The 55,720-nt window shown below is 58.8% G+C and carries 57 protein-coding genes and 2 tRNA genes (1 of these 59 cut by a window edge); 35 read left to right on the forward strand and 24 right to left on the reverse strand.

Annotation, left to right across the window (positions count from 1 at the left end):
* Positions 1-95 precede the first annotated feature (95 nt).
* From D3P04_RS23405 to D3P04_RS14640, 5 genes are all read left to right on the forward strand, one after another.
* On the forward strand, positions 96-269 hold the full coding sequence (locus D3P04_RS23405; RefSeq protein ID WP_182912882.1) for a hypothetical protein: 174 nt from the start codon (positions 96-98) through the stop codon (positions 267-269).
* Positions 270-400: 131 nt separating this feature from the next.
* Positions 401-646, forward strand: coding sequence for a hypothetical protein (locus D3P04_RS14625; protein WP_119750187.1), 246 nt, complete (start codon positions 401-403; stop codon positions 644-646).
* A 156-nt stretch (positions 647-802) separates the two neighbouring features.
* Positions 803-1,489: an HK97 family phage prohead protease gene (locus D3P04_RS14630; protein ID WP_119750189.1), complete on the forward strand. Its 687-nt coding sequence runs from the start codon at positions 803-805 to the stop codon at positions 1,487-1,489.
* Entirely contained in the window at positions 1,486-2,667 is a 1,182-nt protein-coding gene (locus D3P04_RS14635) for a phage major capsid protein (protein WP_119750191.1), read from the forward strand. The genes D3P04_RS14630 and D3P04_RS14635 overlap by 4 nt, the downstream gene beginning before the upstream one ends.
* Positions 2,668-3,000: 333 nt before the next feature.
* On the forward strand, positions 3,001-3,735 hold the full coding sequence (locus tag D3P04_RS14640) for a DUF3800 domain-containing protein (RefSeq protein WP_220475358.1): 735 nt from the start codon (positions 3,001-3,003) through the stop codon (positions 3,733-3,735).
* Positions 3,736-3,901: 166 nt separating this feature from the next.
* Here D3P04_RS14640 and D3P04_RS14645 read toward each other — a convergent pair whose 3' ends face one another.
* The 3 genes from D3P04_RS14645 to D3P04_RS23970 form a co-directional block, all read right to left on the reverse strand.
* Positions 3,902-4,237, reverse strand: coding sequence for a hypothetical protein (locus D3P04_RS14645; RefSeq protein ID WP_119750193.1), 336 nt, complete (start codon positions 4,235-4,237; stop codon positions 3,902-3,904).
* A gap of 269 nt (positions 4,238-4,506) precedes the next feature.
* Positions 4,507-4,725, reverse strand: coding sequence for a hypothetical protein (locus tag D3P04_RS14650; protein WP_232845023.1), 219 nt, complete (start codon positions 4,723-4,725; stop codon positions 4,507-4,509).
* Positions 4,703-4,876 carry an Arc family DNA-binding protein gene (locus D3P04_RS23970; RefSeq protein ID WP_119750197.1) on the reverse strand — a complete coding sequence of 58 codons (174 nt, stop codon included), beginning with the start codon at positions 4,874-4,876 and terminating at the stop codon, positions 4,703-4,705. Before D3P04_RS23970 ends, D3P04_RS14650 begins: the two co-directional genes overlap by 23 nt.
* Before the next feature lie 291 nt (positions 4,877-5,167).
* Between D3P04_RS23970 and D3P04_RS14665 the strand changes: the two genes are divergently transcribed.
* Genes D3P04_RS14665 through D3P04_RS14680 form a run of 4 tightly spaced genes read left to right on the forward strand, consistent with a single transcriptional unit; the run spans position 5,168 to position 6,022 of the window.
* Positions 5,168-5,368 (forward strand): hypothetical protein, encoded by a 201-nt coding sequence (locus D3P04_RS14665; RefSeq protein ID WP_119750201.1) that lies wholly within the window; start codon positions 5,168-5,170, stop codon positions 5,366-5,368.
* The gene (locus D3P04_RS14670) at positions 5,365-5,568 is read left to right on the forward strand and encodes a hypothetical protein (RefSeq protein ID WP_119750203.1); all 204 of its coding nucleotides are present in this window, start codon (positions 5,365-5,367) and stop codon (positions 5,566-5,568) included. The genes D3P04_RS14665 and D3P04_RS14670 overlap by 4 nt, the downstream gene beginning before the upstream one ends.
* Positions 5,565-5,837 carry a hypothetical protein gene (locus D3P04_RS14675; RefSeq protein WP_119750205.1) on the forward strand — a complete coding sequence of 91 codons (273 nt, stop codon included), beginning with the start codon at positions 5,565-5,567 and terminating at the stop codon, positions 5,835-5,837. Before D3P04_RS14670 ends, D3P04_RS14675 begins: the two co-directional genes overlap by 4 nt.
* Entirely contained in the window at positions 5,834-6,022 is a 189-nt protein-coding gene (locus tag D3P04_RS14680; RefSeq protein ID WP_119750207.1) for a hypothetical protein, read from the forward strand. The genes D3P04_RS14675 and D3P04_RS14680 overlap by 4 nt, the downstream gene beginning before the upstream one ends.
* A gap of 141 nt (positions 6,023-6,163) precedes the next feature.
* Here D3P04_RS14680 and D3P04_RS14685 read toward each other — a convergent pair.
* Positions 6,164-6,253: transfer RNA gene (locus D3P04_RS14685), tRNA-Ser, on the reverse strand.
* A gap of 50 nt (positions 6,254-6,303) precedes the next feature.
* Positions 6,304-6,813: a hypothetical protein gene (locus D3P04_RS14690; protein ID WP_119750209.1), complete on the reverse strand. Its 510-nt coding sequence runs from the start codon at positions 6,811-6,813 to the stop codon at positions 6,304-6,306.
* Positions 6,814-6,925: 112 nt separating this feature from the next.
* On the opposite strand from D3P04_RS14690, the gene D3P04_RS14695 reads away from it, so the two are divergent.
* A complete protein-coding gene (locus D3P04_RS14695) occupies positions 6,926-7,336 on the forward strand; it encodes a SufE family protein (RefSeq protein ID WP_119750211.1) in 411 nt (136 codons plus the stop codon).
* Here D3P04_RS14695 and mnmA read toward each other — a convergent pair.
* The gene (gene mnmA, locus D3P04_RS14700) at positions 7,308-8,480 is read right to left on the reverse strand and encodes a tRNA 2-thiouridine(34) synthase MnmA (RefSeq protein WP_119750213.1); all 1,173 of its coding nucleotides are present in this window, start codon (positions 8,478-8,480) and stop codon (positions 7,308-7,310) included. The two genes, D3P04_RS14695 and mnmA, sit on opposite strands and share 29 nt — an antisense overlap.
* 157 nt (positions 8,481-8,637) lie before the next feature.
* Here mnmA and sciP point away from each other — a divergent pair, with 157 nt between their 5' ends.
* From sciP to D3P04_RS14730, 6 genes are all read left to right on the forward strand, one after another.
* Positions 8,638-8,904: a CtrA inhibitor SciP gene (sciP, locus tag D3P04_RS14705; RefSeq protein WP_119750215.1), complete on the forward strand. Its 267-nt coding sequence runs from the start codon at positions 8,638-8,640 to the stop codon at positions 8,902-8,904.
* Between the two features lie 103 nt (positions 8,905-9,007).
* Positions 9,008-9,718, forward strand: coding sequence for a response regulator transcription factor CtrA (gene ctrA / locus D3P04_RS14710; protein WP_119750217.1), 711 nt, complete (start codon positions 9,008-9,010; stop codon positions 9,716-9,718).
* Positions 9,719-9,899: 181 nt separating this feature from the next.
* Positions 9,900-12,080 (forward strand): NAD-dependent DNA ligase LigA, encoded by a 2,181-nt coding sequence (ligA, locus tag D3P04_RS14715; RefSeq protein WP_119750219.1) that lies wholly within the window; start codon positions 9,900-9,902, stop codon positions 12,078-12,080.
* A gap of 2 nt (positions 12,081-12,082) precedes the next feature.
* The gene (recG, locus tag D3P04_RS14720) at positions 12,083-14,176 is read left to right on the forward strand and encodes an ATP-dependent DNA helicase RecG (protein WP_119750524.1); all 2,094 of its coding nucleotides are present in this window, start codon (positions 12,083-12,085) and stop codon (positions 14,174-14,176) included.
* Positions 14,177-14,301: 125 nt separating this feature from the next.
* Positions 14,302-15,444: an RsmB/NOP family class I SAM-dependent RNA methyltransferase gene (locus D3P04_RS14725; RefSeq protein ID WP_119750221.1), complete on the forward strand. Its 1,143-nt coding sequence runs from the start codon at positions 14,302-14,304 to the stop codon at positions 15,442-15,444.
* Between the two features lie 91 nt (positions 15,445-15,535).
* A complete protein-coding gene (locus tag D3P04_RS14730; protein ID WP_182912884.1) occupies positions 15,536-17,644 on the forward strand; it encodes an ATP-binding response regulator in 2,109 nt (702 codons plus the stop codon).
* A gap of 10 nt (positions 17,645-17,654) precedes the next feature.
* Here D3P04_RS14730 and D3P04_RS14735 read toward each other — a convergent pair whose 3' ends face one another.
* Entirely contained in the window at positions 17,655-18,242 is a 588-nt protein-coding gene (locus tag D3P04_RS14735; protein WP_119750225.1) for a sulfotransferase family protein, read from the reverse strand.
* A gap of 240 nt (positions 18,243-18,482) precedes the next feature.
* Between D3P04_RS14735 and recA the strand changes: the two genes are divergently transcribed.
* The 4 genes from recA to D3P04_RS14755 all read left to right on the forward strand — a co-directional run bounded on the left by recA (position 18,483) and on the right by D3P04_RS14755 (position 23,148).
* Positions 18,483-19,547: a recombinase RecA gene (gene recA, locus D3P04_RS14740; protein ID WP_119750227.1), complete on the forward strand. Its 1,065-nt coding sequence runs from the start codon at positions 18,483-18,485 to the stop codon at positions 19,545-19,547.
* A gap of 229 nt (positions 19,548-19,776) precedes the next feature.
* Positions 19,777-22,434, forward strand: a complete 2,658-nt coding sequence (alaS, locus tag D3P04_RS14745) for an alanine--tRNA ligase (protein WP_119750229.1) — start codon at positions 19,777-19,779, stop codon at positions 22,432-22,434.
* On the forward strand, positions 22,431-22,724 hold the full coding sequence (locus tag D3P04_RS14750) for a DUF1330 domain-containing protein (protein WP_119750230.1): 294 nt from the start codon (positions 22,431-22,433) through the stop codon (positions 22,722-22,724). The genes alaS and D3P04_RS14750 overlap by 4 nt, the downstream gene beginning before the upstream one ends.
* Positions 22,725-22,797: 73 nt before the next feature.
* Positions 22,798-23,148 carry a hypothetical protein gene (locus tag D3P04_RS14755; protein ID WP_119750231.1) on the forward strand — a complete coding sequence of 117 codons (351 nt, stop codon included), beginning with the start codon at positions 22,798-22,800 and terminating at the stop codon, positions 23,146-23,148.
* Between the two features lie 10 nt (positions 23,149-23,158).
* Here D3P04_RS14755 and D3P04_RS14760 read toward each other — a convergent pair whose 3' ends face one another.
* Positions 23,159-23,779 carry an SH3 domain-containing protein gene (locus D3P04_RS14760; RefSeq protein ID WP_232845024.1) on the reverse strand — a complete coding sequence of 207 codons (621 nt, stop codon included), beginning with the start codon at positions 23,777-23,779 and terminating at the stop codon, positions 23,159-23,161.
* A gap of 190 nt (positions 23,780-23,969) precedes the next feature.
* Here D3P04_RS14760 and D3P04_RS14765 point away from each other — a divergent pair, with 190 nt between their 5' ends.
* Positions 23,970-24,977, forward strand: a complete 1,008-nt coding sequence (locus D3P04_RS14765) for a 2-hydroxyacid dehydrogenase (protein WP_119750232.1) — start codon at positions 23,970-23,972, stop codon at positions 24,975-24,977.
* Positions 24,978-25,002: 25 nt separating this feature from the next.
* Positions 25,003-26,187 carry an MFS transporter gene (locus tag D3P04_RS14770; protein WP_119750234.1) on the forward strand — a complete coding sequence of 395 codons (1,185 nt, stop codon included), beginning with the start codon at positions 25,003-25,005 and terminating at the stop codon, positions 26,185-26,187.
* 47 nt (positions 26,188-26,234) lie between these two features.
* Here D3P04_RS14770 and panB read toward each other — a convergent pair whose 3' ends face one another.
* On the reverse strand, positions 26,235-27,047 hold the full coding sequence (panB, locus tag D3P04_RS14775; RefSeq protein WP_119750236.1) for a 3-methyl-2-oxobutanoate hydroxymethyltransferase: 813 nt from the start codon (positions 27,045-27,047) through the stop codon (positions 26,235-26,237).
* Positions 27,048-27,170: 123 nt separating this feature from the next.
* The gene (panC, locus tag D3P04_RS14780) at positions 27,171-28,043 is read right to left on the reverse strand and encodes a pantoate--beta-alanine ligase (protein ID WP_119750238.1); all 873 of its coding nucleotides are present in this window, start codon (positions 28,041-28,043) and stop codon (positions 27,171-27,173) included.
* A 171-nt stretch (positions 28,044-28,214) separates the two neighbouring features.
* Between panC and D3P04_RS14785 the strand changes: the two genes are divergently transcribed.
* Both D3P04_RS14785 and D3P04_RS14790 read left to right on the forward strand, forming a co-directional pair.
* Complete coding sequence (locus D3P04_RS14785; RefSeq protein WP_119750240.1) at positions 28,215-30,716, forward strand: GcvT family protein; 2,502 nt, start codon at positions 28,215-28,217, stop codon at positions 30,714-30,716.
* Positions 30,717-30,985: 269 nt separating this feature from the next.
* A complete protein-coding gene (locus tag D3P04_RS14790) occupies positions 30,986-31,924 on the forward strand; it encodes a magnesium transporter CorA family protein (RefSeq protein WP_220475359.1) in 939 nt (312 codons plus the stop codon).
* Here D3P04_RS14790 and lnt read toward each other — a convergent pair.
* Together lnt and D3P04_RS14800 are read right to left on the reverse strand one after the other, a co-directional pair.
* Positions 31,902-33,485, reverse strand: a complete 1,584-nt coding sequence (lnt, locus tag D3P04_RS14795; RefSeq protein WP_119750242.1) for an apolipoprotein N-acyltransferase — start codon at positions 33,483-33,485, stop codon at positions 31,902-31,904. The genes D3P04_RS14790 and lnt overlap by 23 nt on opposite strands.
* Before the next feature lie 5 nt (positions 33,486-33,490).
* Positions 33,491-35,548: a DEAD/DEAH box helicase gene (locus tag D3P04_RS14800; protein WP_119750243.1), complete on the reverse strand. Its 2,058-nt coding sequence runs from the start codon at positions 35,546-35,548 to the stop codon at positions 33,491-33,493.
* A 259-nt stretch (positions 35,549-35,807) separates the two neighbouring features.
* Between D3P04_RS14800 and D3P04_RS14805 the strand changes: the two genes are divergently transcribed.
* Complete coding sequence (locus D3P04_RS14805) at positions 35,808-37,718, forward strand: cation:proton antiporter (RefSeq protein WP_119750245.1); 1,911 nt, start codon at positions 35,808-35,810, stop codon at positions 37,716-37,718.
* Positions 37,719-37,727: 9 nt separating this feature from the next.
* Here the strand turns inward: D3P04_RS14805 and D3P04_RS14810 are convergent, their stop codons facing one another.
* From D3P04_RS14810 to D3P04_RS14840, 7 genes are all read right to left on the reverse strand, one after another.
* A complete protein-coding gene (locus tag D3P04_RS14810) occupies positions 37,728-38,795 on the reverse strand; it encodes a 2'-deoxycytidine 5'-triphosphate deaminase (protein WP_119750247.1) in 1,068 nt (355 codons plus the stop codon).
* 68 nt (positions 38,796-38,863) lie between these two features.
* A tRNA-Pro gene (locus D3P04_RS14815) sits at positions 38,864-38,941 on the reverse strand.
* A 190-nt stretch (positions 38,942-39,131) separates the two neighbouring features.
* Complete coding sequence (locus D3P04_RS14820) at positions 39,132-39,758, reverse strand: MerR family transcriptional regulator (protein WP_119750249.1); 627 nt, start codon at positions 39,756-39,758, stop codon at positions 39,132-39,134.
* Positions 39,759-39,774: 16 nt separating this feature from the next.
* A complete protein-coding gene (gene ihfA, locus D3P04_RS14825; protein ID WP_119750251.1) occupies positions 39,775-40,077 on the reverse strand; it encodes an integration host factor subunit alpha in 303 nt (100 codons plus the stop codon).
* Positions 40,078-40,184: 107 nt separating this feature from the next.
* A complete protein-coding gene (gene dctP / locus D3P04_RS14830) occupies positions 40,185-41,270 on the reverse strand; it encodes a TRAP transporter substrate-binding protein DctP (protein ID WP_119750253.1) in 1,086 nt (361 codons plus the stop codon).
* A gap of 50 nt (positions 41,271-41,320) precedes the next feature.
* Entirely contained in the window at positions 41,321-42,646 is a 1,326-nt protein-coding gene (locus D3P04_RS14835) for a TRAP transporter large permease (RefSeq protein ID WP_182912885.1), read from the reverse strand.
* Complete coding sequence (locus D3P04_RS14840; protein WP_408634380.1) at positions 42,636-43,196, reverse strand: TRAP transporter small permease subunit; 561 nt, start codon at positions 43,194-43,196, stop codon at positions 42,636-42,638. Before D3P04_RS14840 ends, D3P04_RS14835 begins: the two co-directional genes overlap by 11 nt.
* Before the next feature lie 124 nt (positions 43,197-43,320).
* Here D3P04_RS14840 and D3P04_RS14845 point away from each other — a divergent pair, with 124 nt between their 5' ends.
* The gene (locus D3P04_RS14845) at positions 43,321-43,599 is read left to right on the forward strand and encodes a DksA/TraR family C4-type zinc finger protein (protein ID WP_119750255.1); all 279 of its coding nucleotides are present in this window, start codon (positions 43,321-43,323) and stop codon (positions 43,597-43,599) included.
* A gap of 46 nt (positions 43,600-43,645) precedes the next feature.
* On the opposite strand, the gene D3P04_RS14850 is transcribed toward D3P04_RS14845, so the two are convergent.
* On the reverse strand, positions 43,646-44,419 hold the full coding sequence (locus D3P04_RS14850) for an MBL fold metallo-hydrolase (RefSeq protein WP_119750257.1): 774 nt from the start codon (positions 44,417-44,419) through the stop codon (positions 43,646-43,648).
* Between the two features lie 201 nt (positions 44,420-44,620).
* Between D3P04_RS14850 and D3P04_RS14855 the strand changes: the two genes are divergently transcribed.
* Positions 44,621-45,823, forward strand: coding sequence for a PQQ-dependent sugar dehydrogenase (locus tag D3P04_RS14855; protein ID WP_119750258.1), 1,203 nt, complete (start codon positions 44,621-44,623; stop codon positions 45,821-45,823).
* Positions 45,824-45,892: 69 nt separating this feature from the next.
* On the opposite strand, the gene D3P04_RS14860 is transcribed toward D3P04_RS14855, so the two are convergent.
* Positions 45,893-46,654 (reverse strand): GNAT family N-acetyltransferase, encoded by a 762-nt coding sequence (locus D3P04_RS14860; RefSeq protein ID WP_119750260.1) that lies wholly within the window; start codon positions 46,652-46,654, stop codon positions 45,893-45,895.
* 198 nt (positions 46,655-46,852) lie between these two features.
* Between D3P04_RS14860 and ndk the strand changes: the two genes are divergently transcribed.
* From ndk to D3P04_RS14880, 4 genes are all read left to right on the forward strand, one after another.
* The gene (gene ndk, locus D3P04_RS14865) at positions 46,853-47,275 is read left to right on the forward strand and encodes a nucleoside-diphosphate kinase (protein ID WP_119750262.1); all 423 of its coding nucleotides are present in this window, start codon (positions 46,853-46,855) and stop codon (positions 47,273-47,275) included.
* 135 nt (positions 47,276-47,410) lie between these two features.
* Positions 47,411-48,337: an ACP S-malonyltransferase gene (gene fabD / locus D3P04_RS14870; protein ID WP_119750264.1), complete on the forward strand. Its 927-nt coding sequence runs from the start codon at positions 47,411-47,413 to the stop codon at positions 48,335-48,337.
* Positions 48,338-48,428: 91 nt separating this feature from the next.
* Positions 48,429-49,166, forward strand: coding sequence for a 3-oxoacyl-ACP reductase FabG (fabG, locus tag D3P04_RS14875; RefSeq protein ID WP_119750266.1), 738 nt, complete (start codon positions 48,429-48,431; stop codon positions 49,164-49,166).
* A 170-nt stretch (positions 49,167-49,336) separates the two neighbouring features.
* Positions 49,337-49,570 (forward strand): acyl carrier protein, encoded by a 234-nt coding sequence (locus D3P04_RS14880; protein WP_119750268.1) that lies wholly within the window; start codon positions 49,337-49,339, stop codon positions 49,568-49,570.
* Positions 49,571-49,663: 93 nt separating this feature from the next.
* On the opposite strand, the gene D3P04_RS23885 is transcribed toward D3P04_RS14880, so the two are convergent.
* Together D3P04_RS23885 and D3P04_RS14890 are read right to left on the reverse strand one after the other, a co-directional pair.
* Positions 49,664-50,248: a TetR/AcrR family transcriptional regulator gene (locus tag D3P04_RS23885; RefSeq protein WP_119750270.1), complete on the reverse strand. Its 585-nt coding sequence runs from the start codon at positions 50,246-50,248 to the stop codon at positions 49,664-49,666.
* Between the two features lie 175 nt (positions 50,249-50,423).
* On the reverse strand, positions 50,424-50,984 hold the full coding sequence (locus tag D3P04_RS14890) for a YcbK family protein (protein ID WP_119750272.1): 561 nt from the start codon (positions 50,982-50,984) through the stop codon (positions 50,424-50,426).
* Positions 50,985-51,326: 342 nt separating this feature from the next.
* Here D3P04_RS14890 and D3P04_RS14895 point away from each other — a divergent pair, with 342 nt between their 5' ends.
* The 4 genes from D3P04_RS14895 (at position 51,327) to D3P04_RS14910 (ending at position 55,599) form a co-directional block, all read left to right on the forward strand.
* Entirely contained in the window at positions 51,327-52,901 is a 1,575-nt protein-coding gene (locus tag D3P04_RS14895) for a L,D-transpeptidase family protein (RefSeq protein ID WP_232845025.1), read from the forward strand.
* A gap of 32 nt (positions 52,902-52,933) precedes the next feature.
* Complete coding sequence (locus D3P04_RS14900) at positions 52,934-54,034, forward strand: UDP-3-O-(3-hydroxymyristoyl)glucosamine N-acyltransferase (RefSeq protein ID WP_119750274.1); 1,101 nt, start codon at positions 52,934-52,936, stop codon at positions 54,032-54,034.
* A 12-nt stretch (positions 54,035-54,046) separates the two neighbouring features.
* Positions 54,047-54,313, forward strand: coding sequence for an acyl carrier protein (locus D3P04_RS14905; RefSeq protein WP_119750276.1), 267 nt, complete (start codon positions 54,047-54,049; stop codon positions 54,311-54,313).
* Positions 54,314-54,390: 77 nt separating this feature from the next.
* Positions 54,391-55,599 carry a beta-ketoacyl-[acyl-carrier-protein] synthase family protein gene (locus D3P04_RS14910; RefSeq protein ID WP_119750536.1) on the forward strand — a complete coding sequence of 403 codons (1,209 nt, stop codon included), beginning with the start codon at positions 54,391-54,393 and terminating at the stop codon, positions 55,597-55,599.
* 88 nt (positions 55,600-55,687) lie between these two features.
* Here the strand turns inward: D3P04_RS14910 and D3P04_RS14915 are convergent, their stop codons facing one another.
* Positions 55,688-55,720: the final stretch of an invasion associated locus B family protein gene (locus D3P04_RS14915; protein ID WP_119750278.1), read on the reverse strand. It continues 999 nt past the right edge of the window; 33 of the gene's 1,032 nt are visible here — the last part of the coding sequence; its start codon lies beyond the right edge, outside the window; its stop codon occupies positions 55,688-55,690.

Here is a 55,720-nt window from a genome sequence, read left to right on the forward strand (position 1 = left end):
CTTCCAACCCCTGTTCCTTCCAACCCCCCATACCCCCCAGAGGTTGGAAGCCGCCCTTGGGGCGCGGCACCAACCCAAGAAAGAGGATACTTTCGATGACCAATGCATCGACGATGAGTGACATGATCGAGTATCGCGGCCGCGCCTATATCGACATGCAGGGATATCGGTTCGAGGCCCTGATCGACATGGTTGCCAAGTCGATGGCGGTGATGAAGCACCTGTACGACGCGATGAACGATCCCCGTAGTCGGGAGGCATGGCAATGACCGGGGGGTGGGTGAAACTCCACAACCGGCCAACTCGGTACCGGCGAGCATCAGAGACGTTTTTTGCTAACACAGTTTTTTGTCTCTCACGCACGCGCGCGAGGGCTGCATGAACATGAAAGGAATCTGAAATGACTGACGATAGAGAGAAGGCCGCATGTGATCGCGCGATTGCCAAAGCCGCAAAGCTGATGGTCGGAAGCATCGGGGCATCGCATGAAATGATGCTTGACCGGCTGTTAACCTTCACGGCGGCGCAAATGGTGTCGATCACCGGAAAGGCCGAAGCCGTTGAGGCATTCCAACAATGTGCTAAGGCGGTTGAAGGCGGCATATTCGATCGCCTCGACCCGACCGCACCCAACAATAAGCATTGAGATTCGTTGACTTTCCCGCTGCATTGTGCTAAGTTTTGGTTGTCAGATCGGCCACCATACCGACGACACCCTTCGACTGCACCGGCCACCAAACCGGGCACGAGGCAAAGCAAGCGGGAAATATCCCGTCCTTTTCCGTGTCTGCATAGGTGGCAAATGGATCCCCTACAGAAATTTACTGACGACCTTCGCACCGCGACCGCGTTCGAATTGGACGTGAAAGCGGCTGCCGATGGCACTGTTACCGGCTGGGCATCGACCTATGGCGGTGAGCCTGATCGTCATGGCGATATTGTTCAGCCTGGCGCGTTCACAAAATCACTGGCGCAGCATGCCCAGCGCGGCACCCGCCCGGCGATGCTCTGGCAACATCAGATGGAAAACCCGATCGGTCACTGGATTGATATTCAGGACGATCCGAAAGGGCTGCGTGTTACGGGCCGGTTCAATCTCAAGACTGACCGGGGCCGGGAGGCGTTCGAGCACGCGCGGGCTGGTGACGTTGCTGCATTCAGTATCGGCTTTGTCACGCCAGAGAATGGACGCCGCTATATCGGCAAAGGCGTCTGGGCGCTGGATGAGGTCGATCTGGTCGAAGTCAGCCTTGTAAGCGCACCAGCCAACACCAACGCAATCGTGACGGCGGTTAAAGCCGCCCCGCACCTTTCCACAAAATCGGATGCCGTCGAGTTCCTGCGTCACGCTGGGCTTTCCAAGGCGGCGGCACAACGCTTTGCGGCGGGAGGTTTCCCGGCGCTGGCAACTGACACCCAAGCGCATGAGCGCACCCTGAAACTGGCCCAGATGATCGAGCAGGCCACCGATCTTATGAGGAAAACATGACCTACCATTTCAAAACCCCCGGCAGCCGCGCAGTTGCTGCTGTCCGCAAGCACCTGATCGAAACCAAGGATGCAGGCGACCCTTTCGAGACCCTGGCCAAGAAGTTCGGCCAGCACGCGGATGAGACGCTCCGGCGGATCAAGGAAGTCGAAGCAGAGCATGCAGGCACCCGCGAAGCTATGCGCGGCATGGAACAGATGATCGCCCGAGATGGCGTTGCTGCGCCCACGCGCGCAAAATCATGGGGCGAACAGTTCGTTGAAAGCCCCGGCTTGAAATCCTTTTCGGAGGATGGATCGCGCCCCGGGCGCTACCGTGTTGAGGTTAAGGATATCACGACTGGCGCGACCAGTGCCGGTGCGATGGCGCCCAACTATCGCGATAGCGAAGTTACGACGCTGGCCCGGCAGCGGATGACCGTGCGTGATTTGCTGTCCACGGTTCAGATGAGCGGCAACGCGGCGGAATACATCATCCAGACCTCGCGTCCAAACGGCGCAGCGACGGTTGCAGAAGGGGCATTGAAGCCCGAAAGCGATATGGCGCTGGAACTGCGCACCGCCCCGGCGCGCGTCATTGCGCACTGGATCACCGCCTCGCGGCAGGTGCTGGACGATTCCGCCCAGCTTCGCGATCTGATTGACGGCGAACTGCGCTACGGGCTGCAAGAGGCCGAGGAAGTTCAGTTGCTGAATGGCGACGGCACCGGCAGCAATTTGACCGGCCTGATTCCAAACGCCACCGCCTTCACCGACCCGCTGGGTGCCACCAGCCCAACGATGATCGACACGATTGCATCGGCCATCCTACAGAATGCGCTGGCGAACCTGCCCGCAGAGGGAATGATCGTGCATCCGGCAGACTGGACCGCCATGCGGACCCTCAAGGATACCGATGGCAAATACATCCTGGGTCATCCTGCTGATGCGGTAGAGCCGCGCCTGTTCGGGCTTCCTGCTGTCGTGACCCCGGCAATCGCGCAAGGATCGTTCCTTGTCGGCAACTTCCGCCGCGCAGCGACGATCTATGACCGCTGGCAGCCGACAGTCCAGGTCAGCAACAGCCACGATGATTATTTCGTGCGTAACCTTGTCGCGATTCTTGCCGAGGAACGGCTGGCGCTGGCGATCAAGGATCCGCTGGCACTGACCTATGGCCAGTTTCCGACCGGTGTCTAACCGGTAGGGGAGCGGGGCGCATCTGCTATTGCGTCCCTCGCAAGTTGGATGCGACTGCACCTCCGAACGCATCCCCTGTCAGTCGGAGAGTGAGGTATAACCCCGACAGCGTGCGGCAGTTAATCCAAGCGCGGCACGCACCAAGAGACGGCAATGATCTGCCGAAGCGACCAATCTGACCCTTTCGAGGGACCATAGGCCGGGGCGGCGGGATGTTGCTCCGGCCTTTTGATGTGTGGGAGTGCAATTATAGGCGGATTTTCGCTTGCAGAATCGCAATCATCTGATGAGCATTATCTAATCGGACGATAGCGATATAGTGGGCATGTAAGGTTGGCGGAAACAAAAAATATTTTATTCTTTTGTGATGAGGCGGGCCAGGTTGCTGATGAATGGTGCTCAGTTGCTGGCCTTTCAATGCCGAGGCAGGTAGCTGGCGAGGCGACAAAGGACTTAGCGCGGATTAAAGCAGAGCTAAACCGAAACGGTGAAGTCAAATGGGTTAAGGCGAAATCGTTTAACGGAAAAATCCAACGCGCCTACATAAATTATTTATTTGATCAGATCGGCATGGGACGGATGCACTTTCACATTCGATTTAATCCAATGGGAGAATACAACCATAATTTAAGCGGGCCTAGAAAGCGAATAGACACCGTAAGTAAGAGCTTCTATCAGTTGCTACTGCACCGGGCTGCCCGCCACTACAGCAAGCATCACGTGGTAGTTATTCCTGATGATGGAGATTGCACCAGTGCGCTTCCTGACCAACTGGGTGCTCTTAAATATGAAGCTGGAAATAAGTATGGTCCAAATGCTTATGACTGCATCCAGAAAATACAGCCCAGATCATCAGAATCTGAACCAATGCTGCAACTCCTAGACGTTACGTTGGGTGCACTTGCGTCATATCGCAATGGGCGCCACCTGAGTGCCTCAGTTGGAATAAAAAGAGAACTCGCCGAGTATGCTTTCGAGCGAACAGGCTGGCCAACGATAACAGGAAACTGTCCAGCTTACGCGCGAGCGATAAGCCGATGGAATGTAACGCCTAAAATTCATAGATAGGTAGCACGGCCTATAGCCCTATCCGTTAAGAATACCAGACTAGTGTCCGGGGCTTCGGGCTATAGGCAAGTGAATGATACAACAATTGTACATTTACGGTCAAATTAATAATCTTTTGCCTTATCCCGCCACCGAGCGGGGCTTTTTCATGCCCGTGAAGTCCGCGTTAATCCAGAATGCCGGGTACGATCACCGGATCAAAGCGGAGCGATCCTGTTGTGCATTCGTGCCATTCCATGCCGGCATTAGCCTGATCTTCCGTTCCGAAGCACCAGCCCTTGTCATTCAACGCATTGCCGTAGATTGCTCGCGTGACGCATGCGGCCCGTGACTTCATGGTGTCACCCGAAAGACCCCGGCACATATCGTCCGCGTCATCGTAAAGCTCGCGCAGTTCCTCGATCGTTTCTGTCGCATCGGCAAAGCGCGGTTCAGCCACTGCCATACCGGTCGCTGCCGACAGGACGATGAGCGCAAGCGCTGTTTTGCAGGGAATGTTCATTCTGCACCTCTCGGAAGTTCTCTGACGATCAATCGCCCCCGTTGGTATCCACCCACGTTGTTTCACTCTGATGGAGTTTCGTGCTTTTGTTTCGCCGACCGGCCAGCCACCAAACGAATGCATAGGCGGCAGCGCCCCCGCCAAGAAGAGCATATTCAAGCCATGTCATTCCCGCACCACTTCATCGCCGCGCCGCTCATCCAGATAGATGCGGATCATTTCAGGCCATTGTATTCCGGCATCCACAGAGACGAACAGGTGCAAACTTCTCATATCTCAAATTCCTCATGCGGCTTCACGGCATCTCCGCGCATGATAGACCGGATTTGTTCAACGTCCCAGCGCTCATGCCTGACTGGCCCCGGCAATGCGCCTGCCTCGACAAGCTGCCGGAACTCGGCCGGCTTCATGTCGAGAAGCTTGGCGGCAGTCTCTAATCTCACGAACAGAGGTTGGATCATCGAATTACGTGCCATCTTGATGACCATGCTCTTTCAACCAATCTCGCAGAATTATCATGACTAGGGATGATACAGACCTGTCGTCATCCGTCGCCGCCTTTTCCAGCGCAGTTTTCATTTCGTCAGGAATTCGGAACGATAGAGCAGCTTGCTTTGCCATTAACACATTCTCACACATTTTGTGTTGACTTGTATTTTAATGTATGAACAATGAAGCGGGCTGACAAGGTGTTACAGCACCCAATCAGCCCTAACCGAAACCCTGATCTACGGAGGATCAGCGCATGGCTACTCATTGCCATATGGCCCCTGGCTTGCCTAATGCAAGCCTTCTCGAACTCCACGACCTTCTAACCCTCGCTCTGGACGCCAGCGAACGCGCTACCGGCTACACCCAGGCCGAGCGCGAGGCCCGCAGCTACACACGCGCCGCGCTGCGCCGTGTGTCCCGGTACATGGAGGGCGCAGCATGAGCGAGCAACAACCCAGTATCCTTGACGCGCAGGACGCGCTTAGCGCGGCCCATTCTGCCGCGGAACTGATATTCATGTCCGCTGACTTCTTCGATAGCCAGAACGGCAACGCACTCGCCTATGGCGCAGGCCGCATACAGGAAGAAATCCGCAGGGCAAACGAAATTCTGGACGGTCTGAAAGGCGGTGCGGCATGACCAGTTGGGACAAGCAATGCACGGCGATCAGCATTATCCAGCAGCATATCTTGGCGCTGGAAACCTGCCTCGATCCGCGAAAGGCGTTCGGCTCCGAGCCGATGCCGATCCCTGCCTTAGAAATGGCCTTGAAAATGCTGGATGAGGTGTTTGCCGATCTGGATCATACCTGCGCCCCGGCGAAGGGAGGTGAAGCATGAGTTATCCATTTCACCCCGAGAACATCATCAAGACCGATCAGCCAGAGGAATGGGCAGGCAGTTGCAGCTACTTGGTCGGCAGCCTTGTGCGTACCGCACAGCTTGCCCTTGAGAATACCGGCAGCGGGGCATGCACCGATGAGGAGCGCATTTCTGCGGCTGCCAGCACCTTGGAGATCGCGCAGGCGCTATTGGGGATCGTGATCGACGGAACCGAAGCGCTGCAAGCTAAGGCCGGTGCGGGCCTCTACAGGAGGGATGAGGAATGAAAACCAAGGGCCTATTACAATTGGATGCCATGTATCTGCGACTGGTGATCGAGGCCGCCGACTTCATCGACAATGAAAACGCGGGCGGCGACAACCGGAACCTGAGCAGTATCGTCACTGGCCTGATCCATGTCGCGGGCAAGATGGCCGCGCAGCTTGAGGACGGCTTTGACGAGCTGGCCTGACACTGATCGCCCCGGCTTCGGTCGGGGTGATTCTCTCATGTTCCGATATCTTCCGCTTTCAAGTGGGGGAAGGATTGGCGGAAAAGCGGTTATTGAAACTGCCAATAATGCTTATAAATCAATTGGTTAAATGGTGATTATTGGCGGAGGCGGTGGGATTCGAACCCACGGTGGGCGTTAACCCACGTCGGTTTTCAAGACCGGTGCATTCAACCACTCTGCCACGCCTCCGACATCGTGGGATTATCCCGACAAGAGTGCGGGTGCAACCGCAGATCGGGTTAGCGGTTCAGGCTTACGATATTGGTTGCACTGGAAATCTCGACCCTGGAAATCCGGGCAAGTTCGACATTCGAAATTGCCAGGGCAACGGTGATCGAATCAACTGCCGGATTTGCGGGCAGGCGGGCGGCCTGACTGTCTGGCGCAGGAGGTTGGGCCGCAAAACGCAGACGCAGCACGCCATCGGGATCGGGTGACAGCCTGTCGCTTGGCTGTGGGCGCATTGGCACCAGCCTAGCGTCATGATATCCTTTGGTCGGTGCCAGACCGGTAGCCACAAGCAGCCTGCCCTCGTTCAGCGGCTCCCAGCGGGCCGAAACGATCTGTGGGATCCCCGCGGGCAGATTGGTGACGATCGTTCCATCATCTGGAATCAATGACACCGGCTGTTCTCTGTTACCGCCACCGCCGAACCAGCCAAAAGGATTCAGGCCACTATCGCTGCCGCGTCCGCCACAGCTGGAAAGCAGAAGTACAAAGACCAGCAAAGATGCAGTCAGTCGAGTCATTTGGCATCCCCCGCGAAACACTATTCCGACTGTTAAGGGAAAGCGGCGCGGCATTAAAGCCTCTTTGACCTTCATCCTCGCGCGGGTTAATTCATTCTGGAAAGGAATCTCCATGGCCAGCTCCGCTTTTGAAGACATTGCCGACACGTTCGAGTTTCTTGATGATTGGGAGGAACGTTATCGTCACGTGATCGAATTGGGCAAGGCCATGCCGGAGATGGACCCCGCACTGCAGGTGCCGGCGACCAAGGTTGAGGGCTGTGCGAGTCAGGTCTGGATCATGCCGCGCATCGAAAACGGGCGGTTCGATTTTCAGGGTGACAGTGACGCGATGATCGTGCGCGGCCTGATCGCGATCCTGCATGCGCTTTATTCCGGGCTGACCGTGGCTGAGATCGGGCAGGTGGATGCACAGGCGGAACTGGCGCGGCTGGGGCTGGACGAGCATCTTTCCTCGCAGCGGTCGAACGGGCTGCGGGCCATGGTGCAGCGGATCAGGCAGCTCGCCGCCGACGCAGCGTGATCCAGCCGCCGCCCAGCACGCGGGTGCCGCCGGTTTCATAGAAGACACAGGCCTGACCGGGGCTGACACCTTCTTCCGCATCCAGCAGTTCGACCTCGGCCCGGGTCCGGTCGACCGGGCGAAGAATCGCAGGGCGGGGCGGCCGGGTGGAGCGGATGCGGACCAGGCAGGGAATTTCGCCTTCGAAAGGCTGATCACCCAGCCAGTTGACCTCGGTAACCGGCACGATGCTTGTGGCAAGAGCCGATTTCGGACCCACCACGACCCGGCGCATTTCCGGATCGAGTCGCACGACGTAAAGCGGTTCGCTCAGGCCGCCGATGCCAAGGCCGCGGCGTTGACCGACAGTGTAGTGAATAACGCCGTCATGGCGCCCCAGGGCATTCCCGTCGGTATCCACGATCTCGCCGGGATCAGCGGCGCCGGGCCGCAGTTTTTCGATCACGCTTGCATAATCGCCGTTCGGCACGAAGCAGATATCCTGACTGTCCGGCTTGTCCGCCACAGAGAGGCCGTATTCCGAAGCCAATGCCCGCGTTGCAGCCTTGCTGGCAAGGTGACCAAGAGGGAAACGCAGGAAATCGAGCTGCTCTTGCGTGGTCGAGAACAGGAAATAGCTTTGATCGCGTGCCGGGTCAGCGGCCATGTGCAATTCCGCCCGGTCCGGGCCGGCTTTACGCTGAATATAATGGCCGGTCGCCATGCAATCCGCATCCAGATCGCGGGCGGTTTCCAGCAGATCGCGAAACTTCACCCTTTCATTGCAGCGGATACAGGGCACGGGAGTAGCTCCGGCAAGATATGCGTCGGCGAATTCGTCGATGACGGATTCCCGGAATTTGTTTTCGTAATCAAGCACGTAATGTGGGAACCCCATCCGTTCGGCGACCCGCCGGGCGTCGTGGATATCCTGCCCTGCGCAGCACGCCCCTTTTTTCGCCAATGCGGCGCCGTGATCGTAAAGCTGAAGGGTGACACCGATCACGTCATAGCCTTCGGATTTCAGCTTGGCAGCCACGACCGAACTGTCCACACCACCGGACATTGCCACTACCACGCGGGTTTGCGCTGGTGGTTTGGCAAAGCCGAGGCTGTTCAATCCATTGTCGCGCGCGATCGCGCGATCATGGGCAAGCTGGGTCATGCATGGGCTCCGGAGGCAGGAAAGCGGCGCTAATTTGCATCGAAATATAGTCAAATTCCTTGCATTCTCAAGTCATGCGCGGCCATGGAATAACCGCAGATTAAGCCATGGATGTTGAAATTCCCCTGCTTTTGATCAGTTACAGGGGAACCAGGACGTGATAAAAAAGAACAGGCCCGTCACCGCAACCTTACCGGATGGCCGGATCTTGACCGTTGCGGATTTACCGCCTCCGGACACAAGATGGGTGGCATCGCGAAAAGAAATTGTTGTAAACGCAGTTGCTTACGAGCTGATTTCAAAAGATGAGGCGTTGAAACGCTATGATCTGACAGAGGAGGAATTCGATAGTTGGTGTCGGGCGATGATCGATCACGGCGCATCGGCGTTGAAGGTGACATTTTTGCAGCACTACCGTAAGTAGGAAAATTTTAAGGAATACATTCGATGAGTGTGGTAACGTTTCATAAAGGATCCTCGATTAGTATTTTCACAGGGTGTACAGAATGGCATGAGGATCGCAGACCATGCGAATTTTACTTATAGAAGACGATCCAAACACGGCGCGGGCGATCGAACTGATGCTCACCTCGTCGAACTACAACGTCTTTATCACTGAGCAGGGCGAGGAAGGCATCGATCTTGCGAAGCTGTATGATTACGATCTGATCCTTCTGGATCTCGATTTGCCGGATATGAGCGGTATGGAGGTGCTTCGGAACATCCGGCTGTCCCGGATTGCGACACCGGTGCTGATTCTCACCGGCTCCGCGGATATCGAAAGCAAGCTGCGTAGTTTTGGTTTCGGTGCCGATGATTACATGACCAAACCATTTGATCGCGATGAGTTGCTGGCGCGTATCCGCGCGGTGGTCAGGCGTTCCAAGGGGCATAGTCAGGCAATCATCGAGATTGGCGAAATTGTCGTAAATCTCGATTCCCGCTCGGCCGAGGTGCGTGGCAAACCCGTCAACCTGACCGGTAAGGAATATCAGATTTTCGAGCTTCTGGCGCTGCGAAAGGGCACCACGCTGACAAAGGAGATGTTCCTTAATCATCTTTATGGTGGCATGGACGAGCCCGAACTGAAGATCATCGACGTATTCATCTGCAAGCTCAGGAAAAAGCTGAGCGAAGCATTGGGATATGCCTGCCCGATTGAAACGGTCTGGGGGCGTGGTTACGTCATGCGGGAGCCACTTCCTGTGGAGAATGAGAGGCTGGCTATCGGACGTTGACCGTCAGCCTGACGCGCGATTGCCGACGGGTTCATATCTAGCCGCGTGATCTTGACAAGTCTTGCCTGCTGTAAATGCTGTTGTTTTCCGTATTGGGGCGGCGGAAATCGCGCTTTATAAGGGTGCTGGTTTTCCTCTGGAGCAGGGAAGCGCATCGCAACGGCAAGACAGGCATATCGGAATGGCGAAACGGAATCTTGACGCGTCGACGCAGGAGTTGGCGGGACTGACGAAAGAGCAGGCGGCCGATGAGATCGTTGACCTCACTGCCAGGATTGCGCGTGCCAACCAGGAATATCACGCGAATGACATGCCGCAGATTTCCGACGCGGATTACGATGCGTTGAAGCGACGACTGTCAGAGCTTGAGGAATCCTTTCCCGAACTGAGAAGCCCAGATACGCCCTCGGACAAGGTTGGCGCCGCGCCTTCCGAGGGGTTCGGCAAGGTGACGCATGCGCAGCGGATGATGTCGTTGAGCAATGCCTTCAACGATGAGGATGTGCAGGATTTCACCAATCGGATTCGCGGTTTCCTGAATCTCGGACCCGATTCCGCCCTGGCCTTCACGGCCGAGCCGAAAATTGACGGGTTGTCGCTGTCATTGCGCTATGAAGATGGCGAACTGGTTCAGGCCGCGACACGCGGCGACGGGATGATTGGTGAGAATGTCACTGCGAACGCACGGACCATTGCCGATATTCCCCAGAGATTGCAGGCTGACGCGCCGGGAATTGTCGAGATTCGGGGCGAGGTCTACATGGCGCATGACGATTTTGCGCGACTCAATTCCGGTGAAGGCGCACGTATCTTCGCCAATCCGCGCAATGCCGCCGCCGGTTCCCTGCGGCAGCTTGATCCCAAGATCACCGCTACTCGACCACTGAAGTTCTTCGCCTATAGCTGGGGTGAATTAACCACGCCGCTTTCGGATACGCAGATGGGTGCGGTCGACCGAATGGCAGAATTGGGTTTTCGGATCAACCCGCTGACCCGTCTGTGTCCAGGTCCGGACGAAATGATTGCCGCCTGGACCGAGATCGAGCAGCAGCGGGCAACCTTGGGCTATGATATTGACGGGGTGGTCTACAAGGTCAACGATCTGGGCTATCAGGCCCGGCTGGGCTTCCGTTCGACCACGCCTCGCTGGGCGATCGCGCATAAATTTCCGGCGGAAACCGCCTGGACGCGTCTTGACCGGATCGAGATTCAGGTGGGCAGGACCGGGGCGCTTTCGCCGGTTGCGCGGCTGGATCCGGTGACTGTTGGCGGGGTCGTCGTCTCGAACGCGACGCTGCATAACGAGGATTACATCGCCGGAAAGGACAGTTCCGGCAATCCGATCCGCGAGGGGCGTGATATCCGCGCGGGCGATTGGGTCAAGGTCTATCGTGCTGGTGACGTGATTCCCAAGATCGCCGATGTGGATCTTGCACGGCGTGAGAATGACAGACCATATCAATTCCCGACCCATTGCCCCGAATGCGGTTCCGACGCGATCCGCGAGCCAGGGGATTCGGTTCGCCGTTGCTCGGGTGGGTTGATATGTCCGGCACAGGCAATTGAAAAACTGAAGCATTTTGTTAGCCGATCTGCATTCGATATCGAAGGGCTGGGAGCAAAGCAGATCGAGATGTTTTTTGCCGATGATATTCTGCCGATCCGCGAACCGGCAGATATCTTCACATTGGCAAAGCGCGATGCCGCGAATATCGGCAAGCTGAAGAACCGGGACGGTTTTGGCGATCGTTCGGTCGGGAAATTGTTCGATGCAATCGAGGAAAAGCGTCGTATACAATTGGAAAGGCTTCTTTTCGCAATTGGTATACGACATCTCGGAGAAGTGGCTGCAGTGACTTTGGCCCGGCATTTCGGAACCTGGGAGGCATTGGTTGTGGCAATCGACGGCGCGGCGACCGAACCTGCCTTCACAGCCAAGGATGACAAGGCGCGCCGTGCCGTTCTGGATGAAAGTCCAAACTGGTCCGAACTGGCGGGAATCGATGGTATCGGCTCGGTGCTGGTGACAACGCTCGTGACGAGTTTCACCCAACCGCGCGAGCGCGAAAGCATCGACCGGCTGACCGGGATGCTGGATATTTTACCTGCCAAGGCACGTTTGGCGACACAAACCGAGATCAGTGGCAAGACATTGGTATTCACCGGCACGCTCGAGCGCATGACGCGGGCCGAAGCCAAGGCGCGGGCCGAGGCGATGGGGGCCAAGGTGGCCGGTTCGGTCAGTGCCAGGACGGATCTGCTGATCGCCGGGCCCGGGGCGGGATCCAAGGCGAAAAAGGCTGCCGATCTGGGCGTCGAGATCATCGACGAGGATGAATGGATGCGGATCGCGGGACAATGAGCATGCCGAAGGGCAGGCCCCCGTCGCTTTTCCCGCTTTTCGCCGCAATCGACACCTTGCCCGGTATCGGGCCGAAGGGGCAGGCCGCCCTGATGCAGATGGGAATCGAGCGGCCCCGTGATTTGATCATGACGCTGCCCTCGTCGGGGATCACCCGCCGCCGGATCCAGCGGATCAATCAGGTCGATCCGCCCGAGATCGTGATTGTCGATGTGACGGTCGGCCGCCATTTTCCGCCGAAAACGCGCGGTCGTCCGTGGCGGGTGCATTGCACGGATATGCATGGCGATGATCTGACTCTGGTGTTTTTTCATCCCCGGCGCGACTGGATCGAAAACCAGCTACCGACCGGGGCGCGCAGGATCGTCAGCGGTAAGGTCGAACTGTTCGACGGGCTTGCGCAGATGGTTCATCCTGATCATATCCTGCGTGAAGTCGACCCGCCGCCTGCGGCATTCGAGCCGGTTTACCCTTTGTCGCAGGGCCTGACACAGCGGATGATGAGCAAGGCGATATCCGCGGCGATGGAGCATCTGCCCGAGGTCAGTGAATGGATCGACCCGCAATTGCTGAAGGAGCGCGATTGGTCCGGATTCGCCGATGCTCTGAAGCTGGCGCATGATCCGCAATCCCCCCGCGATTTGTCGCCGGATAGCCCGGCGAGGACGCGTCTGGCCTATGATGAATTTCTGGCGCATCAGATGACATTGGCTCTGGTGCGGCGCGAAAAACGACGATTGAAGGGCAGACCTACTAGCGGCAATGCCGCACTGCGCCGGAAGGTGCTGGGCAATTTACCCTGGCCTCCGACGAACGCGCAAAATCGGGCCGTCGACGAAATCGCCACCGATATGGCCAGCGATCGCCGCATGAACCGGCTGCTTCAGGGAGATGTGGGTGCGGGAAAGACGCTGGTCGCTATGCTGTCTGCCCTGATCGCGGTCGAGGCCGGCGGGCAGGCGGTGCTGATGGCGCCGACCGAACTCCTTGCCCGTCAACATGCGCGTGCGCTTGAACCTCTGGCGCGGGCGGCAGGGGTAAGACTGGCGGCACTGACCGGGCGAAACAAAGGCGATCTGAGGGCACAGCTTCTGGAAGACCTTGCGCAGGGGCGTATCGACATTCTGGTCGGAACCCATGCCGTTTTCCAGAAAGACGTGCATTTCAAGGATCTTCGCCTTGCCATCATCGACGAACAGCATCGTTTCGGCGTCGCGCAGCGGCTGGAACTATCGGCCAAGGGCGATGTGCCGCCTGATATGCTGATCATGACCGCAACCCCGATTCCGCGCTCATTGGCCCTGACGCAATATGGCGATCTGGATTTGTCAGTGCTGGACGAAAAGCCGCCGGGGAGGCAACCCATCACCACGGTGATGATTTCGGATCAGCGGCTGGATGAGGTGACGGCGCGCCTGAAGGCGGCTTTGGACCGGGGTGCGCGGGCCTATTGGGTTTGCCCGCTGGTCGATGAAAGCGAAGTCAGCGACCTGACCGCGGCAGAGGCGCGGTTTCAGTCGCTGAGGGCGCAGTTCGGCGAAGAGGTGCGGCTGGTTCACGGGCAGATGCCGCCGGATCAACGTGACGCGGCAATGGCTGATTTCGTTTCCGGTCGCGCCCGTATCCTTGTGGCGACTACGGTGATCGAAGTCGGGGTCGATGTTCCGGAAGCCACGATCATGGTGATCGAACGGGCCGAGAGTTTTGGCCTTGCACAGCTTCATCAGCTTCGTGGAAGGGTTGGTCGCGGACAGGAGGCCTCGACCTGCGTGCTGATGTATCACGCGCCACTGGGTGAAACCGGCGCGCGCCGCCTGACGACCCTGCGCGATACCGAAGACGGCTTTCGCATTGCCGAGGTCGATCTGGAGATGCGAGGAGCTGGCGATGTGATAGGAACCGCTCAATCCGGATTGCCTCGCTTCCATATCGGCGATCTTGAACATCAGGCGGGCCTGATGTCTGTCGCCCGGCAGGATGCTCGCGCTTTGCTTGACCGCGATCCGTCTTTGGAGAGCGCACGGGGGAGGGCGGTACGCTTTCTGATGTGGTTCATGCAGCAGGATCAGGCTATCCGCCTGATTTCGGTTGGGTGAAATATTCTATATCCGGTTTGAATGGGCAGGAAACAGGACGATGGTAACTCCTTGGGCGCGTGACGGGGATAGATGTTCATGAACTCTTCAGGTCGCAATAGCTCATATCGCCAGAGAGACAGGGCATGACTCCTTCGGCACGGATCAGTGCGGCTATCGGGGTACTGGACTGGATTCTGGATGGGCAAGCGGCCGAGCAGGCCTTGCTCAGATGGTCGCGGAATAGCCGCTATGCCGGTTCGAAAGACCGGGCAGCGGTCCGGGATCTGGTTTACGAGGCATTGCGCCGCAGGAACACGCTTGCCGATCGCGGCGGGGCCTTGTCCGGGCGCGGTCTGATGATTGGCCTTTGTCGGGAATCCGGGCAGGATCCCGATCTTCATTTCACCGGGAAGAATTATGCGCCTGCGCCGCTGAATGCGCATGAGAGAACCGAACAAAAGGTGACTTCCACGGATTTGCCTGATTGGCTGATGCCCTTGTGGCGGGAGGCGCTTGGCCCGGATGCGGGTTTGATCGCCCGGGAAATGGGACAGCGCGCCCCGGTCTGGCTGCGCGTGAACCCGCTTCTCGCGACGGTGTCCGAGGCTCGGTCCGTGTTGGAACAGGACGGGATAGAAACCGAGACGGCGTTGCAACTGACCGAAGCGCTTCGTGTTTCCAGCGGTGAGCGTCGTATCGCTAACAGCCGGGCATATCGCGGCGGGTTGGTGGAGCTTCAGGATCTGTCGCCACAACTGGCTTGTGCGTCGCTGCCATTGAAGGAAGGCGACCGGGTTCTCGATTACTGTGCTGGCGGCGGTGGAAAATCGCTGGCCCTGGCCGGACGCCAACCGGGCATCCGGCTTTTCGCACATGACGCTGAACCGAAGCGGATGGCAGACCTTCCGAAGCGCGCACAGAGGGCCGGCGCCCGGATCGAACGGGTATCGATGCCCGTGGGAAAGTTTGATCTGGTCGTTGCGGATGTTCCCTGTTCCGGATCGGGCACATGGCGGCGCACACCTGACGCGAAATGGCGCCTGACATCCGAGAGATTGCAGCAATTAACTGAAATTCAATCCGAAATTCTCGATAAAGCCGCTGCATTCGTCGCGCCTGGCGGTCATCTGGCATATATGACCTGTTCACTCTTCGAGGCAGAAAACAGAGGGAATGTCGAAGCCTTCATGTCTCGTCATGATCACTTCACGCAGATCTCATCAATGCTTTGGACACCGCTGACCGCAAGTGACGGTTTTTTTCTTTCGTTATTGATTAACAACTAAAGGTTGTGCTATCGGGATTTTCTCGATTAAGGAAATTTTAACAGTTTAACCGCAAAGCCAGGCCATCCGACTTTGTGGGGGTATGATTTGTATGACCAGTTCCAAAGTGTTCCTTGGCCCTTCCCGCAATATACGATGGTTGCTTCCACTCTTTTTGGTGTCGGCACTGTTTCCATTCAACATGTTGTTTTATTTACCCGAGGCAGGGCGCGGGAAAATCACCATGTTTGTCGCCTGCGTGGCGATAGGCTGGTTTTGGATCGGCGGTGCTTTTGCCATTGCGCATCTTTCACGCCACATCCTTCAGCGCCGGGCGCTTGCCGTCACAAGGCGCGAGATCGAGGCGGCGGCGGGGCCGATCTGGGTCTGCGATCCGGACGGACAGGTCCTCTTGCAAAACGCTGCAACCCTGGGCGAGATTGGGGATATTACGGGTAGAAATATCAATGTTTTGATTTCCAAATTTCGTGCAGATTGCGACGGTGCGCGTCTGGACTGGTCGGCCCAGGCCATCCGGGACGGTATGGCCGAGATCATGCTATGCGAGAATATTGCACTCGTGGTCAGGTGGACACCTGGGCCGGCACAATTGCGCTGGTCGATAAATTATCCTGATGATATAAATAAAAATAATTTATTTACATCATATTATCAGAATAATCTTGAAGATTTGGAGCTTCTTCCGGTTGCTCTGCTTCGTCTGACATCTGACGGGCATATCCTTTATGCCAATGCTGCCGCGTGGCGTTTGTTGCGAGATTTTATTTCAGATAAATCAAAAAATATCATTTGTTTAGGTGATATTTTTGATGATCTGAATCAATCTGCCGGAAGCTGGCTGGACGATATGATGTCCAGGCGGGTGGAAGACAGAACAGAGATGTTGCGTCTGCGTTCTCCTGAATGTCCCGATATGACGGGGCGCTATATCCAGATTGCGCTATCGCCAACGGCATCGGATTCCTCGGATGTCCTTATGGCCCTGACCGATGCAAGCGAGTTGAAGACACTTGAGGCGCAATTCGTTCAAAGTCAGAAAATGCAGGCTATTGGACAACTTGCCGGCGGAATCGCACATGATTTCAATAATCTTCTTACCGCTATTCGTGGGCATTGCGATCTGTTGATGCTGCGACATGACAAATCCGATACGGATTATGCCGATTTGGATCAGATCAGTCAGAACGCCAACCGTGCAGCCGCGCTTGTCGGACAGCTTTTATCCTTTTCGAGAAAACAGACACTTAAACTCGAACGGCTTGATCTTCGCGATATTCTTGCCGATCTGGCGCATCTGCTGAATCGACTTGTCGGCGGGCGCGCCTCGCTTCAGATCAGTCATGACCCATCGTTAAAGCCGATCCGTGCCGATCGCAGGCTGCTGGAGCAGGTCATCATGAATCTGGTCGTCAACGCACGTGATGCCATGCTCGAGGGTGGCGAAATCAGGCTTGCCACCGAAAATCGGATTCTGGACATGCCATTGATGCAGAAAGGAAATACGCTGCCTGCCGGGGAATATGTCTGCATAACTGTCACTGATACCGGTTGCGGGATTTCACCCCAAAACATGAGCAAGATTTTCGAGCCATTCTTTACCACCAAAGCCGTTGGCGAGGGGACCGGTCTGGGGCTTTCGACCGTTTATGGCATCGTGCGGCAGACCGGAGGCCATATCCTGTGCGACAGTGAGCCGGGGCGTGGGACATGTTTTTCGATCTATCTCCCGGCGCAGCCGGAAGGCGAATATGAACCATCAGCGAGCCCGGATAGCCCCGGTGCTGTCTTTCCGGTAATTCCCGATCGACCGGCGACGATTCTGCTGGTCGAAGATGAAGCCTCGGTCCGTGCTGTGGCGGCGCGTGCATTGAATCTGAAAGGGTATGAGGTGCATGAAGCCGATGGTGCGGAAGCAGCGCTGGCATTGCTTGCCGATGCCGAATTCACGCCTGATCTTTTCGTGACCGATGTGATCATGCCGGGAATGGACGGGCCAGGTTGGGTTCGCTTGGCGCTGGAGGATCGGCCCGGGACGAAAGTGGTTTTCATGTCCGGTTATTCGGAAGATGTCTTTGGCAACGATCAGTTACCGGTGCCGCATTCGGTTTTTCTGGCCAAGCCATTCACGCTGACCGAGCTCGTGCAGGTGGTTCAGGGTCAGCTTGCAGAGCCCGTAATCGCAGGAGCATCCGGGCGATAGGGCGCAAGCGTTACTCGATTGCCGCGTAAAGCTGCAGATCCTCCTGCATGGTTTGGCGCAGACGCTCTTCCTGTTCGGATGACAATTCGACATCCACGGTTGGCGGGACGTTTGCCCGCGGCAATTCCACTGCGCAATCCAGCCGGTCTTCAAGGAATTCCACGAATCCGCCGATATTCTCGTAACGGAAGATTCGATCCACCCGATGCTCGTTCGTCTGCAGGAAGGGGGCCTGACTGCCGATGCCAAGCGATTGCGGCCCATCTTCCTCGGCGTAAAGCTTTGCAAAGCGTTCGAAACTGACGCCGTCCATAAGATGTTCGGGATCGTCCAGATCGTCGCGGAGACGAAAGCGATACCAGCTGCGCAGCCAATCCACCGGTTCCCGCATCAGGGCAACCGTGGTGAATTCGGCTCCTGTCTGTGCTGCAAGCCACGGGGCAACATGCCTGTGAAATGTCGCGATGTCAGTATGTTTCATCGATGCCGGTCGTTGGATCGAGGTCGTCGCCAAGGATTCGAGTGCCATGGCAATTGCGGTCGAACCGGCTTTTGGGGTGGCCAGAAATACAAGCCGTTGTTCCCAGAAAATCAGCATAAATATACCTTTCTTCGCCTCCCTTGGGATGGCGAGAGCCGGGATATCGGCGCAAAGGCAGGATGTAAATCTTTTCTTGAGGAATAGAGATCATGATGGGCAGGGGAACAATCGCGAAAGACAATCAGGACTTGAAAAACATTTGATTATGACGCATTAAAAATTAGAACAAGAAGTGAACATCTGGACTATCGGGCAGATTGCTCCGCAAGCGGGGCTATGAAATAAGGACAAGAGATTATGGCAATGGCGAGCATCGTGGACATGAACGACAAACGCAGCGCGGACAAGCAAAAGGCCCTGGACAGCGCGCTTGCCCAGATTGAACGGCAGTTCGGCAGGGGCTCCATCATGAAGCTGGGGGCCGACAATCCCGTGGCCGAGATCGAATCGACCTCGACGGGTTCACTGGGGCTTGATATCGCCTTGGGGATCGGCGGTCTGCCCAAGGGCCGGATCATCGAGATCTACGGCCCTGAAAGCAGCGGCAAAACTACCCTGACCCTTCATGCCGTGGCGGAAGAACAGAAAAAAGGCGGTGTTTGCGCATTCGTGGACGCCGAACATGCGCTTGATCCGCAATATGCGCGCAAACTTGGCGTGAATCTGGACGAGCTTCTGATTTCTCAGCCTGATACGGGCGAGCAGGCGCTTGAGATCGTCGATACGCTGGTGCGCTCGGGCGCGGTCAGCATGGTGGTGGTCGATTCGGTTGCGGCCCTGACCCCAAAGGCAGAGATCGAAGGAGATATGGGTGATCATCAGGTTGGCGCTCAGGCCCGGTTGATGAGCCAGGCAATGCGCAAGCTGACCGCCAGTATCGGACGTTCGAACTGCATGGTGATCTTCATCAACCAGATTCGCATGAAGATCGGCGTGATGTTTGGCAGCCCTGAAACGACATCAGGCGGAAATGCACTGAAATTCTACGCATCCGTGCGTCTGGATATCCGCCGCATCGGCTCGATCAAGGATCGTGATGAAGTGGTCGGCAATACGACGCGGGTGAAGGTGGTCAAGAACAAGGTTGCGCCGCCTTTCCGTCAGGTTGAGTTCGATATCATGTATGGCGAAGGGATCAGCAAGGTCGGAGAGCTGATCGACCTGGGCGTGAAGGCCGGCGTGGTGGAGAAATCGGGCGCCTGGTATTCGCATGGTGACGAACGGATCGGACAGGGACGCGAGAATGCCAAGCAATATCTGCGCGACCATCCCGATGTCGCGCTTGCGCTGGAGGATAAGATCCGGGCAAGTCACGGGCTTGATTTCGCGTCCGGCGAAGATGAGGTTCTGAGCGAGGATTGACCCTGTCCCGCGAAAAGCTGACGTGCAATAGATAAACTCCGGGCGCGGGACCGCCGCGCGAATGGCGGAAACCGGCGCCCGGAAATCATGGATGATCTGCGATTTCCGCAATATCGGAAATCATGGGGGCATGAACAGGATCGCTGGACAGCCGCATTGGCTGGGGCTAGACCGTAGAACGGCCCGGCTCTGACCGGGTTGACGCGAATGTTTTGCGAAAAGGCCCCATATGCCCAGTCTGAACGACATCCGATCCACTTTCCTGAGCTATTTCGAAAGAAACGGTCATCAGGTCGTCGACAGCAGCCCGCTTGTGCCGCGGAATGATCCGACTCTGATGTTTACCAATTCGGGCATGGTTCAGTTCAAGAACCTGTTCACCGGGGTCGAGACGCGCGATTACACCCGCGCGACGACATCTCAGAAATGCGTCCGGGCGGGCGGCAAGCATAACGATCTGGACAATGTCGGCTATACTGCCAGGCATCATACATTCTTTGAAATGCTGGGAAATTTCAGCTTTGGGGATTATTTCAAGGAAAACGCCATTCCCTATGCCTGGGAGCTTCTGACCCGGGATTTCGACATTCCGAAAGATAAATTGCTGGTCACGGTTTATCATACCGACGACGAGGCGGCGAATATCTGGAAGAAAGTCGCGGGCCTCTCGGACGACCGGATCATCCGCATCAAGACCAGCGACAATTTCTGGCAGATGGGGCCGACGGGTCCTTGCGGTCCCTGTACCGAGATTTTCTTTGATCACGGCGATCATATCTGGGGTGGACCTCCGGGCAGCGCGGATGAGGATGGCGACCGGTTCATCGAGATCTGGAACCTTGTCTTCATGCAGAACGAGCAGTTCGAGGACGGCTCGATGCGCGAACTCGATATGCAGTCGATCGATACCGGCATGGGATTGGAAAGGATCGGCGCGCTTTTGCAGGGCAAGCACGACAATTACGATACCGATCTGATGCGCAGCCTGATCGAGGCAAGCGCCCATGCGACCAGCAGCGATCCCGACGGGCCCGGCAAAGTCCATCACCGGGTCATCGCGGATCATCTGCGCTCGACCAGTTTCCTGATTGCGGATGGCGTGATGCCCTCGAATGAAGGCCGCGGCTATGTGCTGCGCCGGATCATGCGGCGGGCGATGCGGCATGCGCATATGCTGGGCGCGCAGGATCCGGTCATGTACCGGCTGGTTCCGGCATTGCTGCAAAAGATGGGCGGAGCATATCCTGAACTAAGGCGCGCGCAGGCATTGATCGAAGAGACTCTGCGAAGCGAAGAGACCCGCTTCCGGCAGACATTGGATCGCGGGCTGCGGCTGCTGGATGATGAAGTGACGAAACTGCCCGAAGGCGCCAATCTTCCCGGTGAGGCGGCGTTCAAACTTTACGATACATACGGTTTCCCACTTGATCTGACGCAGGATGCGCTGCGTGAACAGGGCCGGGCGGTCGATACCGAAGGTTTCGACAAGGCCATGGCCGAGCAGAAGGCCAAGGCCCGCGCGGCATGGGCCGGCAGCGGCGAAACCAGAGATGCGGCGATCTGGTACGATCTGGCCGAAAAACATGGCGCGACCGAGTTTCTGGGCTACGATACCGAAGAGGCAGAAGGCCAGATCATGGCGCTGGTCCGGGACGGGGCCGAGATCGGACGGGCGGACGAAAGCCAGCAGATTCAGATCGTGGTGAATCAGTCGCCCTTCTATGCGGAATCGGGTGGGCAGGTTGGCGATACCGGGTTGATCAAGACCGAAACCGGCGCGGCTCGGATCACCGATACGAAAAAGGTCGCGGGAGTGTTTATCCATATCGCTGAAGTCACGCTGGGCAACATTGAACGGGGGCAGGGCGCCCGGCTTGCGGTGGATCATGACCGGCGTGGAGATATCCGGGCCAATCACTCGGCCACGCATCTGCTGCACGAGGCCCTGCGGCGGAGTTTGGGCGAGCATGTCGCACAAAGGGGCAGTCTGAACGCGCCGGACCGGTTGCGCTTCGATTTCAGCCATAACCATGCGGTCACGCCCGACGAAATGGCGAATGTCGAGGCCGAGGTGAACCGCTTCATTCGCCAGAACGCACCGGTCGAGACGAGGATCATGACACCCGATGACGCGCGCGCGATCGGCGCTCAAGCCCTGTTCGGCGAGAAATACGGCGATGAGGTTCGCGTGGTGTCGATGGGTCAACTGGAGGGAAGCGGCAAGGGGCATGATGGCAAGACCTATTCGCTGGAACTTTGCGGCGGCACGCATGTCGCGCGCACCGGCGATATCGGGGCTTTTGCATTGCTTGCCGACAGCGCCTCATCTGCCGGGGTGCGCCGGATCGAGGCACTGACCGGGCAGGCGGCACTGGCGCATCTGCGGGATTCGGACCGTCAGCTTGGCGAAATTGCGGGTATCCTCAAGGCGCAGGCCGGGGATGTCGTGAACCGGGTTCGCGCTCTTTCCGATGAACGCAAGGCGCTTGCCAATGAGGTGGCCCAGCTCAAACGGCAGCTTGCAATGGGTGGGGCCGGCGATGCTGATGCGAAGGAGATCGGCGGCATCAAATTCCTGGGGCGGAAAGTCGAAGGCGTTTCCGGCAAGGAGCTTGGCCCGCTTGTCGATGAAATGAAGGCGCAATTGGGCAGCGGTGCGGTTCTGGTTCTGGCCGAGACGGATGGCAAGGCGACCGTGGCGGCGGGGGTGACATCGGATCTGACCGGGCGCATCACCGCCGTTTCGATGGTTCAGGCCGCTACCGCTGCGCTTGGCGGAAAGGGTGGCGGCGGACGTCCTGATCGCGCACAGGGTGGCGCGCCCAGTCTGGATGCCGCGGATCGGGCCTTTTCGGACGTCGAGAAACTGATAGGAGATGCCGTATGACTGCCTTGTGGATTGCTCATGTCCATGTGACCGATGCCGAGGCTTACGGTCGCTATGCCGAAGCGGCGGGTCCTGCGATTGCTGCCCATGGCGGGGTCTTTCTGGCTCGTGGCGGGCGATATCGGCAGATGGAGGGCAATGACAGGTCCCGTAATGTCGTGGCCCGCTTCCCGAGTTTCGAGGCTGCTGTCGCCTGTTACGAGAGTCCCGAATATCAGGCTGCGCTGGCCCATGCGAAAGGTGCGTCAGAACGTGATCTGGTGATCGTCGAAGAATCTGCGCCGGCGTGATCTGCCCGGCTGCTGTGACGGTAGGATGATCGGGACGGCTGAAAACGGATCAAGTTCAGGGAGGAAACGGATCATGCACAGGATTTCAGTGATTTGCGCGATAACCGTAGCCGCTCTACTTGCGGGATGTGTCGAGGAACTGCCCCGCCCCGAGATTGCGGACGGGATATTCAATCTTGATCCCGCAGCCTGTGGTGACAATTCCTCGGTTACCCGGCTGACCATATCCGGCGATCAATTCCGTTTCTACGAATCCCTGTGCCGGATGCAGCCCGGAACCACCGGGGCCGAAGGGCTGCAGGCGACTCTGATCTGTTCAGGGGAAGGCGAAACCTTCGAGCGGAACGTGACATTGAAAAGCAGTGGAAACCTGCTGAGCATGAGCGAAGCGGATCAGCGGTTCGATTATCACCGCTGTTCGTAAAGAGCCGGTATCATTCACGGATTTCGCCCGGATCGGCGCCCCAGATATCGGTTTTTGGCACCCATCCGCGCTCACCTCCGCCGGAAATGCTGCACCAGTCCGGATTGCATTCGCCCAGCTTGACGATCGCACCGGATTCGGCTCGTGCGACGACGTCAGAATCCGGGTTGGGGCGGGCGCGCAATTCGGCCATGTCCTGTACGACAACTGCGGTGCGAACGCCGGACAGCAGTGCGTAATGGATCCAGCCACCGGCACCGTCCTTATCTTCGACCCGCCGCCAATGGCCGAACTCGGCCACCACGCGCAGCGGCATGCCCGCATGGCGGAAGACCCAGTCGATGCGATGTGACAGGCTGGGGCCGCGGCGGGCATTGCCCTCGCTGCCCTTCAGGCTGACATAACGCGGGAGTGGCAGGTTCGTGACGGAGCCACGCTCTTCTCCGGCATTGCGGTCGATCTTCGCATTTGCCGGAAGTTCGCTTTGCGCCAGGATAACATGAGGGTCGGGGGATTGACCGGAACCGCTGCCCGTTCCGGAAATCTCTGCCAAAGCCATGCCATGTGCCGACCAGACCGCCATAGCCGCAGCCACAGCGATTATATTTCCTATAACCGCGCTTTTTGTCATCCGCTCTCCGTTCCTGCCTGGCCGGTACATGCGGCCGTCAAATTCATGCGCCTCCCCGGGCTCTTGCCTGATTTTGCCGGGTTCGGACGGATCGGGGTCTTGTACCTGCCCCGCAACGCGGGCAGTTTGCCAAAAGCCGCCCGGCAATGGAAGTGCGCCTGCAGCACGGTTTCGAGAAAGTGAGGCAATCATGCAAGCAACCAGCCCGACATCGTCGCGCCCGAAACTTCGGGTCACTGTAACCCGCCGCCTGCCAGAGCCGATAGAGACGCGGATGAAAGAATTGTTCGATGTCAATCTGAACGAGGATGATCGCAAATTGTCCCGCGAGGAATTATCCGCGGCGATGAAGGAATGTGACGTTCTGGTGCCGACCGTGACCGACCATATCGACGCGAATATGCTGGCGCAGGCCGGAGAACGGCTGAAGCTGATCGCCAATTACGGCGCAGGGGTGGATCATATCGATGTAATGTCTGCACGGCAGCGTGGGGTTCTGGTGTCGAATACTCCCGGCGTGATGACCGAGGATACGGCGGATATGACCATTGCCCTGATTCTGGCCGTCACCCGGCGCATTCCAGAGGGGCTGGCCGAGATGCAGGCAGGCCGCTGGAAGGGTTGGGCACCGACCGCGCATCTGGGCGGGCGTGTCGGCGGGCGGCGGCTTGGCATTCTTGGCATGGGCCGGATCGGGCAGGCCGTGGCGCGGCGGGCGAATGTCTTCGGGATGCAGGTGCATTATCACAATCGCCGCCGCCTGCGCTCGGAAATCGAGGACGACTTGCAGGCGACCTATTGGGAAAGTCTCGACCAGATGCTGGCGCGGATGGATATCGTCAGCGTGAATGCGCCGCATACGCCTTCGACCTTCCACCTGTTGAATGCCCGGCGGTTGAAGCTGCTGAAGCCGACCGCGGTGGTCGTGAATACCTCGCGTGGCGAAGTGATCGATGAAAACGCGCTAACGCGGATGCTGCGTGCCGGTGAGATTGCGGGTGCCGGGCTGGATGTGTTCGAGCACGGTCACGAAATCAATCCGCGCCTGCGCGATCAGCCGAATGTCGTGCTGTTGCCGCATATGGGCTCGGCCACGGTCGAGGGGCGTAACGAGATGGGCGAGAAAGTCATCATCAACGTCAAGACCTTTGCGGACGGGCATCGGCCGCCGGATTTGGTCGTGCCGGGAATGCTTTAACTCAGAGGACGATACGGAGGCATGCATGTCCGTCGGGATTAACCGAGCAGCCGGCTCGGTCAGAACGGCCGTATCTGCGCTTTTCTTTGCCAATGGCATGATGATCGGCAGTTGGGCACCCAAACTGCCGGTTCTGATGGAACGACTTGAGATCAGCGAAAGCACTGCCGGGATGGTGGTCCTGTGCCTTGGTCTGGGGTCGATCTCGCTCATGCCGGTTTTCGGCGCGATGACGGCGCGGCATGGTTCGGCGCGGGCCGTGAAGCTGTCTGCTCTGCTGGGCGTGCCGACATTGCTGCTGATGACGCTGGCGCCCAACCTGATCCTTGTCATGATCGCGGTGCTGCTTTTTGGCGGATTCATGGGCGGGATGGATGTGTCGATGAACGCCAACGCGGTTGCGGTCGAGCGGATTCGCCGCAGGGCCATCATGTCGTCCTGCCACGGATTCTGGAGCCTTGGCGGCGTCGTCGGAGCAGGGCTGGGCGGTGTCGCCCTGTCCGAACTGGGCGAGGCTAGTCACGCGATTCTGGCCACGCTGGCATTCTGCGCGGTTTTGGCATTTGCGCTGCCACGTATGCTGGTGGATGCGCCTGATGAACGCGAGGCGAGAATGCCGCTAAGGCTTCCCCGTTCGCCACTTCCCTATATCATCGGCATTATGGCTTTGTGCTGCATGATCCCCGAAGGCGCGATTCTGGACTGGGGGGCGGTTTATCTGCAGCGCGAGATGGGCGCGTCGCTGTCGCTGTCCGGATGGGCATTCGCGGCCTGCGCCGCGACCATGGCGGTTCTGCGTTTTCTGGGTGATTTTCTGCGGCAGAAACTGGGCGCGGTCACAACCTTGCGGATCAGTGCGACGATCGCGATTGCGGGGCTGGGAATTGCGGGCATGGCGCAGCAGCCCTTGGTCGCGATCATGGGTTTCGGATTTGCGGGGCTGGGTATCGCCAATCTGGTGCCGATCATGTTCTCGGCCGCTGGGAATCTGCCATTGCTGGCGCCGGGAGTCGGACTGTCGGTGGTGACGACGATGGGTTATTCCGGAATTCTTCTGGCACCGGGCAGCATCGGCTTTCTTGCCGAAAGCATGAGTTTCTCGACCATCTATCTGGGTCTTGCCGCGCTGCTGCTTGCGCCGCTTCTGATGTCGCCGCTGGCACGGACCGCTGACTTTGCGGATGATGACAGCGCGGCCGCAACCACCTGAAAGATGATGCGGTTCGGTGTGGTGAATATCCGCGGGCTGGATCGGGGCTAACGGTAGACCTGTTTTTCGCCCGGAAAGCTGCGATCCCGGACGGCTCTTGCATAGCTGGCGATCGCTTCGGATGCACGGGGCCCCAGATCTCCGAATTTATGTACGAAGCGGGGAACTCTGCCGGACAGGCCCAGCATATCGTCCAGCACCAGTATCTGGCCGTCGCAACGGACCGAGGCTCCGATGCCGATCGTGGGGACCGCAATCGCATCGGTGATCTGGTCCGCAAGATCCTCCACCACGCCTTCGACCACGACACTGAAGGCGCCGGCCTCTGCCACATCCTTCGCATCGGCGATATGGGCGGGCCAGTCCGCCTGATCGCGGCCCTGGGTCTTGAAACCGCCCATCGTATTCGTGGTCTGCGGGGTCAGCCCGACATGACCCATGACCGGGATCCCACGCTCGGCCAGGAAGCGGACCGTATCCGCCATGCGGCTTCCGCCTTCCAGCTTGACCGCACCTGCGCCGGTTTCCGCCATGATCCGTGCGGCGTTGCGGAAGGCCTGCTGAGGGCTTTCCTCGTAACTGCCGAAAGGCATGTCGATCACCACCATGGCCCGCCGGGCGCCACGCATGACCGCCTGTCCATGCATGATCATCATCTCGAGCGTGACGCCCACGGTCGAGGTCAGGCCGTGAATGACCATGCCCAGACTGTCGCCGACAAGGATCACTTCGGCATGCTCATCGACCAAAGCGGCGAGCGGGGCAGTATAGGCGGTCAGGGCAACGATAGGCGTGGCGTCCCCCTTGCGCGAGGCGATGTCGGGGGCGGTGATGCGTTTGACCGGGGCGTGTACAGACATGGGCGGTATTCTCCTCCAGATGCAAATTGCCGAGATCTGCGGATGCAGCCGCGATGTCTCGGACGGATATGCGAATGTCAGGGGGCTTGCGGCAGGGGCCGTCATCCCCGGTACCCCCTCCGTTTATTGCGGATTTGGCAAGGGGCGGGCAACCCGCTGATCGATCAGCAGCACGTCGCCGAAGCGGACGGCAAGAAGAATGACCACCGGGCGGGTGATGTTGTTGATGCGCGACAGATCGGCGGCATCGCGGATGTCGATGGATTGGATATCGCCGCGCGGTTCGGTGGCCAGCGTTTTGCGGATCTCGTGCCGCAGCGCGTTAAGGGTCGCGCCCGCCTCGACTAGTTCCTGCGCGCGGTCTAGGGCGCGATTCAGCACCGGTGCCGCAGCGCGATCCTGTGCGCTCAGGCGACGGTTTCGCGACGACATGGCAAGGCCATCGGTTTCGCGCACGGTGGGGACCGGGATGATATCGACCGGCATATCCAGATCCGCGGTCATTTGCCGGACGATCGTAAGCTGCTGGTAATCCTTTTCCCCGAAGGTCGCGGCATCGCAATCGGTGATATTGAACAGCTTGGTGACGACCGTCGTCATGCCCCGGAAATGGCCCGGACGAAGCCGGCCGATCAGCATGCGTGAAAGCGCGGTCGCCTCGACGATGGTCTGACTGCCGGGACGATAGACATCCTCGGCGCTTGGCATGAACACCGCGTCACAACCCGCAGCCCGCAGCAGGCGCAGGTCGTTTTCCTCATCTCGCGGATATTTGTCCAGATCCTCATTCGGGCCGAATTGGGTCGGGTTGACGAAGATCGAGGTGATCAATTTACCGCCGCCGCGTTCGTTCAGCCAGTCCCGCGCCCGTGCGACAAGTGTCAGATGGCCGTCATGCAAGGCTCCCATCGTTGGAACCAGGGCGACGGGCTGAACCGTGCTGCGCCATTCCGACCTGCATTCACGCATGGCCTGCTTGTTGCGGCAAATCTGCATTCATTCCCCTTCCCGGCTGACGCAGGGCGCAATCTATCGCGCAGAAAGCCTTCAAGACAAGTGCTGCGTTGCAGCATGTCGTTTTTTGCTGCCAATGGTCGGGCGGATGGATCCATAAGGATTTCGCTCTGGCACTAACAGGAAAGGATTCGCGGGCAGAGGAGACGTGCCATGAAATCGCATGTGAAGGTTCTTGTCGTCGGAGGCGGTGCGGTCGGTTGCGGCATTGCCCTGCATCTTGCCCGCGCCGGGTGGGAGACGTTGCTGGTCGAGCGTGACGAATTGACCGCCGGGTCGACATGGCATGCCGCAGGGCTTCTGCCGCTGTTCAACATGAGCTATGCGACCAGCCATATTCATAATTACTCGGTCGAACTGTATGCGCGGCTTGAGGATGAGACCGGCCTGAATGCCGGCTTTACCCGGTGCGGCAACCTGCGGATGGCGCAGACGCAAGAGCGGATGGATGAATATATGCTGTATTCCGCAACTGCTGAAACCGTGGGGATCGAGCATGAGTTCCTTAGCCCCGCTCAGATCAAGGAGCGCTGGCCGCTGGTGCGGACAGATGATCTGAAGGGCGCGATTTTCCATCCTACAGACGGTTATATCAACCCCGCAGATGTGACCCAGGCCATGGCGCGGGCGGCGCGGATGGCGGGTTGCCAGATCGAACGCAAGATTCAGGTGAACGGCTATCACTGGACAGGCGATGAATGGGTCGTGACCTGCGAGAAGATGATCGAGAAGGGCGGCAATCTGGTGCCGTCGGGCGATGTGTTCGAGATCAGGGCCGAACATGTCGTGACCGCCACGGGTAACCACGCGCAGCGGACGGCACGGTTGCTGGGCATCCGCATTCCCGCGATCCCGGTCGAGCATCAATATATCATCACGGATACGGATCCGGAGCTTGCCAAATGGCGCGCAGACGGCAATCCCGAGCATCCGGTGCTGCGCGATGCCGATGCGAAATGGTATGTCCGGGAAGAGCGCGGCGGCTGGATCCTTGGCCCGTACGAGAAGAATGCGCCCGCGCGGTTCCTGTATGATGTGCCCGAGACCTTCCGGGCGGATCTGTTCCCGCTGGACCTGGACCGGATCGAGGAAGAATATATGTCCATGCTGCACCGCATCCCGTCATCGGAATCTGCGGGGCTCAAGGACGATTTCAACGGGCCGATCTGCTATACGCCTGACGGAAATCCGCTTGTCGGGCCTGCGCCGGGTCTGCGGAACATGTGGCTGGCCGAGGGCTTCAGCTTTGGCATCACGGCGGCGGGCGGCACCGGGAATTACCTTGCGCAGCTGATGACCGAGGGCGAGGCCGCGATCGATATGGCCACGCTGGACCCGCGCCGCTTCGGCCGCTGGATGACCACGGAATACTCGGCCCGCAAGAACGAAGAGGCCTATGATCATGTTTATGTCCTGCATCATCCGGATGAAGAACGTCCGGCCTGCCGTCCGTTACGGACTGTTCCGGCATATGACCGGCAGAAGGCGCGTGGGGCGCAGTTCGGCTGTGTGAACGGATGGGAACGGCCGAATTACTACGGCCCCGCTGATGCGCCAGAAAGCTTTGATCACGATTCCCGCAGTTTCCGGCGCGGTGGCTGGTGGGAATACGCAAAGGCCGAAGCCGAAGCGGTGCGGAATACCGCCGGGCTGATAGATGCCTCTGCATTCGCCAAGCATGTCGTGACGGGACCGGGTGCGACCGCGTTTCTTGATTGGCTGACCACCAACAAGCTGCCCAAAGTGGGGCGTATCAACCTGACCTATGCGTTGACCGATGCGGGAACCACCCGGACCGAATATACTATCGTGCGGCGGGCCGAGAATGATTATTATCTTGTCTCGGCGGGCGCGTGGACGGATTATGATCAGGATAACCTGATCAAATCCGCCGAGGATTTCATGACTGCGGGCGGCGAATTTGTCAGCATTCAGGATGTCACCACTCAATGGGGCGTATTCGCCATTGCCGGACCGTCCTCGCGTGAGGTGCTTGCACGGCTGATCCGGGATGCGCAGCCAGAAACGGCGCTGTCGAACAAGCGCTTCCCCTGGCTTTCCATGAAACGGGTGGAGTTGGGCATGGTGCCGGTTCAGGCGATCCGGGTCGCCTATACCGGCGAGTTGGGATGGGAATTGCATCATCCGATCGAGATGCAGAACCACCTGTTCGACCGGTTGATGGAAGCGGGCGAACCGTCGGGAATGAAATTGGTTGGTGCTCGCGCACAGAACTGGTTGCGTCAGGAGAAATCCTATCGCGCCTTCGGGACTGAACTTGGCCGAGACGCCACGCCACTTGAGGGCGGGCTGGACCGGTTCGTCGATCTTTCCAAGGATTTTCGTGGCAAGGCGGCGATGGAGGCTGCCGGTATTCGATCCAAATGCGTGACGCTGCTGATCGACGGGCCGGATGACGCCGATCCCTGGGGGCGTGAGGCACTGTTTGCCGATGGTGAAAAGATCGGACGCCTGACTTCGGGTGGCTATTCGGTTGCTTTCGGCAAGCAGATCGGCATGGGCTATGTCCGTCCCGAACTGGCCGAACCGGGAACCCGGCTGAAACTTCGGATGTTCCGCGAGTTCTGGGATGCCGAGGTAACCGAGGACAGCCCGTTCGATCCGCAGAATGAACGGATTCGCCTGGACGGATAAATATGATCCGCGCAGTGAAGTGATGTTGATGCGATGGGGCGGGTGTCACGCCCCTCGCAGCTTCCCGGCAACATTGTCATAGACTATGGGGCGGGTTTCTGGCCCCACGCGCCGTAAATTGTCATTTTCACGTCGGAATCCCGATATAACTGGGATAAGCAGCATCTCGCAGGATGGTGATGACCGGAGAACGGCTGCCACCCCGCGTGGCGGAAACGACAGCGAAAGGTGGCGTAATGATTCGCGGATTCCATAATGAAAACGGTTGCTTGAGCCTGATTTCCGATCGGGAGGAGTTTTCGGAGAATCTGGTCTGGATCGACCTTGTCGGCCCGATGCCTGATGAAAAAAGCCTGGTCGAGAATCTGACCGGAATCGATGTCCCCACGAAAGAGGAAATGGAAGAGATCGAGATATCCTCGCGGCTTTATCTTGAAAATGGCGCAGCATTCATGACGGTGATTCTGCCTTCGCAGACCGATACGGGCGAACCGGAAATGCATCCGGTTACCTTCGCTCTGACGAATCGGCATCTGATTACCGTCCGCTACCACGAGCCGCGTTCATTCCGGACCTTTCCGGCAAGGGCCGAAAAAATTCCCATGGGTTGCGAGACCGCCGAAGGGATCCTGCTGGGTCTGCTTGAGGCCACCGTTGACCGGCTTGCCGATATTCTTGAACGGGACGGTCAGGAAATCGATGCAATCTCGCGCAAGATATTCCGCCACAGGGCCGACAAGCCGACGCGGACCCATGATTTTCAGGAGGTACTGGAAAATATCGGACAGAAAGGCGACCTGACCTCGAAGATACGCGACAGTCTGGTGAGTTTCGACCGGATGGCGGGATTTCTCAGTCATCTGATGCAGCAGCGCCGCAGCGGCAAGGATATCCGCGAGCGGATCAAGACCCTGTCACGGGATATCCGCTCACTGGCAGATTATGCTGGCTTTCTTTCGCAGCAGATCACCTTTCTGCTGGATGCGACGCTGGGCATGATCAATATCGAGCAGAACTCGATCATCAAGATTTTCTCGGTTGCCGCCGTAGTCTTTTTGCCCCCGACCCTGATTGCCTCGATCTATGGGATGAACTTCACGCATATGCCCGAGTTGGACTGGCTCGTCGGTTATCCATTTGCAATCGGGTTGATGATCGTTTCGGCAATCCTGCCATATGTCTATTTCAAGCGTCGTGGCTGGCTTTAATCGCTCTGCATCTGCGCATTGGTCTGCGCCCGAAACATATCGCTGCGATCAGTGCGCAAAGCGCAAGGATCACGATGGGCGCCGAACCCCATTTAAGCCATAGGGTTGGAGGCAGAGCACCGGGCAGTGCCGCGTCGAGCTTGCCGACCTGACCCAGTGAAAGCTCGGCGCGGATATCGCCATGTGCGTCGATAACCGCACTGACCCCGGTATTGGCCGACCGGACCAGGGGTAATCCGGTTTCGATGGCACGCAGTCGCGCCTGCGCAAGATGCTGATATGGACCGGAAAGCTTTCCGAACCACGCATCATTGGTGATCTGCAACAGCCATTCGGGACGCGTTTCCAGCCCGCGCAGATGCTGCGGAAAGATCGCCTCGTAGCAGATCAGCGGCTGAAACGCCGGAAGGCCGGATACCGACATGACAGTCGGGCCGGACCCGGCAGTATAGCCGTTTCCCTGCTGCGCGGCGAAGGCTCCGATTCCAAGCCGGGCAAGCTCATCGCCCCAGGGGATATATTCGCCAAAGGGCACAAGATGGAATTTATCATAGACCGCAGTCACGTCCCCGTCGGGAGCTACCGCCACCAGACTGTTGTAATATCGGCTTTCTTCGCGCCTCTGGATGCCAAAGATCAAGGGTGCTCCGGCCGCGTGCGACATCGCGGGCATGATATCGTCCGCGTCGTTCAGCAGGAAATTCACCGCCGTTTCGGGCCAGATGACGACATCGCGGCTGCCGGGCTCGGCCGACAGGTCAAGCAGGCGTTGAAAGAACAGATGCGACCATTCCGGATTCCATTTCAGGTGCTGCTCGGCATTCGGCTGAACGATGCGCAGCTGAAGATCGGTGTCCGGAGGCAAGGGCTGGGCCTGCCGCGCCATCCCGGCCCCCCAGAAAATTGCAATCAGGGCCAGTGACGGCAGCATGGCGGGCAGATTGGTCAGAACACGGTTATCAGCCTGACGCCAAAGCGCCGAGGGCAGGGCGGTTGCCACAAGAGTCAGCGCGGTCAACCCGATTGCCCCGGTCCATGCGGCGATCTGCGCAATTGGCGTGCCGATCCAGATATGCCCGATCAATGCCCAAGGCAGACCGCTGAATATCCAGCCGCGCAGCCAGTCGGAAAGGGTCAGGACAGCGACGATCGCAATTGTCCGGGTGATAGCGCCGGGGCAGAGCCGTGCAGCGATCCAGACAGGCAAGGCCCAGAACAAGGCGCCGCCCAAAGCCATGAGGATCAGTGCAAACGGCGCCATCCAGCCATAAAGGTCAGGTTCAACGAGGAATGGCTCGACGATCCAGAACATGCTGCAGGCGAACCAGCCGAAACCGCCTCCGAGTCCCTGCAGGAACGCAAGGCCAGGGCGGTCCGCACGCGCCATTCGCCAGATCAGCAGGGCAAGCGCCCCGAGTGCAACCGGCCAGATCCCCAGAGGAGCAAGCCCGATTGAGGCAAGCGCACCAAGCAGGATTTCCGGCAGGATGCGGATCAGCTTCCGGCGGCGATCCGAACCGGTTCGCGTCGAGAATTCCCGGTCGCGCGGCTGAACTGGCATGGATGTTACTTTTCGGACGGGTCCGAGGTCGCGGAACCGCCGGAAACCGTATCGGAAGCCGGTTCGGCCGTGCTTTCCGGCTTCTTGCGTCTGCTGCGGGTTGCGCGGGGTTTGGGTTTGTCCTCGGATGTTTTGTCCGCGCTTTCCTCGGCCCCCGTCTCAACGGTTGGCTCGGGCTTCTTGCGCCTTGTCCGTTTTGGCTTGGGCGCATCCTCGACGGCAGATTCCGAGGCGCTATCCGTGGAAGCTTCTGTTGCAGAGGTTTCGGCAGCCGCTTTGGGTTTGCGCGCACGGGGCTTGCGCAGCTTCGGCGCGTCGGCGGCGGGCGGTGTTTCAGGCTGCGCTTCAACCGGCGCATTTTCCTGATTTTCCAATGGATCACCAGAAGGCGTTGCGGATTCGATGGCAGCTTGCGCCGCCTGATCGTCAACCTGCGAGGGTGCGTCAGGAGCTGCGCTTTCCGGGGCGCCGCTTGCCTTCGCCGTTGATTTCGAGGTCCTGCGGCTTCGGCGCTTCGGTTTCGTTTCTTGCCTGGCGCTATCCGTTTGCGGCGTTTCCTCGGTCGTGTCCGTCACATCCGTTGTATCAGTCGGATCGTCACTCTCGATGAAAAGGCTGGCCAGCATGAATTGCGGGACATGATCGCCCATGCCGACGATCGCAGGTCCGCGATCTTCGCGGGGCGCACGGCGGCGATCGTCTCGCTGCTGGTTGCCACGTTGCGGTCTTGGCGCTGTGTCCTGAACAGGGCTATTACGCTCTGCATCGGCCTGCCGGCTTTCCGGGCGATCCTGCTTATTGCCGTCATCACGGCGATTGTCGTCGCGACGGTTACGTCTGCGTGCACCGCCCTTGTCGCCGCGACCCTCCCGGTTCCCTTTCGGGGCGGATTGCGCAGCGGAAGAGGGTTCGAAACCTTCGGGAAGCGCGGCACGGGGAAGTTGTTTGGAGAGCAGCGTTTCAATCGCCGCAAGATATTTCTCATCCGAAGGGGTGGCGATGCTGATCGAGGTTCCCGACCGGCCCGCCCGGCCCGTGCGGCCGATCCGATGAACGTAATCCTCGGCATGGCTGGGCAGGTCGTAATTGATCACATGGCTGACCGCCGGAATGTCCAGCCCCCGCGCGGCAACATCCGATGCGACCAGCAGTTTGAGCTTGCCCTCGCGAAAGGCTTCCAGTGTCCGTGTCCGGTGGCTTTGATCCAGATCGCCATGAATAGGGGCGGCGTCATGACCGTATTTCGCCAGCGATTTCGAGACGATATCCACATCCGTCTTGCGATTGCAGAAGATGATGGCGTTTTTCAGGCCATCGCCCTCTGCATTGATCAGGGCGCGCAGAAGTTCGCGTTTCTGTTTGGCCGATTGATCCTTGCGGGTGGGTGTGATCTCGACCAGCCGTTGCGTGATGGTTTCGCTGGCAGTCGCCTGACGTGCGATCTCGATCCGCTCGGGAGCATGCAGGAAGGTATTGGTAATACGCTCGATCTCGGGCGCCATCGTCGCACTGAAGAACAATGTCTGGCGCGTGAAAGGGGTAAGCTGAAAAATCCGCTCGATATCGGGGATGAAACCCATATCCAGCATCCGGTCGGCTTCATCCACCACCATGATCTGAACGCCGGTCAGCAGCAATTTGCCGCGCTCGAAATGGTCCAGGAGACGGCCCGGAGTGGCAATCAGCACATCCACGCCGCGGTCGATCAGCTTGTCCTGTTCGCCAAAGGAGACGCCGCCGATCAGCAATGCCTTGGTCAACCGGGTATGTTTGGCATAAATATCGAAATTCTCGGCGACCTGAGCGGCCAGTTCCCGCGTGGGGCAAAGCACCAGGCTGCGGGGCATCCGCGCCCGCGCCCGGCCACGGCCCAGCAAGGTGATCATCGGCAGGGTGAAACTGGCGGTCTTGCCGGTTCCGGTCTGAGCAATCCCCAGCACATCGCGGCCCTCGAGCGCCGGAGGGATCGCGCCCTCCTGGATGGGGGTCGGGTTCTCGTAGCCTGCATCTGCAATGGCTTTCAGAACCTTGGGGTCAAGCTTCAGGTCGGAAAATTTCGTCATCGGGGACTTTCTTCAAGATACCGCGCAGAAACTGCGCGTTGCGTTCCATGCCGCGCGCCCGGACGGCGCGTTGCGGCGGTCATGGGACGCAAATTCGAACGCCCCCTCGGCCAGCCCGCCGGATGCGGGCAAGCACTCGCTAGACTAAACCGTCTGAAAGGTCAATCGCAGAGGATGAAATCCGCGAAATCGTCCTGCTTGCGGAACGCCTGATCAGAGTGCAGGTTGCACGGGAACGCAAGGCTGCGAAGAGGCCCAGATGGCAACCGAGATGACGGGCGGGATCAGTCCGGTACAGGCATTCGCGCTGGTGGGCGTGGCGGGGGTGGCGGCGCAATGGCTTGCGTGGCGCTTCAGGCTTCCCGCGATCGTGCTGATGCTGGCGGCCGGGCTGGTGCTGGGGCCGGTGACGGGATGGTTCGTTCCGGCCCGCGATCTGGGCGTAATCATCCAGCCGATGATCGCGCTTGCGGTCGCGGTGATTCTGTTCGAGGGCGGGTTGACGCTAAGCTTCAAGAAACTGGCGGATGCGCGACCTGCCGTGCGCAGGCTGGTCTATATTGGTGTGCCGCTGGGGTGGGTCACCTCGTCGCTGGCCCTTGCCTTCGGGGCCGGTCTGGGATGGGAGGCGGCAATCGTTTTCGGCGGTATCATGATCGTGACCGGTCCCACCGTCATTGCACCGCTGTTGCGGCAGGCCAAGCTGACCTCGCGCCCGGCGCAGGTCCTGCAATGGGAAGGTATCGTCAACGATCCGATCGGCGCATTGGCTGCGGTGCTGGCGCTTGAAATCGTGCTGGTCCGCAATTCCGCGGTGCCCTGGGGAGAGGCACTGGTGCAGCTGGTTTTTGGAATTGGCTTCGCCCTGCTGATCGGGTTGCTTGGTGGCTGGCTGGTCGTGCAGGCTTTTCGGCGGGGCTGGGTACCGGAATACATGAAGGTGCCGCTGTTATTCGTGGCAGTTCTGGCGGTTTTCGCCTGCTCGGATTCCCTGTTGCATGAAAGCGGGTTGCTGGCGGTTACAGTGATGGGGCTGATGATCGCGAATGCGGATCTGCCCAGTTATCACGAGCTTTATCGTTTCAAGGAACATGCCACGATCCTGCTGGTTTCCGGTGTCTTCATCCTGATGGGCGCGGGGATCGAATTTCAGACATTGGCCGGTTTGAACTGGTGGCGAGCGGCGCTGTTTATCGCCCTTGTCGTGCTGGTGGCGCGACCGCTGACGGTATTGATCTCACTGATCGGAACCCGGCTGCCGATGAAAGAGCGGCTGCTGATCGCATTCACCGGCCCCCGCGGGGTGGTTCTGGTTGCGGTGTCGGGGGTGTTTGCCGAACGGTTGGTGGCTGAAGGGATTGCGGATGGCGCACTTATCGCACCGCTCGCCTTTGTTCTGGTGCTGGTTACGGTGGTGCTGCATGGCTTCACGCTGCGGCCGGTTGCGCAACGGATGGGACTTGCGTCCGGTGACCGGCCCGGTCTGCTGATCGTCGGCGGATCGCAATTCTCGATCGGGCTGGCCACCGCATTGCAGAAAGCCGATGTCGAGGTGCTGATAACCGATCCCAATCCGGATCATCTTCGTCTGGCCCGGGCTGCCGGATTGCAGACCTTTTATGGCGATATCCTGGGCGAGGCAGCGGAGCATAATGTCGAATTCATCGCCTATGGCGGTATCCTCGCTGCTTCGGACAACGATGCCTACAATACGCTTGTTGCTTCTGACCTTGCGCCGGAATTCGGGCGCGAATCGATCTGGCAACTTGCCCGTCACAAGGAAGACCGCGCGCGCCACGCGCTGCCGACGCAGCTTGGCGGAAGCGCGGTCATGGGCAATCGCACCCTGACTCAATATCTGGAACTGCTGGCTGAAGGCTGGCATTTTCGGGTCACGCGGCTGACCGAGGAATATCAGCTTGATGACTGGCGCGCGGCGCGGCCCGAAGCCCTTCCGCTGGCGGTCGTGTCCAACCGCGAACTGTGGTTTGTCGAAACCGACGACGATCTGCCGGATAAACCCGAGACCAGAATCATCTCGCTTCTTCCACCGGGCGCGGTCATTCAGGACAACGAACCCGACAAGAAGACCAAGGAGAAGGCGAAGGCCGAAGCTGAAGCGGTTCGCCGCGGCGAGGGTAACGGCAGCTTGGATCCTGCCGGGGCATGAGCTGACGCCTCAGCCGAACTGCTTGGCCAGTTTCAGGCCCTGACCCTGATAATTCGACCGGATATCCGCTCCGTAAAGCTGGGCCGGACGCTTTGCCATGCGCTCATAGACCAGACGACCGACGACCTGACCATGTTCCAGCACGAAGGGGGCTTCGTGACAGCGCACCTCAAGCACGCCCCGCGCGCCTGCGCCATGGGCGCCAATGCCGAATCCGGGATCGAAAAAACCGGCATAATGCACACGGAATTCGCCGACCATGGCAAGATAGGGAGCCATCTCGGCGGCGTAATCGGCGGGAATAGCCACCGATTCGCGACTGACCAGGATGTAGAATGCGCCGGGATCGAGAATCAGCCGCCCATCTGCCGTGCGCAGTTCGTCCCAGAATTCGGCGGCGGGATACTCGCCGATCCGGTCCAGATCGATCACGCCGCTATGAGGACGGGCGCGATAGCCGACCAGATCGCCCTCATCGGGGCGCAGATCGACCGAAAAGCCAAGTCCCTGGTCGATCAGGGCATCACCGCCGGTCAGGGGTTCACGCCGGTTCAGGTCCCGCAATTTGGCATCACTCAGAACAGATTGGCCGTGGCGCAGGCGAAGCTGGTTCAGGCGCATGCCGGGACGCAGGAGAACTGAAAATGACCGCGGGCAGATCTCGGCATATAGCGGGCCGTCATAGGTTTCGGGCAGGCGGTCGAATTCGGTTCCGTCATCGCTGACCAGCCGGGTCAGCAGATCCAGCCGTCCGGTCGAGGATTTGGCATTTGCGACCGCCGTCATCCCTTTCGGCAGCCGGATTCTTTCGAGCAGCGGCACCAGATAGACGCAGCCCCGTTCCAGCACCGCACCGTCTTCAAGACTCATCTGGTGCATTTGCAGATCGGGCAGGCGCTCCGAAATCCGCCGGCCCTTGCCGGCCAGGAAACTGGCGCGCAAACGATAAGCGACGGTGCCAAGGCGCAGGTCGAGACTGGCAGGCTGGATCTGTTCGGGAAGGATCGGCGCAGCGGCAGAGATCACACCGGTTTCGATCAGCTTGCGGATCTCGCTGTCAGGCAGGACACCGTTCATAACTTCCCCTAATTCAGGCAGCAGATACGAAAACGCCCACCCCGATGACAGGATGGGCGTTTTCGGAATGGTCGGGCCGGCGAGATTCGAACTCGCGGCCTTCCGCCCCCCAGACGGACGCGCTAACCAGGCTGCGCCACGGCCCGACGCCGGTCATATAGAGCGAACTGCACGGGCTGCACAAGGGCCGCAAGACGGAAATCTTGACCAAATTGCGACAGCGACGCGGTTCATGTGGAGATGGGCAGAATTTCGTGCTGATCGTCATATGGGTTCGCGCAACGTCATGGGGCCATTCATTCGGCAGATGTCTGCGCGATTGCGACGGCATGATCATCAATAATGGCGCGTAATCGCGTCGCGCAGGATCTTGCACTGCCGACGTGAGGCCGCATCCAGTCCTTCGGAGCGGCGCAGGCGGATAGCGGTGCTGACCAGATGCGACAGCCATGCGCCGTGACGCTTGTTCGGGCTGGTCGCAAGATCAGGGAACAACGGCAGCGATTGCGCAGGTTTCCGCGCGGTTGATCGCGGCGCTCTGGGCTTTTCCGATCGGGCCATGTTCGGGGTTTCCTCTGTGATCGCCGGTTCCGGCTGCGACGGCGCCGACAGCGGTGCGGAGGAATCTTCCGCGGGAATATCGGACGATATGCCGATGGCTTGCGCCAATTCGACATTCTCTCCGTTCAGGCGCGCCAGTCCCCGGGCGCGCACGAATTCGCCCCGGTCACGGGCGATGAGTTTCTTGGCCCCGCGAATCGTCAGCCCTTCTTCGCGCAGCACCTCGCACAGACCGGCCGCAAGCTGGACATCCTCTGGACGGTAATAGCGGCGGCCGTCCGGACGTTTCATTGGTTTGAGCTGGGAAAACTGGGTTTCCCAATAGCGTAACACATGCGGCGCGGCCCCGATCATCTTGGCAACCTCGCCAATGGACCGAAATGCGTCTGCGCGTTTCTTCATCGTGTTTCTGCTATCTTTATCGCTTGTTGCCGGCAGCAACGCGATCTTTCATCAGGTGAGAGGGTCGAAAGGATAAAACCCGGCGTGGAGTGATGGGAACTTCCTGGCCGGTCTTGGGATTTCGTCCGATACGTTCGTTCTTGTCACGAATGCTGAATGTGCCGAAGGATGAAATCTTCACCTGCTCGCCACGTACGAGCGCGTCCGAGATATGCTCGAGCACCGATTCGACCAGCTGAGCGGATTCGTGTCGGGAAAGCCCGACATCCCGAAATACCGCTTCGGCAAGATCCATCCGGGTCAGCGTTTTGTCGCTCATGATCTTTTCCCCTTTTATCGCAACAGGATGCTGTGGTTTCCCGATACTGTCAATGCAAAGGGCGGGTTTATCTCCCCGCCCCAGTCATTACGCCGGATGTGCGCAATTTACTGCGCACATTCCTGAATCTTCGCCAGATCCGGCCCATCGGGAGTGCGGCCCAGATTGAAAGGCGCCGAGGCATCCCGCCAGCTCGCATAATCCTGAAGATAGGCAAGCTGACTTGCATAGACTTTCGCAGACAGGGGATTTTCGCAGGCAACTTCCTCGATGGTCTCGTTCGCCAGTTTCTGGATCTGCTCGAGCGCGGCATCATCCAGCCTGCTGATTTCGGTTCCTGCCTCCTTGAACTTGGCAAAGGCTTCCGTCGCGCCTTTTTCCGTGAAGGACAGGCTCCAAAGCAGATTGGCATCGGCTGCGATTTTCAATCTGTTCTGAGTGTCTTCATCCAGAGCGTCCCAGGAAGCCTGGTTGATCATCACCCCGAAAACCGAAGACGACTGATGCCATCCCGGTGTGGACCAGTGTTTTGTGACCTGCTGGAAGCCGCCCGAGAAATCGACATTCGGGGTCGAGAATTCTGCTCCGTCAATAACTCCGCGTTCCAGCGACTGGTAGATCTCGCCACCGGCCATGCTGACCTGATTGCCGCCTAGCTTTTCAAGCAATTTACCCTGTTCAAGCCCCGAAAGACGAAGTCGCAATCCTTTGATGTCGTCGAGGGTCTTGATGGCTTTCTCGGTGGTGCGGAAGCCCGATTCGTTGTTGGTCACGCCATAGGGCAGATAGACCATGCCGAATTTGCCATAGACCTCGTTGTAAAGATCGGCGCCGCCCCACTCCTTTATCCAGTTGATATAATCCACGGCATTGAAAAGGCTGGCCGTGGTCGATAAGGGCGAGAAGGCACTGTCCCGTCCCGCCCAATAGCCGGGCCAGTCGCCGCCGGCCTGTATCGTACCCGATTCAACCGCGCCGAACACTTCACCCGCCGGGACAAGGGCTCCACCATCATAGAACTCGATGGTCAGCTTTTCCTCATCGACCAGCTGACTGACCAGTTCGACCCAATGCTTGTCTATCTCGATCAGTTCCAGGCTCGAGGGCCAGGTGCTGGTCATGGTCCAGGTTTCGGCCGTGGCGGGCGCGGCGGCGGTCAGTGACAGCGCCGCCGCCGTCATCAATCGTTTCATTTCATTCCTCCCGGTTACTGTTGTCTATGTCTTGTTGTGTCTTGCCGGGCTTAGCCGCCGTAAAGTCTGACCGGCAGCCATGTGACCATCGCGGGGAACAGGATGATGACTACGCACATCAAGATGATCAGCCCGATGAATGGCAATACGCCCATGATGATGCTTCCCGTCGATACTTCTCTTGGCGCAATGGCGCGCATATAGAACAGTGCGTAGCCGAACGGCGGCGACAAGAAGCTGGTTTGCAGTACCACGGCCATCAGCACCACGAACCACAGAGGATCGATTCCCATCTCTTTGACAAGCGGCAGGAAGATCGGGAAGGACAGCAGCACGATGCCGGTCCAGTCAAGGAACATCCCAAGGATAAAGACCGAGATCAGCATGACCAGCACCAGCAGATGCGGCTCTCCGGCCAAGGCGCGGATCAGGTCCTGACTGGCGCGCAGGCCGCCGGTGATGTTGAACACGCCGGTAAAGGCGGTTGCGCCGACGACGATGAACAGGATCATCGCCGAGGTCCGACCGGTTTCCAGCAGCGCGGAATAAAAGGTCCGCCACTCGAACCTGCCGCGCCCGATGACGATCAGCAGGGCAAGCGCGGCGCCGATGGCGCTGGCTTCGGTGGCCGTGGCGACCCCGGCCAGCAGCGAGCCAAGTATCCCGAGGATCAGGATAAGCGGGGGCACCGCCTCGATGATCAGCATCCGCCACATTTCGCCGCGGCTGATCTGTTCATCTTCGTGGATGGCAGGCGCCCAGTGCGGATTGATCCGTGCAACCACGAAAACATAAACGGCATAAAGCATCCCGAGGGCCAGCCCCGGAATCATTGCGCCCGCGAAAAGCTGGCCGACCGACAGACCCGGCGCATAGGAGGACATCAGGATCAGCATGATCGAGGGCGGGATCAGGATACCCAGACATCCCGAGGCCGAGATAAGCCCTGTCGCCAATCGTTTGTCATACCCGTATTGCAGCATTGGCCGCAGCGCCATCGTTCCCATCACGGTAATGGATGCGCCGATGATCCCGGTGGTCGCCGCCAGCAGAATCGAGATGAACACGACGGCAAGGCCCAGCCCTCCGGTCACATTCGCCAGAAGATGCCGCAGCGCCTCGAACATCTTGTCGGTCACACCGCTATCCGACAGGAAACGGGCCATCAGCACGAACAGGGGAATGGCGAGCAGGACGTAATTATCCAGCACATCCCCGAAAATCCGGTTGATGACGATACCCAGCGCCATTGTTTTTCCGGCGGCGACCGCCCCCAGAACCGCAGTGCCGCCAAGCACAAGCGCCAGCGGGTGCCCCATGAACAGACCCAGGACCAGCAGTCCTGACATGAGCAGTGCAATCGCTTCACCGGACATCCATCGGCTCCGTCTGTTCGATGTAATCGATCTTGTTCAGGATCAGCTTCAGAAATTCACTGACCCCCTGAATCAATAGCAGAACCGCGGCCACGAACATGGCGATTTTCAGCGGATAAACCGGCAATTGCACTGCGCCATAAGTCACCTCGCGCTGGTTAAAGGACGTCATGGCGAAGTCCCAGCTTCGCGTCGTGAAGACCCATGCAAAGGGAAAGAAGAAGATGATATAGCCTGCGACCTCGACCCAGCGGCGGGTATTGTGGCCAAGTCGCGCCGTCACCAGATCGACTTTCACATGGGCCTGATGACGCAGCGCATAACCGCCCAGCATGATGAAATAGAAGCCGTAAAGATGTTTGGTCACATCGAAGGCCCAGCGAGTCGGCTCGCCGAAGGCATTCCGCATGAAAATATCGTAGATCACGATGACGGCAAACAGGATGGCCACGAGCGATACGATCCGCCCGACGACCTCATTGATGCCGTCGATCAACCGAATGATCGGCAAGGCGAAATCCTCCCATATGGCTCCCGATGCTTTCTGCACCTGTATCGTTATCTCTCAATCTATCCTGATTGTTGCGCGAGGTGTCAACTGCAAGCCAAACGCGGTCGCGGTTTGATTTATCGCCGTGAGGACCTATCTTGTCCGCAAGATGAAGGAGGCGCGCATGGCCGGAGGATGGGCTCGCGACGACGCGGTGAACGAGCAGATCGAGATCAGCACGCAAGAGGCGATTGCCCGGGCGCGGCAACGCGCGACCGGACCTGCCGGCGATACTCCTTCGGCCGAATTCTGTGCGGAATGCGATGAGCCGATACCGCCCGCGCGCCGCAAGGCAATCCCGGGCGTTCAGCTTTGCGTGGATTGCCAGTCCGGCCGGGACAAATCGCGGCGGCCGACCGGCGGCATCAATCGCCGTGCCAGCAAGGATGCGCTGTTGAAATAGGTTCCGGACGCATCATATCCGGTGCCTTGCGGATTTCGGCCGCCGATTACTCCATACCTTCCGGGTACCAGTTTGCGATAATGGCCAATGAGCCGGAGCCGCCGGCCTCGACCAGCCGGGCGAATTCATCCACGTCGCTGCCCCGGAAGTGATAGGGGAACACCACGGTCGGTTTGATCGCGGCGACAGCCTCGGCGGCCTGCTCGACTGTCATCGTGTAGGGCAGGTTCATTGGCAGGAATGCGACCTCGATATCCGTCAGTGCCAGCATTTCGGGAGTCGGTTCGGTGTCGCCCGCGATATAGAAACGCTTGCCGCCGATTGTCAGGACATAGCCGTTGTCGCGCCCCTTGGGGTGATACTGCAACCGGTCCTCAGTCGTGTTATAGGCCGGGATGGCCTCGATCCGCAGATCCAGTACCTCGACAACATCGCCGTTTTCCATCGAACTGGCGCGCGTCTTCATCTCTTCGGGCAACATGTCATGTACGGCAGGGTTGCTGATCAGCCGGACGGCGGGCAACGCGTCGAGCGTGGGCAGATCGAAATGGTCGCCATGTTCATGCGTGATCAGGATCAGGTCGGGTTGGGGCAGATCCGCATATTTCGCGGCCCCGCCGACCGGATCGACATGGATGACGCCCTTGGGAGTTTCGACGACCATCGAGGAATGTTCGACCGGATGAAAGACCACCACGCCGCCATCGACGGGATAGCGGAAGGTTTTCGCTGTTTCCTGCGCAAGGCCGATCTTCGGCAGGGCGTTGCTGCCGATGGCGGCGGCGGCAAGAGTCAGTCCGGTGCGGCGGGTGATACGCATGTCGAGATCTCCTGAGGGCAATTTTCCGTAACGATAACGCGGTATCAGGGTAAAGGTTCCCGTGCCGTTTACCTGCGGGAATGTTTCCGGGATGAACACGGGATCCAATCTTTGCCATTCGTCCGGCAAGTGCGATAACAAGCGCGTTTGCAGGCAGATAAGAGGCTTGAACCATATCTCGGATTGTGGCCTCCTGCATGCATGACACATCCATTGATCAATCGCATATTCCCTGTCACCGGGCTTGCATTCCTCGCTACGGCCGGAATGGTATGGTCGCAGGATTTCAACGCTGCGCCGCCGAACGCGCGGGGCCAGACGGCGGCATTTGACGGCCAGACCCGTGCCCCGGTTCTGCCGGATACCGCTTTGCAGCAGCAGATCGTCGCAAGCGGATTGGAACATCCCTGGGGCATGGCCGAGTTGCCGGAGGGGAACTGGCTGGTAACCGAACGCCCCGGCCGATTGCGGCTGATCTCTGCTGACGGAAACATCTCCGCGCCGATCGAAGGGCTGCCCGAGATCGACAATCGCGATCAGGGCGGATTGCTGGATGTCGCGATTTCCGATGATTTCGCCGACACCCGGCAAATCTGGTGGAGCTTTGCCCAGCCGCGTGATGGTGGCAAGACGGGAACCGCGGTGGCCACCGGAACGCTGTCCGCCGATGGTGCGCTGGTCGAATCGGCTCGCGTGATCTGGCAGCAGACCCCTGCCTGGAATTCGACCCAACATTACGGCTCCCGGCTGGTATTCGACGGGAAGGGCGGATTATTCGTCACGACGGGTGAACGCTCGGTCAATGATGCGCGGGTTCACGCGCAGAACGTCGCGACCACATTGGGAAAGGTTGTCCGAATCGATCCGCAAAGCGGTGCGCCGATGGGGCAGCCGGGTGTCGAAGGTGCCCTGCCGGAGATCTGGTCCTGGGGGCATCGCAATCTTCAGGGCGCGACACTTGGACCTGACGGAGCGCTATGGACCATCGAACATGGCCCGATGGGCGGTGATGAGCTCAATCGGCCCGAGGCTGGTCGCAATTACGGCTGGCCGCGCGTCACCTATGGCGTCGAATATAGCGGGCAGCCGGTCGGCGAGGGGATCACGCAGATGGAGGGCACGGAACAACCGGTCTATTTCTGGGATCCTGTTATCGCGCCGGGTGGGATGCGCTTTTACGATGGCGACATGTTCCCCGACTGGCAGGGTGATCTGCTGATCGGGGGAATGCAGGCTGCCGCTTTGGTGCGTCTTGAACTGGCGGATGGCCGGGTCACTGGCGAAGCACGGCATCTGCAGGATATCGGGCGTGTCCGCGATGTCGAGATTGCATCGGACGGAGCGGTCATGCTGCTGACCGACGAGGAGGATGGTCAGCTGATCCGGGTAACGCCGGGCGGATAGCCGTTAACTATCCGCTGGATCAGAGCCATCCGGAACACGCGGTTCCGATACGGGCTGTGCCGGTTCGCTTCAGCCCGCGACGGCCCGCAGTAACCGCTTGCGGGCCGGAGGGATTGATCGGATCTCGACGCCGGTAAAGACATGTATGGTCTTTAAAGCCGGATCGACCACCGCGTGATCGCTGACCCAGCCACCCATGGCCAGATAACTGCGCAATAGCGGTGGCATCGTGGCCATGGCCAGCTTGGGGTCGGGTTTGCGCCGGCGCAGGGCGCGCGCGAAGCGGAACACTTTTGGTGCCTTGACGCGCGGCAGCCATCGGCGCGGCCCAAGATGCCGCTCTTTCAGCATGGCGAATGCTTCGGCATGTTCTTCGGGTTCGGTGCCGATGAAGCTTGAACAGCCGAACAGCATCTCGATCCCGGATTCATCGACGAAACGGGTCATGGCCGCCCATGCGATCCGCAGGATGCCGGGATCCCTGGCTTCGGGATGGATGCAGAATCTTCCCATCTCGACCATGGGACCATCAAAATTCCGCAATGCGTCGAGATTATAGAACTGCGCCGAATAGCTGCGCGTGATCTCGGAGCCGCCGGAAAGCGGCAGAAAGCGGAAACAGCACAAAAGCTGGCCGGTCTGGCTATCCTCGACCAGCATGTGATGGCAATCCGCGTCCAATGCGTCTTCATCTATATCTATGATCGCATCGTCCGTATCCTGCGCATTGCGGGCGACGAAACAAAGCCAGCGCAGACGCTGTGCTGAACGGATATCTTCGGTCGTTTCGGCCAGTCTCGCCTGAAAGCGGCCCTTGCGAATTGGTTGCATGTCGGCGGTACCTCTGCTTGCAACGCGTAACGACTAGCATAATGTCGTGTCGATTTCACGAAAGCGCAATGCTTCGCATGCGCGAATTTTGTGGATAAGCGAAAAGGAGCTATGCCTTGCCGCTTCCCGCGAAGCCTGCTAACCGGGCGCGGATTTCACTCTTGGCGGGCTTTGCCTGCCGCAAGCAAAGGTAGACCCATGGCCATCGAACGCACACTTTCGATCATCAAGCCCGACGCCACCAAGCGCAACCTGACCGGCAAGATCAACGCCAAATTCGAAGAGGCTGGCCTGCGTATCGCCGCTCAGAAGCGTATCAAACTGTCGCCTGAGCAGGCGGGCAAGTTCTACGAGGTTCACAAAGACCGCCCCTTCTATGGCGAGCTGGTCGAATTCATGGCTTCCGAGCCGGTCGTGGTGCAGGTTCTGGAAGGCGAGAGCGCGATTGCAAAGAACCGCGAAGTGATGGGCGCGACCAATCCGGCAGATGCCGCCGAAGGCACGATCCGCAAGGAATTTGCGCTGTCGGTCGGGGAAAACTCGGTCCATGGTTCCGACGCGCCGGAAACGGCGGCGCAAGAGATCGCCTTCTTCTTTTCGGGGCTGGAACTGGTCGGCTAATCGCCTGATACCCGGATTGCACGTCAAAGGGGGCCGTTTCGGTCCCCTTTTTCATTTCGTGCTTCCTAAGTTGCGGCAAAATCGATGCCGGGTTATGGCTAGAGAATAAGAAATTGGTGAAAAAAGGGGATTTCAATGCGGGCATTCGTGTTTCCAGGGCAGGGCGCTCAGACCACAGGCATGGGGCGCGAACTCGCGCAGACCTATCCTGCGGCGCGCGACGTCTTCGTTGAAGTCGACGAAGCGCTTGGAGAAAAATTGTCCGAGTTGATCTGGGAAGGCGATATCGAAACGCTGACCCTGACGCAGAACGCTCAGCCTGCACTGATGGCGACATCGATGGCAGCGTTCAGGGCCATGGAATCCGAGGGAATCGATATCGGTGCCGCCGATTACGTTGCCGGTCATTCTCTGGGCGAATATTCCGCCCTTTGCGCATCGGGTGCATTGACGCTGGCCGATACCGCGCAGCTTTTGCGTCTGCGCGGGCAGGCCATGCAAGAGGCCGTGCCGGTCGGGCAGGGGGCGATGGCGGCGATACTGGGGCTTGATTTCGAGACGGTGGACAGGATCGCCCGCGACGCCGCCGGGGATGAGGTCGTGCAGGCCGCCAATGACAACGATCCCGCGCAGGTGGTGATTTCCGGGCACAGGGGCGCGGTCGAGCGCGCTTCTGCCGCCGCGAAAGAAGCCGGTGCGAAACGGGCGCTTATGCTTCCTGTTTCCGCTCCGTTTCACTCGGTCCTGATGCAACCTGCTGCCGCCGTGATGGCGGATGCGTTGGCGGGCGTGGATATTCAGCCTCCGGCCGTGCCGCTGATCGCCAATGTCCGGGCCGAGCCGGTGATCGAGCCCGGCGCCATTCGGAGGCTGCTGGTCGAGCAGGTGACGGGAACCGTGCGCTGGCGGGAATCGATCGCGTATCTGATCGGTGCCGGGGTGACGGAGTTCTGGGAAATCGGTGCGGGCAAGGCGTTGTCCGGTATGATCAAGAGAATCGCCAGAGAGGCCGAGGTGAGGAATATCGGGATGCCGGCGGATATCGATGCATTGAAAGGCTAAGCGGGGATGCCGCCCGTCGCCGGTTGGTTCCTGAACCACTGGCGCACCTGCCGGCGGCCCCGGGATATTTCCATGAAGAAGAAGAGGCAGCATGATTGATCTGACGGGAAAGAACGCGCTTGTGACCGGCGCTTCGGGTGGCATCGGCGGCGCGATCGCCGAGGCGCTTCATGCCGCAGGGGCGGCGGTGGCGCTTTCGGGAACGCGCGAGGCGCCGTTGAATGAATTGGCCGGGAAGCTTGGTGAGCGGGCGCATGTCGTCCCCGCGAATCTGGCAGATCCCGAGGCCGTGGCCGCATTGCCGAAAGCGGCGGCCGAGGCGATGGGGTCTGTGGATATTCTGGTCAACAATGCCGGAATTACCCGCGATAACCTGTTCATGCGGATGTCGGACGAGGAGTGGGATCAGGTGCTGGATGTGAATCTGGGCAGCGTTTTCCGGCTGAGCCGCGCCGTCTTGCGCGGAATGATGAAGGCGCGCTGGGGGCGGATCGTGAACATTACCTCGGTCGTGGGGACAACCGGCAATCCGGGGCAAGGCAATTATGCTGCGGCCAAGGCAGGTCTGGTCGGTATGTCGAAAAGCCTTGCCTCCGAGGTGGCCAGCCGGGGCATTACCGTGAACTGCGTGGCTCCGGGCTTTATCGAAACCGCAATGACCGACAAGTTGAACGACGATCAGAAGTCCCGGATCCTGGGACAAATTCCAACCGGTCGGATGGGGACACCCGCCGACATAGCTGCAGCCGTACTTTATCTGGCCAGTCCCGCCTCGGGATATGTCACCGGTGCGACGCTGCATGTAAATGGAGGCATGGCGATGGTCTGAGCCGAAAGGGTGTGCTGCGTCGCAGCGAGAAAAAGCATGGAAAAGCGGTTGCATGATGCATAGGGGGTGCTATATCCGGCCCCTGAGCAGCAGGGAAACCGCCCTGTGCCAACACGGGCGATGCCCGGGAACCATATTTGGGCGGATGCCCGCGAGAATGAGGTTGTGATATGAGCGATATCGCTGATCGCGTGAAAAAAATCGTTGTCGAACATCTTGGTGTCGATGAAGAGAAAGTGGTCGAGTCCGCTTCTTTCATTGACGATCTGGGTGCTGACAGCCTTGATACCGTCGAACTGGTGATGGCTTTCGAGGAAGAATTCGGCATCGAGATTCCCGATGACGCCGCTGAAACCATTCAGACTGTTGGCGATGCGGTGAAGTTTATCAACGGCGCGGTCTAAGGTCGGATTTCGCCTTTACCGGAATTCAGGAAAGCGGCGCTCCTTTAGGGAGCGTCGCTTTTTCATTGCGGGCGGCATATCTGAAAGCGAGGGTTAATCTTCCTGTTCCAGCAGCTGGGCGGCGGGAAGGATGAGCGACAGATTTTCCATGGCAGCGTCGACGAAATCTTCCGATACGCCAAAGGCCCAGCTTTGGGTCGCATTATTGGTGGCCGCGATAATGGCCGAGGCAAGGATGTCGATCATCCTGGGATCGGCATCCGGCAGGCGCCGCTGAAGAAGCCCTGCCATTTTACCGCGCCGCGCCAGAACGGCATTATTGCGCAAGGCCGTCAGCTTGGGATCGGTTTCGCTGAGCTTGAGAAGATGCCCAAGCATTTCCCTTTCGTGCAGAAAGCGTGAAATGTGGACAGAGATCAATTCCCGAAGATCGGTCAGCAGGCTGCCTGTGCCATTTATGAATAATTCGGCCGCATCCTCGGGGTAATCCGGCTGCGGCCCCATGAGCGCGGCTTCTTTATAGGGGTAATAGTTGAAGAAAGTGCGTGCACTGATACCTGCGGCACATGCGATCGCTTCGGTCGTGATATTGTTCAGCCCGTTCTTGATGGCAAGCGCGATTGCTGCGGACTGAATCTTTTTGGCGGTGTGATAGCGTCGGATTGATGACGAACTCATTCACGTTCCTGAGGTTGTTCCGGCGTCACCGCCAAATTGCAGTGACTGCATCAAAATCACAGACCGTCAGGCTACTGTCAACGCAAGAAGCGGGTTCTGTGATCACAACAACAAATTCAACCCATGAATGGGTTGAATTTCACTGGTAGGAAGCGCGATGGAATTCGGGATATTATCAGGAACCCCAGGTCCGCACGGGACCGCAATCCATATGCACGAAATTCGAACCGCTATATTTGCCGACGCCACCAGCCCGGCAAGAAGCTGCCGCCTGATACATCTGGCCGACCGAGCGCGATTTGAGCCGCAGATCAGCAGCCTTGCCCGTCACATGCAGCGAATTCTTGGCCACGCCGGAAGACCGTCTGCGCAGCATCGCATTGGTCTGCGGTGAACGATAGCCCGACAACAGCATATAGGGTTCGTTCGTTTGCAGCAGCCTGTGCGACGCGGTGGCAACGTCAATGGTCCGCGGATCGATGCCGATTGCTGTTCCGGTCCGCCAATCGCGCATGAAGATGTTGATTTCATTAAGAGATTCACGAATGTATTTGCCGTCGACCCAGTAAACGGCATCGATGCTTTCACCGGTTCGGCCGTTATACATCCGGATACGGCGCATATCGCCTGCTCCGCGCAAGAAGCCAAACGCATTGGCCATTACAGGGGCAGCTGTCACAGCAGTCGCCGCGAACACCCCCAGTATTCCACGCCGGGAAATAGGATTGATTGTCATGTCAGATCGCCTGTCCTGCTTCGTTCATTTGGCCGCGTTTCTGCGGCTTCTTGGAAGATGTCTTACGATGATTAACAATATGTCAAAATCTTCAGGTTGTAGAAACCTATTTGTGCGCAAGGCGATAAATCTGACTGGATATCGGCAAGAAATCGCCTATCATGCCGCTTGTTGCCGTTGAGCGTCATATTGTGCCGATTATGCAACTTTGCGGCTTTGATCTTACGGGTTCGTCCGGCCTTCATGGATCCTTCGCATGATCAATGGCAGAATCAAACCATGATTTATGAGGTTTCGATGCGGCGATCGGGTTTTTCAGTCCTCCTGGCGGCAGCTATGATCATGAGCGGTACGCAAGTGGCGACCGCGCAATCTTCCGTCATGCAGAGCGGTGGGACAACCGTGGCGGTTTCACCCAGATTGCATTTCTCGCCCGACGAAATGGCGCTTGCAGAGGCGGTGGCAAGTCATCCGGCTTTGGCCGCATTTTATGGCGGGAATGGGTTGAAGCCGATTTTCACCGGCCCCGAAGGGGAGGTCCGGCGTCAGGCGTTGCGCGATGCCATTGAGACAATGCCTTCGCATGGTATTCCAACATCACGTTACCACCCCGACAGCCTGGGCTCGGCAGGGCAGGATTTCACGTCCGAGATGGTTTATGCCCGGACTCTGGCGCGGATGATCCAGGATTTGACCGGTGGCGTGATCGATCCTGCACGGTCGGTCCCCGGTATCCACCGCGAGGTCAGGCGCCCTGCCGTGGCGCAGCTGATAGCGGAATTCGCCGCCAGCGATAATCCCGCGAACTATCTGGTGAAGCTGGGGCCGCAGCACGAGCCGTATGAACAGTTGCAGGCGGCCTTGCATGAAACGCAGGCGATGAGCGTGCCTGCCGATCTGCCCAAGGCGCCCGAGGCAGTCTGGCGTCTGGGCATGAGTGATGAGGGTGTCGCGCTTCTGCGCGCTCGTCTGGCAAGTATCGGGCTTGAGGCCGAACGGGTAACTGACCCACGGCTTTACGATGAAGCCTTGTCGGCAGAGGTTGCCCGCTATCAGGAGGCGGTCGGGCTTAATCCGGATGGCGTGGCGGGCCCGAACACGATCCGTCAGCTGAATTCGGATGGAATGAATGCGCGAACCCGGGCCATCATCGTCGCATTGGAGCGGATGCGCTGGATGACGGGCGAGGCATTGGATGACCGTATGGTCTGGGTCAATATTCCGGAATACAAAGCCCGCATCTTCGAAAAAGGGCATGAGGTTTTTCAGACCCGTGTCGTGGTCGGCAAGGCGGAAACCGAGATGCAGACCCCGGAATTTTCGGACCAGATGGAATATCTGGTGGTGAACCCCCGCTGGAACGTGCCTCGCTCGATCACGATCAAGGAATATCTGCCGCAATTGAAAGCGAACCGTTATGCCGTCTCGCATATCGATATCGTGGATGGAAATGGCAATGTCGTGCCTCGGGACAATATCGACTTCGCCCGCTATACGGCATCAAGCTTTCCCTATCGGATGCGTCAGAAGCCAAGCGACGACAATGCCTTGGGAAAGGTGAAATTCATTTTCCCGAACCAGTGGAATATCTATCTGCACGATACGCCGACGAAACATCTTTTTGCCAACCAGTCGCGTGCTTACTCGCATGGCTGCATCCGGATCGGCGACCCGTTTGACCTGGCCTATCAGCTTTTGTCGGTGCAGACGGAAAACCCCCAGGCTGTTTTCGAGCGTGCCCTGAATACCGGCAAAGAGACCTGGTTGAAGCTGACACCCGAAGTACCGGTGCATCTGGTCTATTTCACGGCATTTCCGGACGAGACAGGGCAGATTCGCCTTTATAAGGACGTCTATGGGCGTGATGCGGTGATTTGGGGATTGCTTGAAAAAGCCGGTCTGGATTTGGACGCGTAAACCGATTAAGCCACATGTGAAAGGTGGCAATCATGTCTGTAACCATTGGCGAACTTGCACGCGCATTGGATGCGCAGGCCTGGGGAGATCAATCCCTGCCCGTGACGGGCGCGGCAGAACCCTCGGAAACCGTACCTGTGGGCAAGGATGGGGGGGTTATCGCCCTGGCGATGGCTCCGAAATATGCCGGGGCTTTGCGCCCGGGAAGCATGGCGATCCTTGCCGAGGGCATGAATCCCGAAGAATACGGGCTGAAAGCGGCAATCTTCGCGCCGCGTCCGCGTCTGGTCATGGCCGGTCTGACCCGTGCATTCGATCCCGGCCCCGATATCGCACCCGGCATACATCCCACAGCCGTGATCGATGACAACGCCGAGATTGGTGAGGGCGCAGCTATCGGACCTTTTGTGGTGATCGGCGCCAATGCCCGTATTGCGTCCGGGGCGCGGATCGGGGCGCATGTCTCCATTGGGCGGGGAACGCGGCTTGGCCAGGATGCACTGATCCTTCCGGGCGCGCGCATTGCCCATGGCGTCACGGCGGGGGAACGTCTGATCGTTCAGCCCGGGGCCTCGATCGGCGGAGACGGTTTCTCTTACGTGACGCCCGAGGAATCGGGGATCGAGGAAATCCGTCGCACGCTGGGCACCCGCGATGATCTCAGGGCTCAGCACTGGACCCGCATTCATTCTTTGGGCGGGGTCGAAATCGGGAATGACGTCGAAATCGGCGCGAATGCCACCGTCGACCGCGGGACGATACGGGCCACCCGGATCGGCTCCGGCACAAAAATCGACAGTCTCGTACAGATCGGCCATAATGTCGTGATTGGCGAAGATTGCCTGTTATGCGGTTTGGTGGGCGTCGCCGGTTCGTCGAAGATCGGCGATCGTGTGGTTCTTGCCGGGCAGGTTGGTGTCTCGGATAATATCGAGATCGGCGATGATGTTATCGCAGGCGGCGCCAGCAAGATATTCACCCGTGTCCCGGCCGGGCGTGTGATTCTTGGTCATCCGGCGGTAAAGATGGAAACGCAGATGGAAATCCAGAAAGCGACCCGTCGTTTGCCACGTCTTGCAAGCCAAGTTGCAAAGCTTCAGGAAACCGTTACACGCCTGTTGGAAAAGGGATGAACTGGAGGCGACATGACTGACACCGTAAAATCCCGAATCAAGGAACTCATTGCCGAGCAGGCGATGCTGGAACCCGATCAGATTTCCGATGAGGCGACCCCCGAGGAGCTGGGGATCGACAGCCTTGGGCTGGTCGAATCGATCTTTGCGATTGAAGAGGAGTTCGATATCACGATTCCCTTCAACGCCAATGAGCCCGAGAAATCCGAATTCGATATCTCGACCATGGGGACGATCATCGCGGCGGTGGAACGGCTTGTAGCGGAAAAGGCCGCATGAGCGCCAAGAGAACCGGCAAGAAAAAAACCGAGGAATCTCGTACCGTAAAATCCTTTGATCCGTTGACCCCTGACGGGTTGCGCAGGGTGGTCATCACCGGGGCGGGCACCATCAACGCGCTTGGCCACGATGTGGCGACCACGCTGGAAGCTTTTCGCGAAGCGCGTTGCGGCATCACGCAGCTTGATTTTCGCGATGTCGAGCGATTGTCTATCCAGATCGGCGCGCAGATCCATGACTGGCGGCCCGAAAGTTACTTCAATCGCCAGCAAATCCTGCTTTATGACAAGTTCACCCAATTCACGCTGCTGGCGGCCAAACAGGCGGTCGGGCAGGCGGGGTTGAATTTTCAGGGCAAGCTGGGTTTGCGTGCCGGGGTGGTTTTGGGCACGGCCGGGGGCGGCCTGAATACCTGGGACGATAATTATCGTGCCGTCTATGAAGAGGGGAAGAACCGCGTTCATCCCTTTGTCGTGCCGAAGCTGATGAACAATGCCGCCGCCAGCCATGTTTCGATGGAGTTCGGGCTGCGCGGTCCATCGTTTACCGTCGCGACTGCCTGCGCAAGTTCCAATCACGCCATGGGGCTTGCCTTTCAGATGATCCGGTCCGGTGCGGCGCAAGTGATGCTGACCGGAGGATCAGAGGCGATGCTGTGCTTTGGCGGAGTCAAGGCATGGGAAGGGCTGCGGGTCATGTCCAAAGATGCCTGCCGCCCCTTCAGTGCCAATCGCAACGGCATGGTTCAGGGTGAGGGTGCTGGGGTTTTCGTCTTCGAGGATTACGAATCCGCCCATACCCGCGGGGCCGATATTCTTGCCGAGGTGGTCGGCTTTGCGATGTCTTCGGATGCGCAGGATATCGTCATGCCATCGGCACAAGGGGCCGAGCGTGCCATCAGCGGTGCGTTAAGCGATGCGGGCCTGAACCCCGAGCAGATCGGCTATATCAATGCCCATGGCACGGGAACGGCTGCGAATGACAAGACCGAATGTGCCGCTGTCGCCCATGCGTTTGGTCATCATGCCGACCGGCTGATGATATCTTCGACCAAATCCATGCACGGGCATTTGATCGGGGGGACGGGCGCGGTCGAATTGCTGGCCTGTATCATGGCTTTGCGGGACGGCGTGATCGCCCCGACCATCGGATATCAGGAGCCTGATCCCGAATGTGCGCTTGATGTGGTGCCGAATGAAGCACGGGATGCGCAGGTGGATGCGGTGCTGTCCAATGCGTTCGCCTTTGGCGGGCTGAATGCCGTGATCGCGTTACGACGGGTGTGATGGCCTGATTTCACTCCGCCGCATGGAAAAACCGCGCCGGATCCGGCGCGGTTTTTTGTTTTCACGAATAGCTTTACAGCGGGGCCAATTATTCTGCCGGCTGCGCTTCTTCTTCGGCAGG

This window comes from Paracoccus onubensis (assembly GCF_003591515.1).
GTDB lineage: Bacteria > Pseudomonadota > Alphaproteobacteria > Rhodobacterales > Rhodobacteraceae > Paracoccus > Paracoccus onubensis.

What these genes read in the sequence shown, in the direction of transcription:
- recA (WP_119750227.1), top strand. Translation starts at nt 18,483, where the DNA reads ATGGCAATGGCGAGCATCGTGGACATGAACGACAAACGCAGCGCGGAC.
- fabG (WP_119750266.1), top strand. Translation starts at nt 48,429, where the DNA reads ATGATTGATCTGACGGGAAAGAACGCGCTTGTGACCGGCGCTTCGGGT.
- D3P04_RS14850 (WP_119750257.1), bottom strand. Translation starts at nt 44,419, where the DNA reads ATGCGTATCACCCGCCGCACCGGACTGACTCTTGCCGCCGCCGCCATC.
- mnmA (WP_119750213.1), bottom strand. Translation starts at nt 8,480, where the DNA reads ATGACCCAGCTTGCCCATGATCGCGCGATCGCGCGCGACAATGGATTG.
- D3P04_RS14635 (WP_119750191.1), top strand. Translation starts at nt 1,486, where the DNA reads ATGACCTACCATTTCAAAACCCCCGGCAGCCGCGCAGTTGCTGCTGTC.
- D3P04_RS14675 (WP_119750205.1), top strand. Translation starts at nt 5,565, where the DNA reads ATGAGTTATCCATTTCACCCCGAGAACATCATCAAGACCGATCAGCCA.
- alaS (WP_119750229.1), top strand. Translation starts at nt 19,777, where the DNA reads ATGCCCAGTCTGAACGACATCCGATCCACTTTCCTGAGCTATTTCGAA.
- D3P04_RS14855 (WP_119750258.1), top strand. Translation starts at nt 44,621, where the DNA reads ATGACACATCCATTGATCAATCGCATATTCCCTGTCACCGGGCTTGCA.
- panB (WP_119750236.1), bottom strand. Translation starts at nt 27,047, where the DNA reads ATGTCTGTACACGCCCCGGTCAAACGCATCACCGCCCCCGACATCGCC.
- D3P04_RS14680 (WP_119750207.1), top strand. Translation starts at nt 5,834, where the DNA reads ATGAAAACCAAGGGCCTATTACAATTGGATGCCATGTATCTGCGACTG.
- ctrA (WP_119750217.1), top strand. Translation starts at nt 9,008, where the DNA reads ATGCGAATTTTACTTATAGAAGACGATCCAAACACGGCGCGGGCGATC.
- D3P04_RS14690 (WP_119750209.1), bottom strand. Translation starts at nt 6,813, where the DNA reads ATGACTCGACTGACTGCATCTTTGCTGGTCTTTGTACTTCTGCTTTCC.
- D3P04_RS23405 (WP_182912882.1), top strand. Translation starts at nt 96, where the DNA reads ATGACCAATGCATCGACGATGAGTGACATGATCGAGTATCGCGGCCGC.
- fabD (WP_119750264.1), top strand. Translation starts at nt 47,411, where the DNA reads ATGCGGGCATTCGTGTTTCCAGGGCAGGGCGCTCAGACCACAGGCATG.
- D3P04_RS14670 (WP_119750203.1), top strand. Translation starts at nt 5,365, where the DNA reads ATGACCAGTTGGGACAAGCAATGCACGGCGATCAGCATTATCCAGCAG.
- D3P04_RS14895 (WP_232845025.1), top strand. Translation starts at nt 51,327, where the DNA reads ATGAGCGGTACGCAAGTGGCGACCGCGCAATCTTCCGTCATGCAGAGC.
- D3P04_RS14785 (WP_119750240.1), top strand. Translation starts at nt 28,215, where the DNA reads ATGAAATCGCATGTGAAGGTTCTTGTCGTCGGAGGCGGTGCGGTCGGT.
- panC (WP_119750238.1), bottom strand. Translation starts at nt 28,043, where the DNA reads ATGCAGATTTGCCGCAACAAGCAGGCCATGCGTGAATGCAGGTCGGAA.
- ligA (WP_119750219.1), top strand. Translation starts at nt 9,900, where the DNA reads ATGGCGAAACGGAATCTTGACGCGTCGACGCAGGAGTTGGCGGGACTG.
- D3P04_RS14765 (WP_119750232.1), top strand. Translation starts at nt 23,970, where the DNA reads ATGCAAGCAACCAGCCCGACATCGTCGCGCCCGAAACTTCGGGTCACT.
- D3P04_RS14665 (WP_119750201.1), top strand. Translation starts at nt 5,168, where the DNA reads ATGAGCGAGCAACAACCCAGTATCCTTGACGCGCAGGACGCGCTTAGC.
- D3P04_RS14805 (WP_119750245.1), top strand. Translation starts at nt 35,808, where the DNA reads ATGGCAACCGAGATGACGGGCGGGATCAGTCCGGTACAGGCATTCGCG.
- D3P04_RS14810 (WP_119750247.1), bottom strand. Translation starts at nt 38,795, where the DNA reads ATGAACGGTGTCCTGCCTGACAGCGAGATCCGCAAGCTGATCGAAACC.
- D3P04_RS14860 (WP_119750260.1), bottom strand. Translation starts at nt 46,654, where the DNA reads ATGCAACCAATTCGCAAGGGCCGCTTTCAGGCGAGACTGGCCGAAACG.
- D3P04_RS14630 (WP_119750189.1), top strand. Translation starts at nt 803, where the DNA reads ATGGATCCCCTACAGAAATTTACTGACGACCTTCGCACCGCGACCGCG.
- D3P04_RS14900 (WP_119750274.1), top strand. Translation starts at nt 52,934, where the DNA reads ATGTCTGTAACCATTGGCGAACTTGCACGCGCATTGGATGCGCAGGCC.
- D3P04_RS14880 (WP_119750268.1), top strand. Translation starts at nt 49,337, where the DNA reads ATGAGCGATATCGCTGATCGCGTGAAAAAAATCGTTGTCGAACATCTT.
- D3P04_RS14625 (WP_119750187.1), top strand. Translation starts at nt 401, where the DNA reads ATGACTGACGATAGAGAGAAGGCCGCATGTGATCGCGCGATTGCCAAA.
- D3P04_RS14695 (WP_119750211.1), top strand. Translation starts at nt 6,926, where the DNA reads ATGGCCAGCTCCGCTTTTGAAGACATTGCCGACACGTTCGAGTTTCTT.
- D3P04_RS14645 (WP_119750193.1), bottom strand. Translation starts at nt 4,237, where the DNA reads ATGAACATTCCCTGCAAAACAGCGCTTGCGCTCATCGTCCTGTCGGCA.
- D3P04_RS14890 (WP_119750272.1), bottom strand. Translation starts at nt 50,984, where the DNA reads ATGACAATCAATCCTATTTCCCGGCGTGGAATACTGGGGGTGTTCGCG.
- D3P04_RS14650 (WP_232845023.1), bottom strand. Translation starts at nt 4,725, where the DNA reads ATGGTCATCAAGATGGCACGTAATTCGATGATCCAACCTCTGTTCGTG.
- D3P04_RS14730 (WP_182912884.1), top strand. Translation starts at nt 15,536, where the DNA reads ATGACCAGTTCCAAAGTGTTCCTTGGCCCTTCCCGCAATATACGATGG.
- D3P04_RS14905 (WP_119750276.1), top strand. Translation starts at nt 54,047, where the DNA reads ATGACTGACACCGTAAAATCCCGAATCAAGGAACTCATTGCCGAGCAG.
- recG (WP_119750524.1), top strand. Translation starts at nt 12,083, where the DNA reads ATGCCGAAGGGCAGGCCCCCGTCGCTTTTCCCGCTTTTCGCCGCAATC.
- D3P04_RS14770 (WP_119750234.1), top strand. Translation starts at nt 25,003, where the DNA reads ATGTCCGTCGGGATTAACCGAGCAGCCGGCTCGGTCAGAACGGCCGTA.
- D3P04_RS14845 (WP_119750255.1), top strand. Translation starts at nt 43,321, where the DNA reads ATGGCCGGAGGATGGGCTCGCGACGACGCGGTGAACGAGCAGATCGAG.
- D3P04_RS14760 (WP_232845024.1), bottom strand. Translation starts at nt 23,779, where the DNA reads ATGACAAAAAGCGCGGTTATAGGAAATATAATCGCTGTGGCTGCGGCT.
- D3P04_RS14750 (WP_119750230.1), top strand. Translation starts at nt 22,431, where the DNA reads ATGACTGCCTTGTGGATTGCTCATGTCCATGTGACCGATGCCGAGGCT.
- lnt (WP_119750242.1), bottom strand. Translation starts at nt 33,485, where the DNA reads ATGCCAGTTCAGCCGCGCGACCGGGAATTCTCGACGCGAACCGGTTCG.
- D3P04_RS14835 (WP_182912885.1), bottom strand. Translation starts at nt 42,646, where the DNA reads ATGTCCGGTGAAGCGATTGCACTGCTCATGTCAGGACTGCTGGTCCTG.
- dctP (WP_119750253.1), bottom strand. Translation starts at nt 41,270, where the DNA reads ATGAAACGATTGATGACGGCGGCGGCGCTGTCACTGACCGCCGCCGCG.
- ihfA (WP_119750251.1), bottom strand. Translation starts at nt 40,077, where the DNA reads ATGAGCGACAAAACGCTGACCCGGATGGATCTTGCCGAAGCGGTATTT.
- D3P04_RS14820 (WP_119750249.1), bottom strand. Translation starts at nt 39,758, where the DNA reads ATGAAGAAACGCGCAGACGCATTTCGGTCCATTGGCGAGGTTGCCAAG.
- D3P04_RS14735 (WP_119750225.1), bottom strand. Translation starts at nt 18,242, where the DNA reads ATGCTGATTTTCTGGGAACAACGGCTTGTATTTCTGGCCACCCCAAAA.
- D3P04_RS14800 (WP_119750243.1), bottom strand. Translation starts at nt 35,548, where the DNA reads ATGACGAAATTTTCCGACCTGAAGCTTGACCCCAAGGTTCTGAAAGCC.
- D3P04_RS14725 (WP_119750221.1), top strand. Translation starts at nt 14,302, where the DNA reads ATGACTCCTTCGGCACGGATCAGTGCGGCTATCGGGGTACTGGACTGG.
- D3P04_RS23970 (WP_119750197.1), bottom strand. Translation starts at nt 4,876, where the DNA reads ATGTGTGAGAATGTGTTAATGGCAAAGCAAGCTGCTCTATCGTTCCGA.
- D3P04_RS14755 (WP_119750231.1), top strand. Translation starts at nt 22,798, where the DNA reads ATGCACAGGATTTCAGTGATTTGCGCGATAACCGTAGCCGCTCTACTT.
- D3P04_RS23885 (WP_119750270.1), bottom strand. Translation starts at nt 50,248, where the DNA reads ATGAGTTCGTCATCAATCCGACGCTATCACACCGCCAAAAAGATTCAG.
- ndk (WP_119750262.1), top strand. Translation starts at nt 46,853, where the DNA reads ATGGCCATCGAACGCACACTTTCGATCATCAAGCCCGACGCCACCAAG.